The 57,671-nt window shown below is 47.8% G+C and carries 52 protein-coding genes and 1 pseudogene (1 of these 53 running past the window's edge); 31 read left to right on the top strand and 22 right to left on the bottom strand.

Annotated features, from left to right (window positions below; all coding sequences use genetic code 11):
• A protein-coding gene (locus ACQY6I_RS05980; protein WP_428240560.1) for a T6SS phospholipase effector Tle1-like catalytic domain-containing protein crosses the window boundary here: on the bottom strand, positions 1-791 show its 5' end (the start). Its footprint begins 1,453 nt before the window's first position; the window shows 791 of its 2,244 coding nt (coding positions 1-791); its start codon is at positions 789-791; its stop codon lies beyond the left edge, outside the window.
• 21 nt (positions 792-812) lie between these two features.
• Entirely contained in the window at positions 813-1,115 is a 303-nt protein-coding gene (locus ACQY6I_RS05975; RefSeq protein WP_428240559.1) for a hypothetical protein, read from the bottom strand.
• 80 nt (positions 1,116-1,195) lie between these two features.
• Here ACQY6I_RS05975 and ACQY6I_RS05970 point away from each other — a divergent pair, with 80 nt between their 5' ends.
• The 10 genes from ACQY6I_RS05970 (at position 1,196) to ACQY6I_RS05925 (ending at position 10,051) form a co-directional block, all read left to right on the top strand.
• Positions 1,196-2,209 carry a HEPN domain-containing protein gene (locus ACQY6I_RS05970; RefSeq protein WP_428240558.1) on the top strand — a complete coding sequence of 338 codons (1,014 nt, stop codon included), beginning with the start codon at positions 1,196-1,198 and terminating at the stop codon, positions 2,207-2,209.
• Between the two features lie 206 nt (positions 2,210-2,415).
• Positions 2,416-3,516 carry an RHS repeat-associated core domain-containing protein gene (locus tag ACQY6I_RS05965; protein WP_428240557.1) on the top strand — a complete coding sequence of 367 codons (1,101 nt, stop codon included), beginning with the start codon at positions 2,416-2,418 and terminating at the stop codon, positions 3,514-3,516.
• Positions 3,517-3,969: 453 nt separating this feature from the next.
• The gene (locus ACQY6I_RS05960; protein ID WP_428240556.1) at positions 3,970-4,356 is read left to right on the top strand and encodes a hypothetical protein; all 387 of its coding nucleotides are present in this window, start codon (positions 3,970-3,972) and stop codon (positions 4,354-4,356) included.
• Positions 4,357-4,359: 3 nt separating this feature from the next.
• Entirely contained in the window at positions 4,360-4,755 is a 396-nt protein-coding gene (locus ACQY6I_RS05955; protein ID WP_428240555.1) for a hypothetical protein, read from the top strand.
• A 208-nt stretch (positions 4,756-4,963) separates the two neighbouring features.
• Positions 4,964-5,722, top strand: a complete 759-nt coding sequence (locus tag ACQY6I_RS05950; protein WP_428240554.1) for an RHS repeat-associated core domain-containing protein — start codon at positions 4,964-4,966, stop codon at positions 5,720-5,722.
• On the top strand, positions 5,716-5,994 hold the full coding sequence (locus ACQY6I_RS05945; RefSeq protein ID WP_428240553.1) for a hypothetical protein: 279 nt from the start codon (positions 5,716-5,718) through the stop codon (positions 5,992-5,994). The genes ACQY6I_RS05950 and ACQY6I_RS05945 overlap by 7 nt, the downstream gene beginning before the upstream one ends.
• Before the next feature lie 512 nt (positions 5,995-6,506).
• A complete protein-coding gene (locus ACQY6I_RS05940; RefSeq protein ID WP_428240552.1) occupies positions 6,507-6,833 on the top strand; it encodes a hypothetical protein in 327 nt (108 codons plus the stop codon).
• Positions 6,834-7,821: 988 nt separating this feature from the next.
• Positions 7,822-8,370 carry an RHS repeat-associated core domain-containing protein gene (locus tag ACQY6I_RS05935; protein ID WP_428240551.1) on the top strand — a complete coding sequence of 183 codons (549 nt, stop codon included), beginning with the start codon at positions 7,822-7,824 and terminating at the stop codon, positions 8,368-8,370.
• A 172-nt stretch (positions 8,371-8,542) separates the two neighbouring features.
• Positions 8,543-8,848 (top strand): hypothetical protein, encoded by a 306-nt coding sequence (locus tag ACQY6I_RS05930; RefSeq protein ID WP_428240550.1) that lies wholly within the window; start codon positions 8,543-8,545, stop codon positions 8,846-8,848.
• A 507-nt stretch (positions 8,849-9,355) separates the two neighbouring features.
• Positions 9,356-10,051, top strand: coding sequence for an RHS repeat-associated core domain-containing protein (locus ACQY6I_RS05925; RefSeq protein ID WP_428240549.1), 696 nt, complete (start codon positions 9,356-9,358; stop codon positions 10,049-10,051).
• A gap of 928 nt (positions 10,052-10,979) precedes the next feature.
• Here ACQY6I_RS05925 and ACQY6I_RS05920 read toward each other — a convergent pair.
• The 10 genes from ACQY6I_RS05920 to ACQY6I_RS05875 form a co-directional block, all read right to left on the bottom strand.
• Positions 10,980-13,808, bottom strand: a complete 2,829-nt coding sequence (locus ACQY6I_RS05920) for a hypothetical protein (protein ID WP_428240548.1) — start codon at positions 13,806-13,808, stop codon at positions 10,980-10,982.
• Between the two features lie 179 nt (positions 13,809-13,987).
• On the bottom strand, positions 13,988-14,692 hold the full coding sequence (locus ACQY6I_RS05915; RefSeq protein ID WP_428240547.1) for a hypothetical protein: 705 nt from the start codon (positions 14,690-14,692) through the stop codon (positions 13,988-13,990).
• A gap of 60 nt (positions 14,693-14,752) precedes the next feature.
• The gene (locus ACQY6I_RS05910) at positions 14,753-15,709 is read right to left on the bottom strand and encodes a glycine-rich domain-containing protein (protein WP_428240546.1); all 957 of its coding nucleotides are present in this window, start codon (positions 15,707-15,709) and stop codon (positions 14,753-14,755) included.
• A gap of 7 nt (positions 15,710-15,716) precedes the next feature.
• Positions 15,717-17,177 carry a hypothetical protein gene (locus ACQY6I_RS05905; protein ID WP_428240545.1) on the bottom strand — a complete coding sequence of 487 codons (1,461 nt, stop codon included), beginning with the start codon at positions 17,175-17,177 and terminating at the stop codon, positions 15,717-15,719.
• An 80-nt stretch (positions 17,178-17,257) separates the two neighbouring features.
• Positions 17,258-17,872 (bottom strand): Pvc16 family protein, encoded by a 615-nt coding sequence (locus tag ACQY6I_RS05900; protein WP_428240544.1) that lies wholly within the window; start codon positions 17,870-17,872, stop codon positions 17,258-17,260.
• A gap of 9 nt (positions 17,873-17,881) precedes the next feature.
• Positions 17,882-19,834: an ATP-binding protein gene (locus ACQY6I_RS05895; RefSeq protein WP_428240543.1), complete on the bottom strand. Its 1,953-nt coding sequence runs from the start codon at positions 19,832-19,834 to the stop codon at positions 17,882-17,884.
• Positions 19,831-20,373, bottom strand: a complete 543-nt coding sequence (locus ACQY6I_RS05890) for a glycoside hydrolase family protein (RefSeq protein ID WP_428240542.1) — start codon at positions 20,371-20,373, stop codon at positions 19,831-19,833. Before ACQY6I_RS05890 ends, ACQY6I_RS05895 begins: the two co-directional genes overlap by 4 nt.
• Entirely contained in the window at positions 20,363-20,875 is a 513-nt protein-coding gene (locus ACQY6I_RS05885; protein WP_428240541.1) for a transcription termination/antitermination NusG family protein, read from the bottom strand. Before ACQY6I_RS05885 ends, ACQY6I_RS05890 begins: the two co-directional genes overlap by 11 nt.
• An 81-nt stretch (positions 20,876-20,956) precedes the next feature.
• Positions 20,957-21,514, bottom strand: coding sequence for an RNA polymerase sigma factor (locus tag ACQY6I_RS05880; RefSeq protein WP_428240540.1), 558 nt, complete (start codon positions 21,512-21,514; stop codon positions 20,957-20,959).
• 881 nt (positions 21,515-22,395) lie between these two features.
• Positions 22,396-23,307: a DUF3530 family protein gene (locus tag ACQY6I_RS05875; protein ID WP_428240539.1), complete on the bottom strand. Its 912-nt coding sequence runs from the start codon at positions 23,305-23,307 to the stop codon at positions 22,396-22,398.
• Positions 23,308-23,509: 202 nt separating this feature from the next.
• On the opposite strand from ACQY6I_RS05875, the gene rpe reads away from it, so the two are divergent.
• The 3 genes from rpe (at position 23,510) to ACQY6I_RS05860 (ending at position 27,528) form a co-directional block, all read left to right on the top strand.
• Complete coding sequence (rpe, locus tag ACQY6I_RS05870) at positions 23,510-24,172, top strand: ribulose-phosphate 3-epimerase (RefSeq protein ID WP_428240538.1); 663 nt, start codon at positions 23,510-23,512, stop codon at positions 24,170-24,172.
• A gap of 476 nt (positions 24,173-24,648) precedes the next feature.
• A complete protein-coding gene (locus ACQY6I_RS05865) occupies positions 24,649-26,796 on the top strand; it encodes an adenosylcobalamin-dependent ribonucleoside-diphosphate reductase (protein ID WP_428240537.1) in 2,148 nt (715 codons plus the stop codon).
• A 39-nt stretch (positions 26,797-26,835) separates the two neighbouring features.
• Positions 26,836-27,528, top strand: a complete 693-nt coding sequence (locus ACQY6I_RS05860) for an NrdJb (RefSeq protein WP_428240536.1) — start codon at positions 26,836-26,838, stop codon at positions 27,526-27,528.
• A gap of 428 nt (positions 27,529-27,956) precedes the next feature.
• Here the strand turns inward: ACQY6I_RS05860 and ACQY6I_RS05855 are convergent, their stop codons facing one another.
• The 3 genes from ACQY6I_RS05855 to ACQY6I_RS05845 form a co-directional block, all read right to left on the bottom strand.
• The gene (locus ACQY6I_RS05855; protein WP_428240535.1) at positions 27,957-29,960 is read right to left on the bottom strand and encodes an FAD-dependent oxidoreductase; all 2,004 of its coding nucleotides are present in this window, start codon (positions 29,958-29,960) and stop codon (positions 27,957-27,959) included.
• Positions 29,961-30,248: 288 nt separating this feature from the next.
• Positions 30,249-30,836 (bottom strand): TetR/AcrR family transcriptional regulator, encoded by a 588-nt coding sequence (locus tag ACQY6I_RS05850; protein WP_428240534.1) that lies wholly within the window; start codon positions 30,834-30,836, stop codon positions 30,249-30,251.
• A gap of 228 nt (positions 30,837-31,064) precedes the next feature.
• The gene (locus tag ACQY6I_RS05845; RefSeq protein ID WP_428240533.1) at positions 31,065-31,544 is read right to left on the bottom strand and encodes a MarR family winged helix-turn-helix transcriptional regulator; all 480 of its coding nucleotides are present in this window, start codon (positions 31,542-31,544) and stop codon (positions 31,065-31,067) included.
• Between the two features lie 166 nt (positions 31,545-31,710).
• Between ACQY6I_RS05845 and ACQY6I_RS05840 the strand changes: the two genes are divergently transcribed.
• The 3 genes from ACQY6I_RS05840 to ACQY6I_RS05830 all read left to right on the top strand — a co-directional run bounded on the left by ACQY6I_RS05840 (position 31,711) and on the right by ACQY6I_RS05830 (position 34,915).
• Positions 31,711-32,697: an ABC transporter substrate-binding protein gene (locus tag ACQY6I_RS05840; RefSeq protein WP_428240532.1), complete on the top strand. Its 987-nt coding sequence runs from the start codon at positions 31,711-31,713 to the stop codon at positions 32,695-32,697.
• Positions 32,698-32,772: 75 nt separating this feature from the next.
• Positions 32,773-33,672, top strand: a complete 900-nt coding sequence (locus tag ACQY6I_RS05835) for an ABC transporter permease (protein ID WP_428240531.1) — start codon at positions 32,773-32,775, stop codon at positions 33,670-33,672.
• Positions 33,665-34,915 carry a quaternary amine ABC transporter ATP-binding protein gene (locus ACQY6I_RS05830; RefSeq protein WP_428240530.1) on the top strand — a complete coding sequence of 417 codons (1,251 nt, stop codon included), beginning with the start codon at positions 33,665-33,667 and terminating at the stop codon, positions 34,913-34,915. Before ACQY6I_RS05835 ends, ACQY6I_RS05830 begins: the two co-directional genes overlap by 8 nt.
• Before the next feature lie 53 nt (positions 34,916-34,968).
• Here ACQY6I_RS05830 and ACQY6I_RS05825 read toward each other — a convergent pair whose 3' ends face one another.
• Complete coding sequence (locus ACQY6I_RS05825) at positions 34,969-36,189, bottom strand: glycosyltransferase (protein ID WP_428240529.1); 1,221 nt, start codon at positions 36,187-36,189, stop codon at positions 34,969-34,971.
• Positions 36,190-36,236: 47 nt separating this feature from the next.
• Positions 36,237-37,247, bottom strand: coding sequence for a tryptophan--tRNA ligase (locus tag ACQY6I_RS05820; protein ID WP_428240528.1), 1,011 nt, complete (start codon positions 37,245-37,247; stop codon positions 36,237-36,239).
• A 137-nt stretch (positions 37,248-37,384) separates the two neighbouring features.
• On the opposite strand from ACQY6I_RS05820, the gene ACQY6I_RS05815 reads away from it, so the two are divergent.
• Positions 37,385-38,128, top strand: coding sequence for a lysophospholipid acyltransferase family protein (locus ACQY6I_RS05815; RefSeq protein ID WP_428240527.1), 744 nt, complete (start codon positions 37,385-37,387; stop codon positions 38,126-38,128).
• On the opposite strand, the gene ACQY6I_RS05810 is transcribed toward ACQY6I_RS05815, so the two are convergent.
• The gene (locus tag ACQY6I_RS05810; protein WP_428240526.1) at positions 38,091-38,678 is read right to left on the bottom strand and encodes a GDSL-type esterase/lipase family protein; all 588 of its coding nucleotides are present in this window, start codon (positions 38,676-38,678) and stop codon (positions 38,091-38,093) included. The two genes, ACQY6I_RS05815 and ACQY6I_RS05810, sit on opposite strands and share 38 nt — an antisense overlap.
• 104 nt (positions 38,679-38,782) lie before the next feature.
• On the opposite strand from ACQY6I_RS05810, the gene ACQY6I_RS05805 reads away from it, so the two are divergent.
• Both ACQY6I_RS05805 and ACQY6I_RS05800 read left to right on the top strand, forming a co-directional pair.
• Positions 38,783-39,829: a BamA/TamA family outer membrane protein gene (locus tag ACQY6I_RS05805; protein ID WP_428240525.1), complete on the top strand. Its 1,047-nt coding sequence runs from the start codon at positions 38,783-38,785 to the stop codon at positions 39,827-39,829.
• Positions 39,829-40,686: an ion transporter gene (locus ACQY6I_RS05800; RefSeq protein WP_428240524.1), complete on the top strand. Its 858-nt coding sequence runs from the start codon at positions 39,829-39,831 to the stop codon at positions 40,684-40,686. Before ACQY6I_RS05805 ends, ACQY6I_RS05800 begins: the two co-directional genes overlap by 1 nt.
• Before the next feature lie 177 nt (positions 40,687-40,863).
• Here ACQY6I_RS05800 and ACQY6I_RS05795 read toward each other — a convergent pair.
• Positions 40,864-41,037: pseudogene (locus tag ACQY6I_RS05795) on the bottom strand (SDR family oxidoreductase); the annotation flags it as partial.
• An 81-nt stretch (positions 41,038-41,118) separates the two neighbouring features.
• Between ACQY6I_RS05795 and ACQY6I_RS05790 the strand changes: the two are divergent.
• Both ACQY6I_RS05790 and ACQY6I_RS05785 read left to right on the top strand, forming a co-directional pair.
• A complete protein-coding gene (locus ACQY6I_RS05790) occupies positions 41,119-41,226 on the top strand; it encodes an ion channel (RefSeq protein WP_428240523.1) in 108 nt (35 codons plus the stop codon).
• A 242-nt stretch (positions 41,227-41,468) separates the two neighbouring features.
• Positions 41,469-43,358, top strand: coding sequence for a methyl-accepting chemotaxis protein (locus ACQY6I_RS05785; RefSeq protein ID WP_428240522.1), 1,890 nt, complete (start codon positions 41,469-41,471; stop codon positions 43,356-43,358).
• A 176-nt stretch (positions 43,359-43,534) separates the two neighbouring features.
• Here the strand turns inward: ACQY6I_RS05785 and ACQY6I_RS05780 are convergent, their stop codons facing one another.
• Both ACQY6I_RS05780 and ACQY6I_RS05775 read right to left on the bottom strand, forming a co-directional pair.
• On the bottom strand, positions 43,535-44,269 hold the full coding sequence (locus ACQY6I_RS05780) for a pteridine reductase (protein ID WP_428240521.1): 735 nt from the start codon (positions 44,267-44,269) through the stop codon (positions 43,535-43,537).
• A complete protein-coding gene (locus ACQY6I_RS05775; protein WP_428240520.1) occupies positions 44,254-45,486 on the bottom strand; it encodes a multifunctional CCA addition/repair protein in 1,233 nt (410 codons plus the stop codon). The genes ACQY6I_RS05780 and ACQY6I_RS05775 overlap by 16 nt, the downstream gene beginning before the upstream one ends.
• 352 nt (positions 45,487-45,838) lie before the next feature.
• Here ACQY6I_RS05775 and ACQY6I_RS05770 point away from each other — a divergent pair, with 352 nt between their 5' ends.
• The 9 genes from ACQY6I_RS05770 (at position 45,839) to ACQY6I_RS05730 (ending at position 52,593) form a co-directional block, all read left to right on the top strand.
• Complete coding sequence (locus tag ACQY6I_RS05770; protein ID WP_428240519.1) at positions 45,839-46,156, top strand: c-type cytochrome; 318 nt, start codon at positions 45,839-45,841, stop codon at positions 46,154-46,156.
• 46 nt (positions 46,157-46,202) lie between these two features.
• A complete protein-coding gene (locus ACQY6I_RS05765) occupies positions 46,203-46,868 on the top strand; it encodes a hypothetical protein (RefSeq protein ID WP_428240518.1) in 666 nt (221 codons plus the stop codon).
• 75 nt (positions 46,869-46,943) lie between these two features.
• Entirely contained in the window at positions 46,944-47,399 is a 456-nt protein-coding gene (nrdR, locus tag ACQY6I_RS05760) for a transcriptional regulator NrdR (protein WP_044616850.1), read from the top strand.
• Complete coding sequence (gene ribD, locus ACQY6I_RS05755) at positions 47,396-48,478, top strand: bifunctional diaminohydroxyphosphoribosylaminopyrimidine deaminase/5-amino-6-(5-phosphoribosylamino)uracil reductase RibD (RefSeq protein ID WP_428240517.1); 1,083 nt, start codon at positions 47,396-47,398, stop codon at positions 48,476-48,478. The genes nrdR and ribD overlap by 4 nt, the downstream gene beginning before the upstream one ends.
• Complete coding sequence (locus tag ACQY6I_RS05750; protein ID WP_428240516.1) at positions 48,478-49,146, top strand: riboflavin synthase; 669 nt, start codon at positions 48,478-48,480, stop codon at positions 49,144-49,146. Before ribD ends, ACQY6I_RS05750 begins: the two co-directional genes overlap by 1 nt.
• 16 nt (positions 49,147-49,162) lie before the next feature.
• Positions 49,163-50,278: a bifunctional 3,4-dihydroxy-2-butanone-4-phosphate synthase/GTP cyclohydrolase II gene (gene ribBA / locus ACQY6I_RS05745; protein ID WP_428240515.1), complete on the top strand. Its 1,116-nt coding sequence runs from the start codon at positions 49,163-49,165 to the stop codon at positions 50,276-50,278.
• A gap of 44 nt (positions 50,279-50,322) precedes the next feature.
• Positions 50,323-50,796 carry a 6,7-dimethyl-8-ribityllumazine synthase gene (gene ribH, locus ACQY6I_RS05740; RefSeq protein ID WP_428240514.1) on the top strand — a complete coding sequence of 158 codons (474 nt, stop codon included), beginning with the start codon at positions 50,323-50,325 and terminating at the stop codon, positions 50,794-50,796.
• Entirely contained in the window at positions 50,797-51,255 is a 459-nt protein-coding gene (nusB, locus tag ACQY6I_RS05735) for a transcription antitermination factor NusB (RefSeq protein WP_428240513.1), read from the top strand. It abuts the gene before it with no gap.
• A gap of 3 nt (positions 51,256-51,258) precedes the next feature.
• Positions 51,259-52,593, top strand: a complete 1,335-nt coding sequence (locus ACQY6I_RS05730; RefSeq protein WP_428240512.1) for a deoxyguanosinetriphosphate triphosphohydrolase — start codon at positions 51,259-51,261, stop codon at positions 52,591-52,593.
• A gap of 24 nt (positions 52,594-52,617) precedes the next feature.
• On the opposite strand, the gene ACQY6I_RS05725 is transcribed toward ACQY6I_RS05730, so the two are convergent.
• The gene (locus tag ACQY6I_RS05725; protein ID WP_428240511.1) at positions 52,618-53,082 is read right to left on the bottom strand and encodes a protease complex subunit PrcB family protein; all 465 of its coding nucleotides are present in this window, start codon (positions 53,080-53,082) and stop codon (positions 52,618-52,620) included.
• 514 nt (positions 53,083-53,596) lie between these two features.
• Here ACQY6I_RS05725 and ACQY6I_RS05720 point away from each other — a divergent pair.
• A complete protein-coding gene (locus tag ACQY6I_RS05720) occupies positions 53,597-57,595 on the top strand; it encodes a DUF1592 domain-containing protein (protein WP_428240510.1) in 3,999 nt (1,332 codons plus the stop codon).
• Positions 57,596-57,671: the final 76 nt, after the last annotated feature.

Here is a 57,671-nt window from a genome sequence, read left to right as displayed (position 1 = left end):
TGACCAATCTGTTGCAGGGATTCGAAATAAGGAGAACGATTGCCGGGGTGGTCTTCCGGCCCTGGTTGGGCGCGATGGCAGATCAGTGCCGTTAAGGCTGCTTCCCTGGTCCAGGTGACTGAGTCGTTGTAGTTCTGTTGTTCCGCAACAGCCTTCAAGGGTTGCAGCCAGTCTTCATGGGCCAGCAGGTAAATCAGATCGACCATGCACTGTCCGACCATTGCCATATTGAGGCCACGCACGCCGAAACTCTGCTGCAGTTGTTTGGACAGTGTTTGTGCATCGACATCCTGGCTGCGACTGAAGCGTGTCGCAAACACATCCGGGCGCTGGCATTTTTGGGCCCAGACCTCCTGGGCTTTGCTGAACAACGGCACCAGTGGATAACTGTCATCCTGGAACAAGGCCGGGTCCATCTCGTTTGGATGACCGGGATGCAGGAATTCGGTATTGATCAGATGCAACGGCTGAACGGTGCGGGGCCAGTCCTTGATCGGTTCTGCGTTCTGCCGCTGTTCGCTCAGTTGCTCACAGCGCTGCTGAAGTTCGTCGTGGGTCTGTTGCCATTGCTCCGTGGTGACCGATGTGCCCACGTCATAGCGGATCTGTTCCGGACCAAACAACGATAATTTACGGGTTGAGCCTTTCAATTGATCCTGAAAGGTCTGTGTGGGGGTGCTGATCAGGTAGTCGGTGATCACACTGGTTTTGCTGTCGGGATAGAGGTACTGCAACTGGGCAAAGTACTCGGGGTTGTAGATATCATCCACGCCGGGCTTACCCTCGGGCAAGGTCTCGGGGATATCCGCCGTCTAGACCGGTGCGGGTTTGTCCAGGTTGATTCTGGGTTTAGCCGGCTTAGGCGTACCGTGAACCTCTCTTGGACCACATTCATACACCACGCCTCGTTTCAGGTGATCATGACGGTTCAGAAACGACAGTTGCTGATCACTTTGCAGCACAAAAAAATGCAGTCGGTGTTGTTCCGGAGTAAAGGCTTTAACTTCTTTGGGGTATTCATACGTGGCCTGCCAGCACAGGGTGTTGAGGGAATACCCCCGACGTTGGATAAAGTCTTTGATGGATGGCGGCAGGGCGGTGATGTCCTGGGACATGACTCAACATTCCTTATTCTGTGTTGATTCCAATAAACAGATCAGAGCGTACCGCTTAATCACTCTTCTGGTTGATCAATTTGAAAAGTCTTATCTCAGTAAACGAACCAAAGGTCAAATGCGGGTGTGATTATTATGACGAAATTCACAGTGCCCGTTGCGGTGGTGATCGCGTGGGAGCGGCGGCGTTGATAAAGGTTCATATTGGTTCTATGCACAGAACTTGCTACGATGCCGGGATGAAAACATCACTCGATCACCTCCCTTCAGATAAACAACAGCAACTGCGTCATGCGGTTGAGATCATCGTGCAAGCGGTTAAGCCCAGTATGCTGATTTTGTTCGGCAGCTATGCCCGTGGCGACTGGGTAGACCATCTGGAAGAGGACCGCGTTCATTACCGCTATCAAAGCGATATGGATATTCTGGCCATTGCCAAGAACGGCGTATTGGCGCGCAAGATAGAGTCCAAGCGATCATTGATTAATCGGTTGATGCGGGAAGTTAAAACGCCGGTCAGTTTGATTGCAGAAGAGATATCGTTTGTGAATGCCCAACTGGCCAAGGGTCAATATTTTTATGCCGATATCTATCGCGAGGGCATTTTGCTGCATGATACCGGCAAACTGGAATTGGTAGAGCCTAAAGAACTGTCTCTGCCTGAGCGGAAAATAGAGGCACAGAGACATTTTGATCATTGGCTTAAATTGGCTACCAATCAACAAGCTTATTATCCGTTTGCTATGTCCCGAGGAGATTATTGTGATGCTGCTTTTTTTCTCCACCAAGTGACAGAAAAACTATATTCCATGATTCTACTGGTGTTTACGCATTACAAACCCAAACTTCATGATTTGGAAAAACTCCGCACTTTAACCGGCAGCATCGAACCGGAGTTCTTATCTGCGTTTCCGCAAAGTACGCCCTTTGAACAAAACTGTTTTGACCTGTTGTGTCAAGCCTACGTGGAATCGCGTTACAACCCCAAGTACTGCATTACCACCGAACAACTGACGTGGCTGGCGGAACGGGTCGAACAATTGCAAACATTGGCGGAAAAACACTGTCGGGCCAAGATTGACAGCTTGGGTTGATTGCAGAACAGAGAGGTCATGCTGGATCACTCAGCTTTCGACAACGCTATAATCGAATGTTAACCATCTTCCGAATGCGGCTGGTCAGTCATTGATAAATCATTAATTTTTCCAATCTCTACTTGGTAAAATTTAAGAGCTTACTCTAGTGGAGGCACTCGTGAACCCGTCGCTTACATCCCGGACAACAATAAAATTCACCGCTCATGCGGACAAATATCATTAAAACTGAAGATCAAAAAAACCTTCCCATTTTGAGCTTCAACAGAAAGAAAGGTGATCCCAAAACCATTGTTGAAATCCGTCACCATAATGGGGATGTAGAACACTATGAATTCGAAGCTACAGGACCGTACTTTAAGTTAGCCAGAACAAGCGATGACATGAGTATTTTTGCTTCTGGTAATAACAATAGTTGGGTTAAGTTAGGCGAATACTATCTGCCTATGGATACTACTATTCTTGCGGGTATCGAAGGTACCAACGTTGATAGCAACTCTACTCTAAATTATACAATCAAAGCCGATGACCTTTTTTATATTATTCCGGATCATTTAGGTGCACCTTATAGACTTATCAATAACCAGTCTGCAACGGTAGGTTGGGAAAAGCGCGATTTTGAAATAGGCGCTTCTCCTTATGGGGATAACAGATTGTTTGACGGTACGTCGTTATATGTCGGGTATGTGCAGCAGCCACTGAGATTTCCCGGCCAATATGCAGATAAGGAAACGGGTCTTTATTACAACTGGCATCGGTATGATGATCCAAGGACCGGGCGTTATGTTCAGAGTGATCCGATTGGGTTGAAAGGTGGGCTGAATACGTATGCTTATGTTAGGAATGATCCGGTTAATTTTATTGATCCGACGGGGCTTAGGACTGAAGTAACCATTTGGCATCCAGTTGGTTGGGGCGCGTCATCTTTTGGGCATGTTTCCACTGACATTAATGGTACAGTTTATTCCTATGGACAACATGGAATGTGGAGTGGTTCTGCCGAAACATACTACGGAAAAAATGATTTCAGGGACGGTCAAGGAGTGGTATTACCCTTAACTGACTATCAGGAACTTCAGCTTGAACAATGCCTGATGAGCGATCATGGAAACTATAGTGCTTTTACAAATAACTGTGGTTCGCCAGTTCAGGATTGCTTGAGTGAATTGGGAGTGGACACAGGAAATGCGATGTTTCCAGTTAATCTGGGGAATAACTTGATAGATATAGGTGCAACTGTTGATAATATGACTCAGCACCCAGCTTCAGATCCATCTACGGAGGCAAGTGCGCCATGGGCTCGGTAAAAAAACATTCTATCATGATTAGTTTTACTCTTTTGTCATTGTTAATGATTTATTTGGCTTGCAGATCCTTCTCAGCCATAAACAATGACTACTCTTGGAGTGAAATGGATTGGGATGGAAGTGGATCAACATCAATTTTTGAGTTTTTTATGGCGTCAGATGTAGGGAAAAGAGTAATTAATTTGGATGATAAAGAGTGCCAAGAATACTTCTCATATAAAGATGGATTGACGTTAAAAACTGTATGTCGGTGGAAATCCGTTAAGGTTTATTGACCAAACTGGCTTAGGCGCTTTTGATGAAGCTCTTAAAAATTACTATTATCTTTGGGCCATCTCCAGTGGCTTAAGTGGCTATAATGGATTATATACAGACCAGTATGGTTTACCTGCAGTGCCAAGCCATAGTCATTCATCATCTTCCGATGCAGGCGAGGCGCCAGAATATCTGACCATGCCTGACGTGGCCACCACTGACATACTCAGTAATTGTCAAACATTCTATCGTGGCGATGTACCAGGGAAGACTGAATTTTGGGCACATGAGTCTGGCGGTTATGGTAAGTGGCTTCTTGAGGATAATCCGAAAGAATATTTAATGCAGCAACATGCGATGGATAGCAGTAGTTCTCCATATATCAGTTTGACAACTGATATTCGAGTTGCAGAACATTTTTCTTCAGGACAGGTATATGTCATTACTCTGCCAATTGGAATGGCATTCCCTAATCCATACAATACGGTAACATTGCCAGGTACAATTATCTCTGAATCCGAATGGCTTGTGCCTCTACATATCCCGTCTAAGTATGTTAACAATTCAGGTTGCACTTGTGAGTAGCTTATGATTAGTGATTGGAAGATTGATATATTAGGACTTCAAGCAGTGCATGTGAGCGGCACGAAAATAAAATTGGTTCCAGCTACTGATGAAGTATCTGAAACTTGGCAAATCGAACCATCTGATGGTGATAAGCTTTTACTGGAAGAAGGAATCGCTTGCTATGAACATGCATCTGCCAAACAATATTTAGAGCATTATTTAAGTAAAAATAATTTGTCTCTTGAAGAGTTAATAAAAATTAGCAATGACCATTGTACTGAAAAGGGTTATAGAGAACGTCTCACAGTTGATCAATTAAAGTCATATCTTAGTGATCAGGCCCTGTTTCCTATTAATGCTATTAGCATAATTAGAGCTGCTGTTTATTTTTATCGGAAAGATAAAAACCAAAACTGAAACCCGCGTTGGCAAAAATGGAGATTGATTATCTTCTCTTGAAGATAAAGGGGACGCATCTATTTTTGCAATCCTCAGTCGCTAAAAAGAGCCTTGCAAGAGGCTCTTTTATGTCCGTACTAACGTTGATAGCAACTCTACTCTAAATTATACAATCAAAGCCGATGACCTTTTTTATATTATTCTGGATCATTTAGGTGCACCTTACATGCTTATCAATAACCAGTCTGCAACGGTAGGTTGGGAAAAGCGCGATTTTGAAATAGGCGCTTCTCCTTATGGGGATAACAGATTGTTTGACGGTACGTCGTTATATGTCGGGTATGTGCAGCAGCCATTGAGATTTCCCGGCCAATATGCAGATAAGGAGACGGGTCTTTATTACAACTGGCATCGGTATTATGATCCAAGGACCGGGCGGTATGTGCAGAGTGATCCGATAGGGTTGAATGGTGGGCTGAATACTTACGGATACGTTGGAGGCAATCCGGTGATGTTTATTGATCCGCTGGGGTTAAAAGGTACATGTCATTGCGGTAATCCTGAAAATTTAGTTAACAATGCTATTTCTAATACTGGATCTAAGGAATGGAGTTATTACACGCCTAAAGATAATTTTCCTGAAGAAACTAACAAGTGTAATCAATTCGTAGAAAATATGCTGGAAGAGTCAGGATACCGAGTCCCTCCAATGCATGGTCTGTTTGGACTAACGTATGGTCCAGTAGCAGGGGATTGGGGTAATCCAGAAGTGTTTATACCCGGTTATCAAATAGTTTCTGAGCCTCAACCAGGTGACATTGTTGGTTGGAGTCACCAATATTCAGATGCAACGGGAAATGCTGGAATTGTTACTGGGAATGGCTTAACTACCTCTCAAAGTTCTAAAACTGATACAGTCGTAGAAAATGATTGGGGCTTCAGGGGGGAAGGCGTTGTCTATAGGAGGTGTACGTGTTCATGGTAAAACAAAAATACTTTTTAATTGCTGCTATTGTTTCTGTTTTATGTATTTCAAATTTAGTCACTTTTCTTTGGGCAAAAGGATATAAAGAGGAGTTTTACAGGAGTAGCGGCTATTCTAGAGGGCAGGTAGAATTACTTCAGAAAATCGATGATTTAGTATCGATTGATAAAGAACTTGAATCTCAAATTGATTTGATTCACGTGATTAATGTTAAAGATATTTCGGTTTATCACTATAGTCACCAAGGAATTAATGGGATTGTACTCAAGTAGAAACCTAATTAAAGGAGCGTCATCACTCCTTATTTAGTCAAAACCATAAAGCCCCGCTTTCCGGATCGGAGCTTTTCTTTTTTTGGCTGTTGCCATGGATAATTTTAAAGACAAAAAGTGGCAGCGATTGTCACGAGTCTGGCAAGCCTGGGATGAAATACATGCTACCCTAATGCATCTGATTATATAAGTCGGCAAACAGGGTTTAGGTCTGGTACTGGGGTGGTTCTTACTTTAACGCCAGAACAAGAAAAGCGGCTAGTGGCATGTTATGCAAAGCCTAGAGATGAATATGGCGTTATGAATAATAATTGCGCAGACCCTTACCAGGAATGCTTATCTGAGGTGCTTGGGTATACGCTGCTTGATGCTTTTTTTCCAGTTGATTTTGGAGAAAGATTAATGGATTCCCCATATTATGGAGGGTCGAAATTTTATGAGGGGCCAAAACGAAACCCTTGGCCATGGCCAATTGGAGATGACGGATTTTGGACTAGACCATGGGACTATTGATGAATACTAGAATGTTAGTAACAGTTTCTATAACGTTATCCATAGTGTCTTGTGTATTCTTGTTGTCTCTTTATTTTGATAGGCCAACAATTTATCTAGTCGCTAATAGTGTTGTGCCTGTTTATAGCAGCCTTGAGCAGGCAAGCTCTTCTTTGTCTCATAATAGCATTACCGATTTGGAACCTGATCAGGCAGTAGAAATTATTCAATGTATCGATGTTAAGCATTATCAGCTTTATAAAATTAGGCTACCTAATGGTCAGATTGGGTTTGTGGATGAAGGTAGATATGTCTTAATAAGGGATGGAAAACCATCATCTTGTTGAAATAACGGGGCTTATTTATTTTATTTAGCTCCTCTCAAACCAACAGCCCCAGCTGGGGCTGTTTCGTTCAACGGCCGAATCCGATACTGCCTGTTGATGAGCAATGTGTTAACGATTTGTTAGAGATTGGGAAACCTCTGGGGCGCTTTATTCCACCTTATAATCATTGCCAATCATTTGCGTGGGGCGTAGTCAACCAGTGTCGAACAGGGCCTCAAATAGATCCATAGACAATATTCATATTAAGTATCTGAGTATATAGGCTGGAGTAATATTATGGAGAACAATGGCAAAACTTGGGTGTCGACATTGTTGTTTATTTTAGTGCTTCTTCTTTATTTTTTTGGTTTTGCTTACTTTGGGAATTTAGCTATTTTTAACGCTTGGCAGACAGCATTTCCAAAAAACGAAGAAGCAATAGAACTATTGAATTATCGATTTTGGTTTTTTGCATTATGTAGTTTGGTATGCTTTGTTGCGTTTTTTGCATACATAACCATAAGAATCAGAAAGTCAAATAGACAATATCGACAAAACTTGGAGAACGAAAATGATTGATACAATAGGCGTGCAATTATTTTAAGTGCCCCTCTCCACACCAACAGCCCCGAACTGGGGCTGTTCTGTCTAACGGCCGAATCCGCTACCGCCAACCTCGTACCGCTTCGATCTCCCCATACACCCGATTCAACTGCTGTTCGAGCAACCCGATCACCCCGGAGACCAACCGCGCCACCTGAGCGCTGTGTTCCTCATCGGTCTCGATGATGATCCGGGTAATCACTTGGCACCATTGTTGAAATCCGTCACCATAATGGGGATGTAGAACACTATGAATTCGAAGCTACAGGACCGTACTTTAAGTTAGCCAGAACAGGCGATGACATTAGTATTTTTGCTTCTGGTAATAACAATAGTTGGGTTAAGTTAGGCGAATACTATCTGCCTATGGATACTACTATTCTTGCGGGTATCGAAGGTACCAACGTTGTTTGACGGTACGTCTTTATATGTTGTATATGTGCAGCAGCCACTGAAATTTCCCGGCCAATATGCAGATAAGGAAACGGGTCTTTATTACAACTGGCATCGGTACTATGATCCGAGGACCGGGCGGTATGTGCAGAGTGATCCGATCGGCCTTAAAAGTGGTATCAATACCTATGCATATGTTAACGGAAATCCACTGACTTATAGCGATCCAAAGGAGCTTGAGGTCGAAGTTTTAGTAGGTGGTAGTCATTGGTATGAGCATGCAGCATTAAGAAGTGATGGCACAGTATATTCAAATGGAAGATATAGGGTGCCAGGTCAGGAGTTAAGCTCTTTTGGTATGGTTGGTCCTAATGTACTAACAGTTCAAAATGCGAGTTCATATTATGAAACTTCTGATCACTGTAAAACATGTAATGCAAATGGATATGTGCTGAATGTTACAGAACAAGAACAAGAGCGGATTGAACAGTTTTATCAGAAATTAATCAATTCAAGCTCTCCACACCCTAATCACAATGGGTGGTATGTTATGGATGATTAAGATCGGTTTATTGATAATACTGCTCAAGCCTTGTTGTGGAAGCCCTAAATGCTGGATTACCCTGGTATCACACGATGTCTTTACCAGGAGTCAGTACTCCTCAAACTTTAGATATGAACCTATGGATGAGTCCATTTTTGGTTGATTCCGTGAAACACTATCAGGAGTCAGAATGAAAACCATATTGTTTTCTGTTGTTGCGTTTCTTGCCGGTGCAGTTGTTACATTGGCTATACTATCCTCAATGAACCCTGATGTAGATTTGTTATCTAGAACGCAAGGATTTTACATTAAAACGGATCATGAGTTTGAAGTAGAAGATAGTGTCGGAACTAGAGTGACTGTCCCAGAAAATACGGTTTTATACTTCGCTTCTCAATATAGGGAAGAAGGAGTGTACTTTTTGAAAATAGTATCTTCAGAACTTCGAGATCAGACAATGGTCAATAAGGAATTATATTTTCAGGTGCCTGAGTGACCTTTCCTTGAACCTTTCAGATAAACAGTCCAGGAGAGAGGCGAGGGTGTTCAAAAAGCAAAATTCAGTGTGGGTGAGATGGGAGTGCCCGAATTCTGCAAACAGTTGAGGCCATTGATAAATGCGACGTGTGTTCCAAAGCCGGTAATGGTCAGCAGAAGACGTTGTTATGCGATGGCGTCGTCTGACCGTCTGGGTAGTGGGTTCAGTTGTGAGTGTGGTTTGCGTATGATGCGCGTCAGTCATAAGTATTAAATTAGCCAGAACAGGCGATGACATGAGCATTTTTGCTTCTGGTAATAACAATAGCTGGGTTAAGTTAGGCGAATACTATCTGCCTATGGATACTACTATTCTTGCGGGTATCGAAGGTACCAACGTTGATAGCAACTCTTCTCTAAATTATACAATCAAAGCCGATGACCTTTTTATATTATTCCGGATCATTTAGGTGCACCTTATAGACTTATCAATAACCAGTCTGCAACGGTAGGTTGGGAGAATAGATTGTTTGGCGGTACGTCGTTATATATCGGGTATGTGCAGCGGCCACTGAGATTTCCCGGCCAATATGCAGATAAGGAAACGGGTCTTTATTACAACTGGCATCGGTATTATGATCCGAGGACCGGGCGGTATGTGCAGAGTGATCCGATTGGGTTGAATGGTGGGCTGAATACATATGCGTATGTCGGTGGGAATCCTCTATCTTATATTGATCCTTTAGGCCTGGATGGTTTAGGAGCCTATAACTTTTCTGTTGTCACCTACAATTATTTTGAGGATAGACGGGAATCTTGGGATCCTCATAGTGAAGCACGAGGACGTTTACGAGGCTCTAATGGTACGGGTGGCCGTGGTGCTTTGAAATGTAATTTCTTTGTTTGGGACGCATTGAATGCAGGCGGGAATCCACCAGGGCGAATGCCAGATGGAAGGGTTCCTAGCGCCGATGAGTGGGCTGATCCCAATATCAATATTCCTGGTTATACCATTGTGTCTGGTTTTATGTTGCCTCAACCCGGAGATGTTGTGGCGAGCGGTGGCCATGTTGGCGTTTATGTGCCACTTGATGATGGCAGTCCAGGCACAATTTCAGCTGCTCCATTATTCTATGGTTCCGGTCTTGTTCATAACGACTGGGGATTTAGACCAGGCTCTCCGAATCCAACAATACGTAGATGTGAATGCGATATGCAGTAAGAAGATAGAGTGAGTTTAAAATGAAATTGATATCCAGACTTCTTATTTGCTATATCGTGGGTAGCATATTCTTAGCCATCTGCGCTGTATATGGCACCATGGCTTCAGGAGCATTAAACCCAAATTACTTGATGATTGTTCTGTGGTCTCCGATACAAGCAATTTTTATAAACTACGATGTGTTAGTGCTCGGGAAAATAAAACTACTTGGTAGTTTTATAGCTTTTTATTCAGGTGTAATCCTAGCTGGAATATATCTGTTTTTTAAAGCGAGGAAGATCAGATAAGGGGACGCAATTATTTAAGCGCCCCTCTTTCCACCCCAACAGCTCCAACCGGGGCTGTTCTGCCTAGCGGTAAATTTGCTACCGCCAGTCCCGAACCGCTTCCACCTCCCCATAGAGAATCGATGGGGTCAAGTCTTGCCTTTTGCCATCCAGCTAAATTGCCAGTCTCCCTCCAGACCAACAGCCCCGAACTACCGGGGCTGTTCCATTCAACGACCGAATCCGCTACCGCCAACCTCGTACCGCTTAGATCTCTCCATACACCCGGTTCAACTGATGTTCGACCAGCCCGATTACCCCGGAGACCAACCGCGCCACCTGAGCGCTGTGTTCCTCATCGGTCTCGATGATGATCCTGGTAATCACTTGGCACCATTGTTGAAATCCGTCACCATAATGGGGATGTAGAATACTATGAATTCGAAGATACAGGACCGTACTTTAAATTAGCCAGAACAGGCGATGACATTAGTATTTTTGCTTCCAGTAATAACAATCGTTGGGTTAAGTTAGGCGAATATTATCTGCCCTGCGTGAGGTCCAACAAGAACGACTTTCTGGATGCCGATGCGGTCGCTGATAAGCCGGTCAAGTACGTCTCAGAATGAACGCTTACGACACAACGGCGGTTGCTCAATTCCTTAAACAATGTCTTCGATCAAGTCTCTCATCAGCTTTTTGGCATTAATCGGTGGAACTTCAAACTGCAGATCCGAGACACTCATCTTGAATGGCTTCCCTTGTTCATAGTGAATCGGCAGACTGACACCAAAGCGGTAGTCCGGCCCAAAACTATAGGAGGCAAATTGCCATGTATTATCGTAAAGATCGGCACCCAATAGTTGAGCATTGATATAACCGGAAATATCGAAGACAAATTTGGGTGAGGCATGCAGTCCCATTTTCATATCCATGATCAATCCCTTTGCGGGTGTCCAGCTGGTAGATGCTTCTGCTTTGGCAACACCTGTCAGGCCGGCCATACCTCCCAACTCGATGCCGCCTGTTGCGCTGGCCAGACCTCCTCCAACTCCGACGCCGGCGCGCGCTGCGAGTCGAATACCGGCATCTGCAGGTATTTTCACTTCTGCGTCTCCCGAGACCTTGGTGTTGTTGGGGCGAGCGGAGTGATACCGTACGCCTAACTGCAACTTCGTTATCTGACCGGGACCAATGCTGGCGGTCGCTTTCAGGTTGGCGCCAACTTCGGCAACGATCAGCGGCACGATGGGAACCTGCACGGCTACCCCGAAGAGTTTGCGATTAAACGCCTTGCGCTCAAACAGGGTGACAGGATTGGCCAGTGATAACTGACCGTCAGCCAGAATATCACCGCTGGGTTGCAGCTGAACCCCGACCATTCCCTGTAACCATGGTGTTAGTTTCATCGATAGGCGGCCACCTCCAAAGATTTTGAATTTTCCGTCGGTCGCTGGAGTATTCAGCAAATTACCTGTTTTCGGATCGATGCCTCGGTTGGTGACACCGGCGTGCAGTTGACCGCTGAATAAGCCACGTTTGTATTGACCGCTGCCTTCTGCGGTAAAGGCTCCGTCGTCATAACTGACGGTAAATTTGGCATTGACTCCGGCGATCCGTGCTTGTACTGCACCGCTGGCTGAGATTTTAAATCCTGGCTCATTGCGGCGTTCGGCCACGTCCACTTTGAGTTCGGCATTGTCGATGCCAGGGATGGTTTTGCCGGTGCTTGCGGTGCCGCGCATATAAAGTCCGGTACGGCTGTTATAACCGATATCCAGAGAACTTTGGTCAATGCCTGGCAGGTTAAGGTCTGCTTTACCAGCGATGGACAGGCCTTCGTTTTGATGGTAACCAACCGTTGCCTGGGCATGGCTGACACCTGGTATTTTGCCTTCGGCTATTTCTGTGGTGCCATTCAGGTACCACTGCCCCTGTTGATAGCCGACGGCGATTTCTGACTTGCCAAAGAGTTGTTCATCCATTTTAAACGTACCCGCCAGAGCCAGCGATCCAGTGGTATCCGCCGTTGCACTGACTTTGCCGGAGCCAACGCGATCTATGGCGAAGTTCACCTCTCCATTGGCACTGAGTCCTTTGCTGGTAGAGAGTGCCAGCGTCAGTGATGATTTATTGAGGTGGAAGGGTGCTGGTACGGAAACTTCCTGACTTGCGAAGGTTTTTTCGATACTTAGTTCGTTGCCTGTGATGGTGAAGTCTATGTCCGCCCCGCGCAGCAGCGGTAGATTGGTCACGACTTTTCCCTTGATGATCAGGTTATTATTCTCATCCAGAGTGACTGAGGAGAGTGTTAACGGACTGAGAGCTTCGACTTCCAGGTTCTTTTTGAAGATTTTCTGTATTTGCCGTTCTGCCTGACCGAAGTTCAGGTATCCGGTCTGCGCCAGTCCTGGCATGGGTGAGATTGAAAAACTGGTTTCGACACCTGCACTTTTCAGAGCTGGGTTATCCGGCCAGAGTACCCCCACGATTTTGATCGGGTCTTCGTCCTTATCGTTAAAAATGGCGGTGTGCGGCTTAAAGCCGGCGATAAAGCTGGTATCTGTAAATGGAACTGTTTTATCTGCGGACCCTGCCAGTTCGATGGTTCGGGAACGTCCGCCAGAAGCGTTGTTAAAGATCAGAAACTCTCCTTTTCCTGGCTGCAGGCCGGCTTTTTTGACATCCGACCGGCTCATAGCTTTCAGCGGTTCCAACTGGGTCGCGCGTTCAGCGATATCCGCTGCCGTATAGTTTTCGGAATTACCTTTGAACGGAGCGTCCCAGATGATGTTTTTGAGGGTGACACTGTAGGTTTTTCTGACGCTATCCACATCCGGTTTGTTCGGATTATTCCAGGGTTCTAATACACTGCCGATCCCCTTGTTGATGGCATTGTTGATACGAGCACCTGCGCTGCGGTTGGTCGAGCTGTCCAATAACCATAAATTATCTTCGTCGGGTTTTTTGTCATCGCCACCGAGTTGATACTCTTTCTTATGGTCCACATCGTAGAGCTGGGTATTGCCTTTGGGAGTCCAGTATGGACGTATGATGCGTTTGATCAGGGTATCCCGATTACCAATTACAAATTGCTCATTTTTAGGCGCGACGCTGAGAAAATAGATAGGATCTTCTTCACTTCCAGTATGCCAGGCCCGGCGTGACTGAAGCTTGTTGTCGAGCTTGCGCCCCAGTCCTGAGCCCCCCTGTGTCATTTGCTGCCATACGGCAATTTGTCCGGTTTTACGAGGGGCATCACTGCGCCGGATTTCAATATCATGGCTACCGGTTTTCGCTTCTTTGGCAGCAATTGCCGGGAAGTGAATGGTGTTGACGGTTAACCGTTTCGCTGAGACGCTGCCTTCCGGTCCCTCATAGGCCTGATGGTTGTTGATGCTTGTAGAGGGGGTCGCCGGGGCGGTTGTAGGAGCGGTTTTCTGTTGTTCGGCTGCTGGCGGTTCAGTCTCTGATGGTTTCTGTGCTAACATAGTGATACCTTTGAATTTATCATGGACGGAAATGATGAGTGGTAACTGTCTGGGGTATGGTCTGGAATATAGATCGGGCGCTTACGGAAACCGGTTGTTTCCCAATGGCTGTCGATAGTTATGACGGCTGAAGAGTGATAGGCACAGGTTATTATTCAGAGCGCCGCAAATCTGTTCCGTCAATAATCATTCAAAATATACGAGTATGATTCGGACGAGAACGCGCCTGTCGCCGTTGTTATGGTGTTGTCATCATTACGTACCTGAATGTACAGAAAATAATCCCCTACTGGCACCAGGTTCGGGCTGCTGAGCAGAAATCCGGCCATGTCATAGGTGTCCGGACTTGAAATGCTGACAGACTGACTGTGTGAGTGGTTCAGAACCGGTTTGATGGCAACGGGCAGGGCACCGATTTTTATGAACTGATCCGTTGTCTGGATGGGATCGTCGTCGGCCACCAGGTAAAAATCCAGCCAGACCCAGGCGCTGGGAGCGTGGGGGTTGGGGAAATCTTCGGCCGCCAGGTTCTCGATGTCCAGCTGACAATGACTGAACAGGTGATTGTTGCCGGGATCGTACGTGGCGGTAATGTCATTGATTCTGAGATTGCGGTGGGCATAGCCGTTGACGGGTGGTTTGGAGAAATCCACGTGGTCGCCTTCGATACCGGCATAAACGAAGCTCTGTTCGTTGATATCGGCGATCACGGCAAAACCCTTGTGTTGACCGGGTGCGGTATCGCCGAAGGTATTGTTGTCGAAGGTGATATTGAGCTCGCCTTTGTTGATGCGTTTTTGCAGCAGGGCGGTAATGTCTCTGGCTTGTGAGGTACCGGTACTGCCGCCATAAACGGCATATTTGATGGAGATGTTGGGGTTCATATCTGAGTCCTGTTGTATAGTCTGAATGGATAATGTGATGGCATGGTGCAAGGCGTGGCGTTACAGTTTCAGTGGTTCTCCCCAGCAGATCATGACGGCGCCATTTTGTCCGGCGTTGGAGAATCCAGGCTCATCGCCACCACCACCACCACCGCCAGCGACATAGGGATATTGCTGCAATAGACTACCGGGACCGCCAGCGCCGCCCTGTGCGCCTTGACTGTTTTGTCCGGCCAGGCCATCGGCGCCCTTGCCAAACAGGCCGACACCGCCACCCTGGCCGCCAGTACCGCTTTCACTGCCACTGCCTCCACCACCGCCAGCGCCATGGCTGCCTGGACCGGGATTGCCGTTGAGACCGCCGCCAGTTCCGCCGTTGCCGCCATAGCCCCCAGCGCCGCCGCCGCCGCCGGCATCAAAACCCTCTTCCAGTGCAAATCCACCGGTTCCTCCTTGACCGATGATCGCCTGAGTGATGATACCCATGCCAATACCACCGTTGCCGCCGGTTGCTTCTTCCATTCGTCCGCTTTTACCACCGGTTGCCTTGAGATAATTAAGTATGGCGCTGTCACCACCATCGTCACCCTGACTGTCTTGATCGTGGCCTGCACCGCCAGCACCAACGGTGATGCTCAGACTGTTGGTCAATGGCTTGATAGAATTGGCTGCTGCCAGGCCACCACCACCACCACCAGAGCCTATTCCGGGACCACGTCCGCCACTGCCTCCGGCACCGACCACTACCATGTGCAGGTGCTGCACGCCAGTTGGTACGGTAAAGGTATAGCTTCCGGGGTCGGTAAAAATAATGCCGCAGCCATTCAGTACCACCAGACCGCCACCGACATTGTCACCATCCTGACCAATGGTGATTGTCGGCCGGCCGAAAACGGACTGATGAAGTTGTTCGCCGCGCACGGTGTGCAGCTGCTGAAGTTGTCGGGCATTGTTGCCATCTTTAATAAAGCATCTGGTTAATGCCCGTAACTCCTGATCTTTTTTGAAATACATCATAAGCACCTCAACTCACAATGGTATACAGGGCGAGAATTTTGCCATCTGGAATATCATCGGCGGCGATCGTCTGACCGGTATCCTCAACAAATTCGAACAGATTTTCGAGTGAGAGCGCAGAGGCCAGTGTTGCTGGTGACAGCGCCACACCGGCCTGGGTGGTATCGGCCGCTTCCTGCTCGGTGGCCAGTTTTAAAATACCTCTCTGGGATTGGCTGGCGACGGGCAGGTTGGCAGTTTTGATTTTCTTTTGAGTGGTCAGGAAGCTCAGTTCGTTTTCGATATCTGTCACCGGCAATTTATCCACCGGTACCAGATCGCTCAGAGCTGTCGGGTCCAATTGTTGTAGTCCTGCACCATTGCCTTCAAACATATCAGCGACGACTTTGCTGTCGCTGTTCTGAGTCAGTGTTGTCAGATCGATTTGTGCTGGCAGGCGTTCAGGGTTCAAAGTGCCCTGACTGATATGGCTGGCATCGAGATCGGTCAGGTTTTGGCCATTACCTTCGATGTTGGCAGCCTTAATGGTGGTGTTTTCGCCGTCTGTCAATTGAGTCAGGTCAATGTGGCCGGGCAGGTGGTCATTGGTAAGGGTGCCACTGGTGATGTTGACTGCGTCCAGTTTTGTGAGTTTTTCGCCGCTACCCTGAAAATAGTCTGCCGTGACCCAGCTCTCTTCGTTTGGTTTTGTCACCTGCGTTAGATCGACTTTTGCTGGCAGGTGGTCATTGGCAAGGGTGCCGCTGGTGATGTTGGCGGCGTCCAGTTTTGTGAGTTCCGAGCCGTTACCTTCAAAGCTACCGGCTTTGATGTGGCTGTTTTCAACGGTGTCGCTTTTGCTCAGATCGATTTCTGCTGGCAGTCGGTCATTGGCAAGGATACCGCTGGTGATGTTGGCCGCGTCCAGTTTTGTGAGTTCCGAGCCGTTACCTTCGAAGCTGCCGGCTTTGATGTGACTGTCTGAAACAGTGTCGCTTTTGCTCAGATCGATTTCTGCTGGCAGTCGGTCATTGGCAAGGATGCCGCTGCTGATGTTAGAAGCGTTGAGGCTAGTCAGTTTTTCGCCGTTGCCTTCGAAGCCGCCGGCTTTGATGTGACTGTCTGAAACAGTGTCGCCTTTGCTCAGATCGATTTGTACTGGCAGTCGGTCATTGGCAAGGATGCCGCTGCTGATTTTAGAAGCGTTGAGGCTAGTCAGTTTTTCGCCTTTGCCTTCGAAGCTGCCGGCTTTGATGTGGCTGTTTTTAACGGTGCCGCTTTGGCTCAGATCAATCTGTGCCGGTAGTCGGGCGTTGTCTAGAGTCCCGGTGATTAAATCACTGGCGCTGGTGGCTGCATCAATCAACTCACTAAACTCCGATGAGGTGGGTACATCACCGGGTTCGAAGTATTTTTTCAGTTTGTCTCTGGCAGTTTCTTTTTCTTTATCGGCAGACTCTGCAAGGGTCTTTTTGATTTGCTTGGTCATAGGAATGTCCTGTGTCTTCTATGCTGGGTTGAGGATGATTCCGGGAAGTTGTATGAACCCGGCAGGGTGTTAATGCTGGGTTAATAGCGTTTCATGGCACGATCAATTTCCCGGACCACGGATACGGCGCCGGGTTCTGCAATCGTGACGGGAATGGATAAGGACAGCATCAGGCTCGGTTTGGGGGTGGAGCCCATGGCCTGCCAGACCTGTCCGGTGACTTTTTCACTGTGTTCGCTGCCAAATAACGTCATGCGGATGCCGAATGGATCGGTGTTCAGTTGAAATGCCTGTTGCAGTTCCGTTGGCAGAAAATCGAAGTAACCGAGTCCGGTAATGAGGTAACCGATCAACAGGTGTTCGATCAAAGCGCTGCCGGTTTTGTCCTTGCTCCAGACCGTTAGCATGTAGCTGATATCGACGTAGCGTGGCTCCTGGTAGATGGCACTTTCGGTTTTCTGATTATTGATAACCGCGCGTACCGGATCACTGCGGCGACGGCTGCGGTCTTCGGCGATACCTATCAGGTAGCAGTTGATAACCGGACGGGTCGACAACTCGCTGACGAAGCTTTCGTCGGGTGCCACGAAACTGAGTTCGATCTCGCGCTCGCTGTCGTTATCCAGTGCCAGAACGCGCCGTTCTATCAAAGCCTGAAGCGTCTGTTGTACTTTGTGCAGAATAAGTGGGTCCATGGTGGCTCCTTACTGTTGGCCCTTGAGCCATTGATTGACTTTCTGGATAGCCAGATAGCCGGCGTTGTGTTTGTCCAGTTCCCGTAGGATGGCACGCGCGAGAATGTCGGCAGAGATGCGGCTGCGTTTTTCTGCCAGACAATACAGCGTGGCCAGTTCAGCAATATTGGCGATTTGGGCTGGACTGAATTCGAAGGCGGCTGCCAGACTGTCCAGATCGATATTGCCTGTTGGCTGGTATTGCCCTCGAAGGGCGTGTTGCCAGAGATTCAGGCGGGTATGTATATCCGGCATGGTAAATTCAATAACGCTGTGAAAACGGCGTAGAAAGGCTTCATCCAGGTTACTTTTAAAATTGGTTGAGAGCAGTAGCAGGCCCTGATAATGCTCCATGCGTTGAAGTAGATAACTGACCCCCATGTTGGCATGTTTGTCATGACTGGAGGAGATTTCACTGCGCCGGCCAAAGATGGCATCAGCCTCGTCGAACAGCAGAATGGCGCGTTGACGTTCGGCCTGATCGAACAGACTGGCCAGATGTTTTTCGCTTTCACCGATCCATTTACTGGCAACGTTGGCCAGGTTGATTTTGTACAACGGCAATACCAGTTCGGCGGCCATGGCTTCGGCTGCCATGCTTTTCCCGGTACCGGGTTTGCCCCAGAACAATGCCTGAAGACCGGGTTTGAAACGGTTCAACTGTTGGCTCAGTTCTGTGGAATAACGAACCCGTAAGATCAGTTCCTGCAGTTGTTGACGGGTATGAGTTGTGAGGACCATGTCATCCCAGCTTACGCTCGGTGGACATAACGTGGCCAGCTGCGGATGTTTGCTCTGGTATTGAGTCAGACAGGCTTGTTGCAGTTGTGTTATCAAGGACTCGTTATTGTCCGGTTTATTTATTCGTTGACAGATCTCTGCTATCTGACCGGGCATTAATGGATACAGACGTGCCAGCCATTGTGCCTGTGCTGAGGTCAAGCCATTCTCGCCGATGTTTTGGCCCAGTTGCTGCCATAACCCGGTGCGCGCGTTTTCATCCGGTTGTGGGCAGTTGACGGATGTAAATGTTGCTGTCATCAGAGTGCGGCAGTGGGCATCTTCGCCAACCGCTGATGGTTCCGGTTGGTTGCAGATGATGCATCCTGTATCCAACTGCTGCCAGTCATCGAGTATTCCTGTCAGTGCCGGTCTGGTCTGGCACATAGCCGCGCCTTGCGGCCAATAAATAAAAGGATCGGAATTGCCCAACGCTATATTTCGCAGCTGGTAGCGCAGTGACTCGCTGTCCGGTATTTCCGGAGTATCCAGAATGATGCAGTGATCGTGTCCAAGAGCTGCGGCTTTGGACAATATCCAGAGCTGTCGTTCGTCTGGGTGCGCGCAATCAATGGTGATGATCCGTGTGTTGGTTTGCTGTAACTGGCTGGAATAGCAGATGGCGTGCCCAGTGTTGAGTGTGGCTGGCAGGGTCATCTGTGCTATGCCGGGTGATAAGCCTGCCAATGTTCTGACCACGGTTTCGTCCAGGTGCAGTGCGTGAGATACCGGACCGTTTGCAGTGAGTAAGTGCCAGTGATGGAGCGGCGAGCTCAACCAGTCCACCGTGCAGGCTGGTGATGCAGGTAACGTATCGGTCAGCAGGTGAGTTGCCCGGTAGATACTCAGTGATGGCCCCTGTTCATACCATGAGGTATTGAAAAAAGAAGTGATGGCATCGGGTTCCATGCTACAGATGTACGCCAGAGCCAGCAGATGCAGGCTTTTTTGATCAAGCTTGAAGGTTGAGGCTAATTGTTCAAATGGTAGGCAGCAGGATAACTGGCTGAGTGTTTCCAGAAATGTCCGGTGATGTGAACGGATGATTTCCATATCTGCCTGTTCTGACAGAACGGTTCCAAGACGATAAAGACTGGCAGCCAGCTGTTGTTCAATTTGAACCTGTTCCGGTGCCCGGTTCATTGGCCAGTTTCCATTTGTCTGGCCAGTTCTTCGGCGCGTTTGCCGACTTGCCGTGCCCATTTGGAATCCAGCATTTCAACGGCGGCCCGATTGAAGTCACGGTTGGCCAGTGCTGCCAGCATGTTTTTGAATTTCATCAGGCCATTGACGCCAAGATTAAATGCCATATTAACCAGCACCCGGCGGCGGCATTGATCGAGTATCAGGTAGACCGGCAGTTCGTTGTTTAATTGCTGGCAGGTTTCGTCGATATCATGGGCAAGCAGAGTCTGTGCCTCGGCGATAGTGATGCCTTTATCGAGCAGAGCTATCTGACTACGTTGACTGATGCCGTATTGCAGTACCTTTTTTGCCTGATCTGATCGACCACGGTTTTCCAGCAACCAGGCTGCTTCTTCGATTGACAGTCCTTTATCGTCCAGGTTACGGCCGACGCCAATGGTTCGTCTTCCGGCAGAGCAACGATAAATTTCTGTTTTTAGACCTTCATGACGGATCAATTGCGCTTGCAGCAATTGTTTGCTGTGATCACTCAGCATGATGCTGTTCTCCTGAATGAGGCATGGGAATGAGTGTTTCTATGGGCAGTGCCTGGTCGGCAGATAGAGTTACCATGAGTGCCTGATCGAGCCTGCTAATCTCTACCACGAGTTTGTGTTTACCTTTGATTTCCACCAGTTTGCCGGTGAGTCCTTTCAGAGGACCGTTGGTCACTCTGACATGATTGCCGGGCACTAACGTGTACTGTTGTTTGCTGACGGCATGACCCAGATGGGACAGGTGTTTTAAGGCGCTGATTTGAGTTGCTGGAATGGTGGCGGGTTGGCCGCCAAAGCTGACCAGGTAGGCAAACCCGGGTAAGTAGGTCAGGCGATGCAGTTGTGACTCCATCGCCTGGACAAACACATAGTTTTTAAATAAGGGCATTTTTGCCTGATCGAGCGGGGTATATCCTTCGATACCTTGTTTAGCGAGCGCTGCAATCAAGCGTAATTCTTTTCGGTATTTAGTATATGCAGCGTACCATACATATTCCGTCATTTTTCCTCCGGCAGGCTCCGCCAATCCTGGTTATTTCAGGTCTCAAGAATGTTTCTATAGTTCGTAATAGACGGTGGCAGACTAAATATGTGAAGCCTGGTTAAATCGGGTTGTCCGTAACTGCTGTCGGGCCAATTGCACAATTTTCCGCAGATTGACGGTGGACATGTGTGTGTGCAATGCCATCTGCTGATAATCAAGCCCATCCAGGACTCTCATGGATAACAGCTCTTGCTGTCTTTTTGGGAGTTTCATAATTGCCGAGAGTAGAGAAGACAATTCATATTCCCTCTCGATAGCCTGTTCCAGTGGTTCGCTGTTGTTAGCGGCAAAAAAAAATGTGTTTGGAGAATTACAGACCTGTTTTACCAGCTCAAATTCTCTTGCTTCGGTGCGGTGCAGATCTGTGCAGACGTTGCGTGCCATAGTACAGAGCCACGCTAAAGGGTTTTGGATAGAAGTATCGGTAGAGCGTAAAAAACGACAGGCTTTTTCAGCGGTAATTGACATGACATCGTCTACGGTGTCGGGATTGTCAGATAAACAGCGTAGACAATAACGACGAACACTGTTCTTGTGTTCCAGCCAGATTTTCGAAAATGCCTGATCAAGGTCCGTGTGGGTTACAGAAACTCTCATATTATCCCTCTTTGATTTGTTTAAAATCACAGGAGGAATGACGCTCATTCTGTAAATATGTGAACAAATTGGCAGAAAAATTTGATTGAATGTTTTTGGTTCGAATTTGGCCTGTTGGATAAATTCTGTTTATTTTTTCAATCGTACTTTAGGATGAACTTATGTAAATACTGAAATGTCAGAGACTGGTCGTTGTGATGGTCTATATCTTTATTGGCAGCAAATAGGGTTGTCGTCGATTTATTTTGATGTGCGAATCCACGATCAGATTATAGAAAACCTCTGGTAAATAGAAATAGTTTCGTAGTTACATAAAAGTCCGTTTGCAATGTAAGACAGACTCAGAAAGAAATTACAGCCTTTTGCATGCAGGACTGGATTTGTTGGCCTTGAAAAAAAGGTTTTTTCGGGTGCTTCAGTGTGGTTGTTATTCTTCATTAGCTGTCTTCTTAGTAGTGATTATTATTCAGATCTTGTCGTAACCTTTTTCTCAGTATCTTATTGACGCGGAGTAATGGTACGGAATCATCATTGCTGCCATTTTCTGGATTCTGGGTGGTCTGTCTGGCGTGTTTATTCCAAACCGCAATTTTATCCGTGATGTATAGCTGCACATTCAATAATACATGAATAAAGGATGTCGCTCGCGTTTTCATGATGATTACATTTGTATGTCATAACAATGCCCGGCGATGTGTATTGGCACAGTTATTAAATTAGCAATCAGTTTATGGAAGATGTGATGATTCGTATTTGTCTGATTTCTTAGTATGGATATTATATTGCTGACAGATATGCTCAGGTTTGCCGGTTTTTATTCTGGCGTGTTATGACAATGGTTACTGTGCGATAGAAGGTTATTGGTTCGAACGGTGTAAGTCTTATTTTTTTTGCGCTCCCTTCCCTGCTTTAAGTTGTTTGCCACCGAGGTTTGTTTTTAGCCATCCCCAAATGAACCGGGTGATGCGATCAGGCCCATCGGCAAAACGCGAAGCGGCTGTGGGTTGCAGTGTTTGTAAATAGCCATTGATGGGTTTGTTGCGTTTTGCTTCGGCCCGGGCGATAGCGGCCTTTCGACGTTTGGCGCGAACTATATCTGCCTGAGTCTGGTCGAAGTAAATATCGAGGATGGGGATCGTCAAAGTGCTGAGGCTGTTCGGAAGGTCGAGAGCCGGGATATTTTTGGGTGTTTGAGGATTGACCATAACCAGTCCGTAACCTTCGTTATCCTCTTGGGTCAGCTGTTGAGACATATAAGCGGCGGACCAGTCAGCACCGGAACCAAATCCGATCAACACCAGATTAAAAATGTTGCGTTGTTGCAGAAATGCGATTCCGGCGCGAATACGTTCATACATCTGAGTCGTCTGGTCCGGATTATAGTTGAAGGGTTGAGGCTCGGGAGACAGTTGCCGGGCCGGAATCGGTAAGGTGGTGGGGTCGGGCAGTGAAATGGCCAGTGTTGACCAGCCGACATCGGGCAGATAGTTACGCACTCGCTCAAGTAATTCCGGTGACATGGGCGATTGCTCAGTATCGGGAATGAGTAATATGGCACCCTGAGGGGATTCTGTCCGCTGCTCAATAAAAAGTGCGCTCATATTACCGGCACCCATGGGAATATTGACCAATTGCTCTGCGTTGATGGACTGGCTGAAGTATTTTTTCAAATCTTCTGTCTGTTGTTGTTCTGTCATCGCCATCACTGTGCGACAGCAGAACAGCAGGCTCAGACAGATAACAAATTTAGCCGTCGCCGGACACCGTACCGGCCAGAGTTTGCCCTTAATCATAAATTTGCCAATTATCCTCTTCTGTCCTTTCAATATTGGTATGTGAGTAAAACCGGTGAATACCGGTTGATCAAAATCAGCGTTGATCCATGGCCTGTTGAATCATGTTGCAAAGGTAGTACCAGTGACCATTATTGGTGTAACTGTCTGGGTGGTCGCGTTACAATGCGCGCCCTTCAGACCCTAGCCAGAGAGAATACTCATGTCTACTGCTGTTATTGCTCCGTCCATCCTCGCTGCTGATCTGGCCCGTCTTGGTGAGGAGGTTGAAAATGTATTGGCCGCCGGTGCCGATTGGGTTCACTTTGATGTGATGGATAATCATTATGTTCCCAATCTGACTTTTGGGCCGATGATCTGTCAGGCACTGAGAAAATACGGCATAACGGCGCATATTGACGCTCATTTGATGGTACGGCCGGTGGATCGCATCGTTGGTGACTTTGCGGCTGCCGGTGCCAGTTCCATCACTTTTCATCCGGAAGCATCTGACCACGTTGACCGAACCTTACAACTGATCAAAAGCCATGGGTGTATGGCTGGTCTGGTGCTGAATCCTGCCACGCCGTTAAGTTATCTGGAATATGTGCTCGACAAACTCGACATAATTCTGCTGATGAGCGTTAACCCCGGTTTTGGCGGTCAGTCTTTTATTCCCTCTACATTGAATAAGCTTCGTCAGGTGCGGGAGCTGATTGATCGCAGTGGAATGGATATCCGACTGGAGGTGGACGGCGGCGTGAATGTCGATAACATCGGCGACATCGCAGCTGCTGGTGCAGATACATTTGTTGCGGGTTCTGCCATCTTTGGTGCCCCGGATTATCGGGAGGTCATCAATCGCATGCGGGCGCAGATTAAATAATACTGTTCCGCGAACCTGGGTTCGAATGCATTTCCTGTTTTCAGAACTCTTTGTATTTTCTGAATACCACATCTACTTTAACGCTCTTTTTTTGGGAGAGCGTTGAACGGTTCTGTATTGAAATTGTAAGCGCTTTCAGTCGCTGTTTATGAATGCAAAAATTTTTCAAAAACTTGTTTTAATTGTCAGGTTAATTATTTTTTTAGGTATTAAAAGTTATTTTGATAACCAAAAATAGAATAAATAGCCCGGTATGTTTTCTGAATATTTAATTCCATTTTGTTGTATGAAATTCACTTGTTTATGACATTTGTCAAAGACGGGAACTACTCCCAAAAAAATGAGTTAACACCCAATATCTAGTGGCATATACTCGCGACTTAAAACTATATGTAGTAGTCTCAAGGTTGGTAATCACTAACCTGAAAAACCTCTAAATCCATCAAGTTTGCTTTGCATAGCAGAAGGATCTTTATATGACTGAAGTCGTGCCGCCTAATCAAACCGATAGCAGTGTTGTTCAATATCAAGAAGCCTCTCTAGATATTTGGGACAGTAAATATCGTCTCAAAGATTCCAAAGGAAAACCGGTTGACTGTGATCTGAATGCCACCTTTGCCCGCGTTGCCAGTGCTCTTTCTGAAGTTGAAAAAAAGAATGCTCAAGGCAAATGGTTCGATAAGTTTTTGTGGGCGCTGGAAAATGGTGCCATTCCCGCTGGACGGATTACCTCGAATGCCGGTGCACTGGAACACAAGCCGGCAACGTCAACTATAAACTGCACCGTTTCAGGTACGATTTCTGATTCCATGGATGGCATTTTAAGTAAGGTCCATGAAGCCGGTCTGACCTTAAAAGCGGGTTGTGGTATCGGTTACGAGTTTTCTACTCTGAGACCTAAAAATGCATTTGTAGAAGGTGCAGGTGCTTATACCTCAGGCCCGCTGTCGTTCATGGATATCTACGACAAAATGTGTTTTACCGTCAGCTCTGCCGGTGGCCGCCGGGGAGCACAGATGGCAACGTTTGATATCAGTCATCCTGATGTTCTCGACTTTATTAAAGCCAAACGGGAAGACGGTCGCTTGCGTCAGTTTAATCTGTCGCTGCTGATTACCGATGGATTTATGGAAGCAGTGATCAATGATCAGGATTGGCCTCTGTGTTTTCCTGTGACCGAAAAAGAGTTGGAGCGTTCTGGTCTTGAGCTGAATGATCCGGAACAGGTGATCTGGAAGGATTATCATGTTACCGATGGGTACGTTAATAATGATCTCGGCCAGGTTGCGTTTAAGATATACAGCACAATTCCGGCCAGAAAGCTGTGGAATGTGATCATGACCTCTACCTACGACTTTGCTGAACCGGGTTTCATTTTGATCGACAAAGTCAACGAAATGAACAATAACTGGTTCTGTGAGGAAATACGGGCCACCAATCCATGTGGTGAACAGCCCTTGCCTCCTTATGGCAGCTGTTTGCTGGGTTCCATCAACCTGACCAAATTTGTTACCTCTCCGTTTACTGATGAGGCTCGTTTTGATTGGGATAAATTCCGTGAAGTCGTGGCGATTTTTACCCGCATGCTCGATAACGTGGTGGAAATCAATGGTCTTCCTCTGGCACAACAACAGGCTGAGATTACCGAAAAACGGCGTCATGGTATGGGGTATCTGGGGTTGGGTTCGGCCATTACCATGCTGGGTATGAAATACGGTGATCCGGATTCGATTGCATTCACCGAGGAAGTCACGCTGCAAATGGCGCTGGTTGGTTGGCAACAGGCATTGGAGCTGGCCAAGGAAAAAGGTGCGGCACCAGCATTGCTGCAGGAATATGAATTGACTGAAGCAATGTTGCGCAAACGACCCGAACTGCTGGCCGACGGCTACAAGGCTGGTAGCAAAGTGCCGGGCAGAATTTTACATGCCCGCTACAGTCGTTATATGCAGCAGCTTGCGGAAGAGGCTCCGGAGTTGGTGGAACAACTTGCTGAAACTGGCGCGCGTTTTACTCACCATAGTTCGATTGCTCCGACCGGTACCATTTCTCTGTCAATTGCCAACAATGCTTCAAACGGTATTGAGCCGAGTTTTGCGCATCATTACAGTCGCAATGTCATTCGTCAGGGGAAAAAATCAAAAGAAAAAGTTGATGTGTTTTCTTATGAGCTACTGGCCTATCGCACTTATGTGAACCCTAAAGCCATGCCATATTCGCAGCAGGAAGATGAAAAGCTGCCGGATTATTTTCTGACCTCTGACGATATCACTCCTACTCAGCATGTTGATATTCAGGCTGCTGCGCAGAAGTGGATTGATTCGTCCATCTCCAAAACGGCTAATGTACCGAGTGATTATCCCTATGAGGATTTCAAGGATATCTATCTTTACGCTTACCAGAAAGGACTGAAAGGATGTACCACGTTCCGTTTTAATCCAGAGGCCTTTCAGGGCGTGCTGGTGAAGGAAAAAGATCTGGAGAGTACGGTATACCGTTTTGCGTTGCAGGATGGCACTGTCATCGAAGCAAAAGGCAATGAAGAAATTGAGTATGACGGGGAAATTCACAGTGCCGCGAATTTATACGATGCATTAAAAGAAGGTTATTACGGCAAATTATAGTGGCGGATAACCTGACGGTTTGATGCAGGAGACAAGATAATGGTTAAAAAGATAGACAGTAAAATCGTTGCTTATGATGTGGTGAATCTGGATGAGCAGCGCAAAATCCAGCAACAGAAAGATGAGCAGCCGAATAATATTCAACACATGCACGAAAGCGTTGAACGACCGGAACTGTTGATGGGAGCGACTTATAAAATCAAAACCCCTCTAAGCGAACACGCCATGTATGTGACGATCAACGATATGGTGTTGAACCCCGGTACTGAACATGAGATACGTCGGCCCTTCGAGATATTTATCAATTCCAAAAACATGGATCAGTTTCAGTGGGTGGTTGCACTGACAAGAGTGATCTCGGCGGTTTTTCGCAAGGGTGGGGATGTAACCTTTCTGGTCGAAGAGTTGAAGGCCGTGTTTGATCCGAAAGGCGGATATTTTAAACCAGGAGGCCGTTTCATGCCTTCCGTTGTCGCTGAAATTGGTTATGCCATTGAAAGCCACCTGAAGATGATTGGAATGATGGAGCCGGAAGGACTGAGCGAAACCCAACAACAAATACTGGCTGAAAAACGTGCTGAGTACGAAGCAATGAATGGTCAGGTCAGCGAAATTAAAGAAGGGGGATTCCCTGCTGATGCTCGTTTGTGTGGTAAATGCCATACCAAGGCTGTGATTTTGATGGATGGTTGCACGACCTGTTTAAATTGTGGTGATTCAAAGTGCGGCTGATAGATCTATGTTCATCCGAAGTTGCGGCTAACGTATAACAGGATGTTTGCCTTGCTCCAATGAGAGTGTTTTGTTGGGGTTGTGGTGTACACAGAGACGTATCATTCTTGGCCTGAATCAATATCTGTTTATAAGTATGAACGGGAACATGCCGTAACGATGGTACGGTCACTGTGTTCCAAAGATCACAAGGAATGAAATAAAAAGGTGGCCAAAGCGAACTTTGGCCAAAAACGAAGGTTAGATTTTATTAACCAGACAGGTGTTTTCGCCTGACTAATTTTGTAATGCGCAAACGCATTACTATTGGCGGAAGGCCAATGTGAGCGCTGCAAAACCAAGGAGCTTCAAAAATTCCATCTGGTTTTCCAGGTCAGTTTTCAAACAGGTCTGGATGACCTGTTTGAAAGCCGGGTCAGTCACAACGATCAGAGGCTGCGTGCTACTTCATAGGCATCCCAGACTGCGTACATGATATTCTGCACTTGTCTGGAATCACCGATCAGGTGTACCTCCGGTAATTGGTTTTTCACTTCATCATAAAGGCTTCTTTCAGAGTGATAACCCACGGAAAGAATAGCGGAGTCAGCCTTGATGGTGGTTTTTTCTCCGAGATGCTCATTGTATATGACAAAACCATCTGCATTCTGTTCAACGACTTTAGAGCTGGTGAAGACCTCGATTTTCTTGAACTGCATGAGTTCCAGCAACATTTCGCTGTTGGCATGACACAGTGGCCCGGCAAGCTGCAGTAAGCCATCCTGTAATTCAATCATGTATACTTTTTTACCCATGTCGTGCAACCATAGTGCGGTTTCACAACCTACCAGCCCACCGCCTATAATGAGTATGGTATTGCCAGGGTCTTTCTTGCCCAGCAGTACATCTGTAGCGGTGTAGACATTGTCTGCTCCGGGTATCTCGAGTAGTCGGGCTTTTGAACCTGTTGCCATGATTACGGCATCAGGTTTTTGTTGCGCAAATGTTTCAGGGCCAACCGGACTATTTAGGTGAACGTTGATGTTCAGTGCTTCCAGTTCGGCGCGGTACCAGTCGAGTAGCGCGAAATCATCTTCTTTGAAATCCGGAACACCGCCTGCCAGTACCACGCCGCCGAGTTTGTCGCTGGCCTCAAATAACTCCACTTCGTGACCACGCAGTTTGGCAACCCTGGCGGCTTCCATCCCGGCAACACCGCCACCGACGACCATGACTTTTTTCTTAATCAATGCAGGAATCAGTGCATAGTCTTTTTCCCGTCCGGCGGTAGGATTGACAGCACAGGAGATAGATGTGAATTTTGCCAGGCGTCCCATACAACCTTCCTGACAGGATAAGCATGGACGGATTTTTTCCGCTTTTCCGGCTTTGACTTTATTGGGAATATCCGCATCAGCCAATAATGGTCTGGCCAAGCCAATCATATCGGTTTTACCTTCTGCGATGGCTCTGGAAGCCAGCTCTGGGTCGTCCATACGACCAGCTGTGATGATTGGGATCTTAACGGTGTTTTTGAGAATTTCATTATAAGGCAGGTACAGCCCTTTATCCTGATACATGGGAGGGTGGCTCCAGTACCATGAATCATAAGAACCGACGTCACCGTTCAGGGCGTCATAACCAGCCGCTTCAAGAATTTTGGCCGCTTCGATACCTTCTTCGATATCGCGCCCTTTTTCTTCAAACTCTTCACCTGGCAGGCCCCCTTTGAGCCAGTCTTTGATGAAGCTCTTAATGCTGTAACGCAGTGATACAGGGAAGTCCTGGCCGCAACGCTCTTTGATCGCTTTGACGATATCAGTCGCAAACCGCAAGCGGTTTTCCAGGCTTCCGCCATATTCATCTGTTCTGCGGTTAAAGAATGAAATAGCAAATTGATCGAGCAGATAGCCTTCATGAACGGCATGGATTTCGACGCCGTCGAAACCTGCTTTTTGAGTAACTTCTGCAGAGTCGGCGAATTTGCGAACGTAGGTTTTGATTTCTTCAATGGTCAATGCGCGACAGGTGGCACCTGGAAGCCAGCGGTGGGGAATTTCTGAAGGTGCCACGGCTGTCCCGCCGACAATGGCAGGAATACCGACCCGGCCAAAACCGGCAGATAGCTGCAGAAATATCTTCGCGTCGTAGGCATGGATCCGCTCGGTCATTAACTTCGCAGTTTTGATGAAATTAAGGGGGTTCAGGGTGGGGCAAGGCATTGATGGTAGAGAGCATTGTTCTATCTCATTCTCTACCATGGTGACTCCCGGCATGATCAAGCCGGCACCGCCGCGGGCACGCTCTACATAGAATTCAACGCCACGTTCATTAAAGGAGCCGTCTGCATCGCAGAAACCGGCAGGACCCATAGGGGCCAACATGTAACGGTTTTTGATTTCTACGCTACCGATTTTGATTGGCTCAAAAAGATTTGGATATTGTTTGCTCATACATCACCTGCTCAAAAGAAAAAAACTGTATTCGAACCCGTTACTGCTCAGACTGTTGTTTATGACCGGTGTGGAGTGCAGTGATAAATCTGCTTAAATGCTGCCCCTGAAAACGGATAGTGCGATGGAGCCGCTTGTTACTGGTCTTTCTCTGCTTGCTACAGTCTGCGAACCGATTCACCGAATCTATTCGGTTAAAAAGGTAGCGCGATTTTACGGTGGAGAAGCTGACCTCCATCAATCACAGTAGAAATATTATTGTGCAGCAGGTGGTGTGGGTCGGAGCAATCAGTTGTCGAAGAGGGTGACGAGTTGCCCCATGTAGTACTTCATCTGTTGCTGGAGATCATAATTTCCGTCCTGTAGGCACCAGTTGAAAACGACGCCTCGTGCCGCGATGAATAGGAATTCGGCAATTTGCTCAGCGCTCTGTTGCGAGCTGAGTTCACGGCTTTGTTGTCCTTGTCGGATCACTGTCAGCAGTATTTCCTGCATAGTACGGTGTTTTTTCAGGAACCATTTGTTCTCCGCGTGGTACAGCACTTTCATAGTATCCACACCCATGCGGATGTTGTAACCGGCGTAACAACCAAAATACTGAACAACTCTTTCCATTGCTGTAGTGGCAGTCAATTGCTGGCTGACGGTGTTCTCGAAGTAGTCGTCGGCATCGTGATACAGCTGCGACAGAATGTCTTCTTTCGATTGAAAGTGATGGTAAAAGGCGCCAACCGACACATTTGCCGCTTTGCTGATCTGTTCAATTGTGGTGCCGTGATAACCTTTTTTTTCCATCAGACTCAGACCAACCCGGTAAATATGCTGTCGGGTTTGTAAAGCCTGTTGCTGGCGTTTGGTCAAGGGTTGGGACTTCAAGATGGTTCTCTTCAGTAGCCATGAAACCGTGGCAGTTTAATAGGCTGCCCGGTTGATTGAAATATTCGGGTCCGGAATCGTTGTGCTGGATCATTCTCATGAGATGTCTGAAACAAGGATGTCTTCATTCTTTCTTTCTCAATTGTATGTTCCGGCTATCAATCTATTGTGCTCAAATCATTTGATGTGAAAGAAATATGCGGAAAAAAGCTGTTCAAAATGAACAGCTTAGCGACCAGGAATATCGATATCCAATAGTGGCGATGCATCCAGAGATTCTGCATCCATCATGGATCCCACTCTTTGAAGGGAGGACAGAATCTGGGTTTTCTCCCACTCATTCAGGTTTTCAAACTTGTTGATGAACTCCTCGTGCAATAGCGGTGGCACGGTTCTGAGTATTTCATGCCCGTCAGCAGTGAGACGGGCATTGACTATTCGACGATCGGCATTGCCGCGGACCCTTTCAATCAAATGCCGAGATTCCAGCCGATTCAGAATAGTGGTCACGGTTGCCTGGCTTAACGATACTCCGTCTGATATCCGCTTAACAGTTACATCCCCCAGCTCTTCAATGGCGCGTAGCACCATAACCTGTGGGATCGTCAGGCCGCATGCTTTCACGATACGTTTTGACTGCAAGTCGGTGGCCCGGATAATTCGCCGCAGGGATATCAGAACCTCCTGCCAATATATACTTTGTTCCATACCTTCCTATAACCTTTGATTTCGCCTTTATTATAACGCGAATTTTGAAATTTCCAGATGGATATATGCGGGTTTTCCAGTGAGAGCTTCTAAGTTATTGATTTGAACTCAAAATATTAGATGTGTATGCTTAAAAAGAGTGTCAAATCGTAATATCGGAGTTGTTATGAATATCAGAGTTGTGGTAGCGCTTGCGCTAGTGATTGGATTTTCACAGGCACAGGCTGCTTGTGGCAAGGTGACGATTGCTGATATGAACTGGAGTTCAGCGACCCTAATGGCTAATGTCGATCGTTTTATCCTCGAACATGGTTACGGCTGTAATGCTGAAATCGTACCGGGCGACACCATGCCGACCGGAACGTCCATGATAGAGAAAGGTGAGCCGGACATTGCCCCGGAAATGTGGAGCAATTCCATGAAAGACGCACTGGACCGCGGGGTTGCGGAGAAGCGCCTTCGTTATGCTGGTAAATCGCTGTCTGACGGTGGTGAAGAAGGTTTTTGGGTACCTGAGTACCTGGTCGACAAGTACCCTGAAATTGCCACCATTGAAGGGGTGATCAAACATGCAGATTTGTTCGAAAATCCGGAAGATGACGAGCGCCATGCGTTTTATGGTTGTCCGGCCGGGTGGAATTGCCAGATATCAGCCAATCATCTGTTTAAGGCGCTTAAACTGGCGGACTACGGTTTTGATCAGATTGATCCAGGATCAGGTGCTGGTTTGGCAGGTTCCATTGCCAAGGCTTATGAGCGTAAAGAAGGCTGGTTTGGGTATTATTGGGCACCCACGTCTGTTCTTGGTAAGTACAAAATGGTGAAAGTGGACTTGGGTTCTGGTGTTGATAAGGAAGAATTCATCAACTGTACCAGCAAGGATACCTGTGAGAATCCAAAAGTCACTATGTACCCACCTTCTCTGGTACAAACCGTTACGACAGAAAGTTTTGCCTCTCAGGCTCCTGATGCCTACGCTTATCTGGCCAAGCGCTCATACACTAATGCCTTGATGAACGAGCTGCTGGCCTGGATGGAAGATAATCAGGCCGATGGGGAAACTGCCATGTATCAATTCCTGACCAATTATCAGGACGTCTGGAAACCTTGGGTTTCAGCCGACGTTGCCAAAAAAGTCAGCGATGCTCTCTAGTTTATTTATGAGTGTTTCCCGGCCACCTGTGGAGGTGGCCGATATTTGTTACAGTCATAAACAAGAGGTATCCATATGGCAGACTCATCATGGTTAACCCGTTTTCCGGAGATGTCGCGTACCGACCTTCTGGCGATCCGAAAAACGTTGGACGAAGGTTTTCGTAGTTTCTCTAGGGCATACGGTGATGCCATAGAATCTTTTTTTGATCCCCTATTAGCTTTTCTGGTCTGGTTTGAAAAGCTATTGCTCAACACTCCCTGGTGGATTGTTCTTCTTTGTATTACTGCACTTGCGTACTTTGCCAGCCGCTCATGGAAGCTGTGTCTGGGAGTCGTTGTTTCTTTTTTACTGATTGGTTATTTTGGTATGTGGGAAGATACCATGCGAACCATGAGTATCATTATTGTCAGTACTATACTGGCTCTGCTCATTGGTCTTCCTGTAGGAATCCTGATGTCCCGTTCAGATCGTACACAGATGATCGTGACACCATTGCTCGATATCATGCAAACCCTGCCGGGATTTGTTTATCTGATTCCGGTGGTTATGTTGTTGGGGATCGGTAAGGTGCCTGGAGTAATTGCTGTGGTTATCTATGCAATTCCTCCGATTATCCGCCTGACCAACCTCGGAATCCGGCTGGTGGATGCCGAAGTGATGGAGGCCGCGACGGCTTACGGGGCCAGTCCGATGCAGCGTTTACTTGGGGTCCAGATCCCACTTGCCATGCCAACCATTATGGCTGGTATTAATCAGACGATCATGATGGCCTTGTCTATGGTCGTGATTGCCTCAATGATTGGAGTGAAGGGTCTTGGGCAGCCAGTGCTTAAGGCAATTACCAATCAGTATTTCACCTTGGGCATGTTGAACGGGCTTGCAATTGTGGTCCTGGCCATAGTGTTTGACCGGATTTCCCAGGCTTATGCCAAGCGTACCCAGGCTCATCTTGGGGGGATAAAAAATGGATGAGGCGATGATTCGGATAGAGGGATTGTATAAGATTTTTGGTGAACGCCCGGAAGCGATCATGCCTATGGTCATGGAAGGCAAAAGCAAGGAGCAGATTCTGGCCGAGACGGGTCATACTCTGGGATTGAGGGACATTAACCTGAGTATTAAAAAAGGTGAGATTTTTGTCATTATGGGACTGTCTGGTTCTGGCAAATCGACACTGATCCGCCACTTTAATCGTCTGATTGATCCGACCCAAGGGGTCATTCGGGTTGAAGATACGGATGTCATGCAGCTTTCAAGAAAAGAGTTGCAGGAGTTTCGGCGTCATAAAATGTCGATGGTGTTTCAGCGCTTTGGCCTTATGCCGCATCGAACTGTCATTGAGAATGTTGCCTATGGTCTGGCGGTGCAGAGAGTTGATAAAAACAACCGTACCGAGAAGGCAAAGCAGTGGCTGGAAACGGTTGGTTTGGCAGGGTATGAACAGCAGTATCCGTCACAGCTGTCAGGTGGTCAGCAACAGCGTGTAGGACTGGCCAGAGCCCTGTGTACCGATGCTGAAATTCTGTTAATGGATGAAGCATTTTCAGCACTGGACCCGTTGATTCGCAGTGAAATGCAGGATCAGCTCATTGAGTTACAGCAGAAGCTGCACAAAACCATCATCTTCATTACTCATGATCTTGATGAGGCATTGCGGCTCGGCGATCGGATAGCAATATTGAAAGACGGGGTACTTGATCAACAGGGGACTCCCGATGAGATTCTGCTGCATCCGGCGACACCTTATGTGGAAGCGTTCGTCAAAGACGTAAACCGGGCCAGAGCGCTGACTGTTGAGACTGTCATGAAACCTGCACCTTATCGGATCTCAGCCGAAACTATCGAAGAAGCGTTGGTGCAGATGAAGCAGTTCAAAAGCGAATATGGTTACCATGTTACAGAAGAGGGTTATCAAGGGTTTGTGACTCAGGAATCGCTTGAGCAATGTCGTGGCAACCAGGGAGGCGCTGGCAGGCTCGGCGAAGATGCATATGAGGAGCTGCCAACAGTGGCGCCTGGTGACATTATTGAACGGGTTATACCAGACACACTTGAATCCTCTTACTCGCTGCCGGTGGTCGATACTGACGGAAATCTCAAGGGTGAACTTGAGCGTAGCCGTGTAGCCGATATTTTCTCTGATGGAACAGAGAAAGATGAGAATGATGCAGATGAGGTTGATCAAAAGCAGGTGGTTGAGCCTGAAAAAAAATAATCGTTATGCATCTGAAAAAAGCGAAACCATCCGGTTTCGCTTTTTTGTTTTTGTCAGGACTTATTTCGGTTTTTGGCTTCTATCCATCTTCCCATAAACTCTGTCGCACGAAACTGCGCCTGCCATAACAGGTTGCCATAAAAATTCTGTTCTCTGATGGTCGTCAGGTGTTGTTTCACACTTGCTAGCCGTTGAACCAGTCGTGAGTTCAAATTTTCAGGAAGATTGACCGCACGCAAAACCTCATAACCTTGTTGCTGTACCCGTTGCCAGAGTTCTGGGTGTTGATAGACATCCAGAATTTGTCGGGCAAATACAGCGGCGGTATCGGCGGGAGGAAGTTCCCAAGTCTGGTCACCATTCATGCCCTCAGCGGCAATTGCGGTAAGAATGTTCGGAGTACCGGTCCTGAATCCATCGATCACTTTGCCTTTATTGCCCGCACCGAAGCGTAATGGCGCCAGGTTGATCCGGTAAGTGGGTAGTCCGTGGTCGATGGAATCCATGCGGCCTTTGACCAGGAATCGTTTGGATGGCTGGTGCAACTGTTGTATGCGTGCTGGTATATAGGCCCCATAAATATGGCATTCTACATCTGGTATCTGCGAGGAAATCAGTGGCCAGATATCCTGATACAACCATTCCACAGCATCAATGTTTGGTGCATGCAAAAAGCCGCCAATAAAGCAGATATGATGCCTTTGTTGATAGCTTGGTAGCTCTGAGGCCGGCAGCGATTGTGCCGCAAATGGCAGGTGTAACAACAGCGCTTTGGATAGCTGAAACTGTGACTGTAGCCAGGCTATTTCATAGTCAGAAATGATCAGAGTCAGGTCGCTGCGCAAAATGGCGGCAATTTCCCGAAACGCGATGTCATTGTTGAGTGAAGTGGGCTGACTGCTCTTATGGGTTTGTTCCCGCATATGACGCAGGCTGTGTATGTCGCTGGTATCCAGAACCCTGATCGCGTCCGGACATTGTTGCCGAACCCGCCAACTGAATTGTTCTTCAGTCATAAAACGGTCGAAAATAACAATATCGGGATTCAGTTGAATCAGCCACTGATCAAAAGACTCTGAGTTCATTTCGATGTCGCTACAGTGGATGCCTGGCAGAGCATCGGAGAACTCACCGGCTTTGGCGGCGCTGGCAAAATGGACGTTGTGTGAGCAGGACTGCAGGTCAGAGAGGATCTGTAATGTCCGGGTACCGGCAGCACTGGAGCGTGATTCCGGCCAGTTCTTGCCTATTAGGAGAGCAGTGTTAAATAACATGGGTATGAATAATCAGGCCCGGAGCGGATCCAGACCTGAACAATTGGTTAGTTGATTGGAGCAATACCGACAGCTTTTTTGGCTTTTGCCAGTAATACTGCTGCTTTTTCCCGGGCTTTGGCTTCTCCCTTACTAAGAGTGGCTTCGATGTAGTCTGGATTGGCCATCAGTTCATTGTAGGTTTGCCGTTTTGCTGCCAGCATCTCATTGAGATATTCAAACAGTTGTTTTTTAGCGTCACCCCAGCCAATGCCATCTGCATACTGTTGCCGTTTGGTGGCGATTTCCGCCGGTGTGGCAAATGCTGAAAAGATGGCAAACAGGTTACAGCTACCAGGATCCTTGGGCTCACCAGGTTCCAGCGAATTAGTGACGATTTTGTTGATCAGTTTGCGGAATTTTTTCTCGTCTTCAAACAATGGAATGGTGTTGTTATAGCTCTTGCTCATTTTTCGACCATCCAGCCCTGGCAATACCATGGAATTTTCCTGTACCACCACTTCTGGCAAGTTGAATGTCTCACCGAAAATATGATTAAACCGGGCAGCAATATCGCGGCACATTTCCAAGTGCTGGATCTGGTCTTTACCGACTGGCACTTTGTGAGCGTTAAACATCAGAATGTCTGCAGACATCAGCACTGGATAACTGAACAGTCCCATGGTTACGCCCTTGTCCGGGTCGACATCATCGTTGTCCACATTTTCCTGTACTGCGGCTTTATAAGCGTGAGCACGATTCATAAGACCTTTTGCGGTTACGCAGGTCAGCAGCCAGTTCAGTTCAAGAATTTCGGGAATATTGGATTGCCGGTAAAAAAAGACTTTTTCCGGATCGAGTCCGCAGGCCAGCCAGGTCGCTGCAATGGCCTTGGTGGATTCCTTTACCCGTACCGGATCATGGCATTTGATCAGCGCGTGGTAATCGGCCATGAAATAGTAGGACTCAACATTGTCTTTCTGGGCGGTTTCGATGGCCGGGCGGATGGCGCCGGCATAATTGCCCAGGTGGGGAATGCCGGTTGTAGTGATCCCGGTCAGAACAATCTGTTTACTCATAAACTTGACGAATCTGTGGCTAACTAGAAGGCGCGAAGATATCAGATTCTCGATACTGAATATAGTTATGCGATCACTATTGTCATTGGTTCGGTTAACGTTACTATGCGCTCAGGTTTGGGAGAAGGAAATGTTGTATGGGGTTGGTTCGTTTTGCCATTAAATCGCCATTGCTGGTTGTATGGTGTCTGTTAGGGCTGTTGTTATCGATCACCACTGTTCCCTGGTTAGCGGAAACCAGTATCTTAAAGCTGGCCGGTTGGTGGCATCGTAACCTGTTGCGTATTCTGCGGGTACGTGTGCGTGTGGTAGGGACTCCAGGTGCCCTCAGTGGCCTGATGGTTAGCAATCATATCTCCTGGCTGGATATCATTGTGCTGGGTTCCCGTTTTCATACTTATTTTGTGAGTAAGGCTGAAGTGGCAAAGTGGCCCGTGGTGGGGACGCTGGCCAGAAGTGCCGGCACTCTGTTTTTGCCCAGAGGTGGGGATCAGTCTGCCGCAATCAGTCGGGCTATGGCTGACAGGGTGTCCAAAGGCTCATATGTGCTGTTTTTCCCGGAAGGTACCACCTATGCTGGTACCGAAGTTCATCGGTTTCACCCACGTCTGTTTGCTGCGGCCATAGAATCTGGAGTTCCGGTGCTGCCGGTGGCACTGTTTTATCTGCATGAACCCCAGCCGCATCCGACTGTTCCGTACTTGGGCGATCAGAGTCTGGCTGCCAATCTCTGGGGATTGTTGCAGACACCTGCGATTGATGTGGTGATTCAAGTGGGCCATGCCATTCCGGCGGCTGCAAAGCAGCGTAAGGAGCTGGCACAGGAAGCGCAGCAACAGGTGACTAGTCTTTTGCAAACCACCATAGCCGATCATTCCTAAGCAGGTCGAGCAGTCTGTCAGTGCCGCGACTGCCGGGGCAGATTCGGTCGGTCTGTCCCAGTTCACGTTTGTAGATAGGATCACGATCAGTGGCATCGAACAATGATATATAAGGTGTGCGGGTTTTGTTGCACAGTTCTCCGAGCCATTGGTTCAGTTTCTTGACTCTGGCATTGTAGGCAGGGTCATAGACACAGGGAATCCCTAACATAAATACCCGAAACTTGCCTTTACAGGCATGTAATAAGTGTTGGGTATTTTCCATGGTTTCACGCAGTAGTATGCCAGGGTTGTCCGGATCTGTGCTGCAGTCATTAAGGCCGTAACAAAAAACTATCCGGTTATCGGCTTCAGGAACCCAACGACGGATGGCCTCATCTGCGAATCTTTGTCGTAACTGGGAAGTGGTTTCATGTTTAATTCCCTGATTGTAAACAATACAGTTTGGCTGGGTTTGTTGAATATATTGAGTCAACCGTGCGACCAGGCCATTTTCCTGTACAAGCAGATCATCGCCATAAAACTGAAGGATTAAGTTGAACTCTTGCATGTAATTCCAATAAGGTTGCGGCTTAATTTTTCTATTACTTGCAGTATAGATTTAATCTTCACTGAATACCCAATCAAAAACTGGAAATTATCGAGAGGACTACGATGCTTAAAGCGATACTGGTATTAATGTTGTTATGTCTGGCGGTGAACAGCAGGGCAGACAAGGATCAATGGATATGGTTGCCTGTTGTTGCAAATGCGCCGGAAACAGGATTCATGCTTGGCCTGTATGCCACTAAGCTGGAAGCATCTGACGAAGAAGACGTTCCAGGCAATCGCTATTCATTTCTGGTCAGTGGTACATCAGAAGGTATGTATATGGCACAGGTTTGGCCGACCTGGTGGTTAAATGCCAATCAGAGTGTGACTGCCGGATTTGGTCTGAACTATTGGCCAGGCACTTATTATGAAAACGGCAATAGTGAACCCAAGTTGGAAGAGGAATATGAGGCAACCAATGAAGTAGTGCGGTTATCTTTTGATCAGCGTTTGGTCAGCGAATTATGGCTGAAACTGCAATGGACTCTGCAATGGAGCGACATCAGTTCTGATGACGATAACAACCTGATCAATGATCAAACACCTGGGAGTGATGGTGGCTTCTATCATGGTCTTGGTGCAACCTTGACTTGGGATAAAACGGATTCACGGGATTTCCCAAGGTCAGGACAGAAGTTTGAGGCAGGTTCTACCGGATATTTCTCTGCGCTTGGTAGTGCTGAGCAATTCATGATCAGTGAAGTTGCTGCCATGCAGTATGTACCGGTATTGAGCGATTCCACCCTGGCGTTCAAAGCAACTTACATCACAGCGACTGATGACACCCCTTTTAACATGCTGCCGGCCCCCGAAGGGTCCAGTATTCTGCGTGGTGCAGACAGCGCAAAGTTTGCTGATTATGAATTAATCGGTGTTCAGGGTGAGCTCCGTTGGGTATTTTCTGATCGCTGGGGGATGGATCTGTTTTCTGATTTTGCCCAGGTGGCTCCTGATTTCAGCAAGTTTGGTGTGGATCGTTTCCATAATGCCACGGGTATCGGGGTTCGATACAACCTTGCCAAAGGTACTCGTTTGAATTTTAGGGTTGATCTGGCACTGGTGGATGGCGAGGATATCGGTACGGTTGTGTCGTTTGAGGAAGCGTTTTAATGATTGATCGCCGGCGACGGTTTGAAAAAGCGGAGGGGTTAAGCAATTGGCGGGCCAAGGCAAACGAAATTATTTTTGGTGCTGATACCTTTGCCGGCAAGTTGTTTGATATTTTACTGATTGTTGCCATTCTGATCAGTGTGGCCGTAGTAATGGTCGATAGTGTGCCTTCCCTTAATCACCGATATCACCGGCTTTGGTTGTGGATGGAGTGGGGGTTCACCATTCTGTTCACGATTGAATACATTGTTCGGCTGATGAGCGTTTCCCGGCCCGTTCGCTATGCTTTCAGCTTTTACGGTATGGTGGACCTGCTGTCGGTTCTGCCAACGTATCTGTCAATCCTGATTCCCGGTGCCAATTCATTCCTGGTGTTGCGGATTTTGCGGGTATTGCGGGTATTTCGGGTATTGCGGTTGATGCACTACATCGGCGAAGCAGAGGTCATGAGCCTTGCGATTCGCCAGAGTCTGCGCAAAATCCTGGTGTTTTTGTATGCGGTATTGACCATGGTGGTGGTGTTCGGGTCGCTTATGTACGTTGTGGAGGGATCTGAAAATGGTTTTTCCAGCATACCAAAAGCCATTTACTGGGCCATTGTCACGTTGACGACTGTTGGGTATGGAGATGTCGTACCCCATACTCCGCTGGGTCAGTTTATTGCGTCAGCGGTGATGATTATGGGTTATGCCATTATTGCTGTACCAACCGGTATTTACGCCGCGGAAATCAGTCAGGTTATGACTACCCGCCGTGACGCCAGAGGATGTCCGGGATGTGGTAAAACCGGTCATGATGTAAATGCTCACTACTGCAAATTCTGTGGCACTTCGCTGGACCCATTGCACCATGAGTGAGGATGCTGACTGACGGTCCTGCTTCCGTCCAGAGTCAGAATCTGACCGGTAAAATATTGTGCCTGATGAGCGAGAAGTCGTACTGCTTCTGTGATGTCGATTGTCGATGATAGTCGGTTCGTAGGCACCTTTTCCAGAATGTTCTGTTTCGCCTGGCCACTCATGGAGGACTCCTGTTCAGGCCACGACATGTAACCCCTGGGGACCCGGGATATCAGGAGCCAGTTCCACAGCCAGAGACTTGGTCAGGGCGATTAGCCCTGATTTTGTCATGCAGTAGATATTGTGTTTGCGCAGTGGCCGTATTTCACGGATATCTACCGTGTTTACGATGCTGTCTTGATTTTTTGTGTGTGTCCCGGATAACCGGGTCCGGCTGAGAAAGAAAGATTGTTTGCAGGTTAATCTTCATCAACTCCTGCCATTGTCACGTTGATGACTGTTGGGTATGGAGATGTCGTTCCCCGTAAGCCGTTGGGCCAGTTTATGGCTTCGGCGGTGATAATTATGAGCTATACCATTATCTTGTTCAGACTATAAAAACCTTTAGTTTTCCCATCTCAAGCCGATTGCTAGTAACTAATATCGTTCACAAAACAAATAGTTCTTGAGCTTAAAAATAGCAGTTAACTTATTAACTTTGTGCTAACTGAATATCGTAAAGAAATGTATGGGTTTAAAGAAAGTTTACCCCTTTTAAACGTTGCAACACCGGAGGTGTGATTTAAAACTCAACGTCTATACTAAAATTAGAATGACCTAAGTAGGCAGGGGCAATAAAAATGACGTTACTTCGAAAGATCTTAATGGCAAGCTGCTTCACCCTTATCATAGCTGCTTGTATATTATCTGTTATCTCAATTTCTGTTATGAAATCACAGCTCATCAGTAGCCTAGAAGTGACAATGAACAGTTATGGAAACAGCAGTGCCAACCGAATCAGCACATGGTTAGACGACAAGAAACAAGTACTCAAAGCGCTGAAAGAAGCCATTGAAGCAAAACCAAATGATGATGATTCCATCACTCAAGCACTTAAACAGACGCTCACTGCGGGCGATTTAATTAGCACACTATACGGTACAACTAATGGCGATGCTTACCGGGTAAATGGGAAAAATACAAAAGAAGGTTACAATCCAACTGTACGAGATTGGTATAAGTTAGGAGCCCGCCTCAAAGGGCCTGGCATTAGCAAACCTTTCCTAGGCTCCAGCACTCAAGTGTACATCGCTTCTTTAGTTGATCAGGTGGTCGTAAATGGCAAGTTTGCTGGGGTTGTTACAGGGAATGTCCCGCTAGTAGGTATTAATGAAGTAGTTGCTACACTAAAAGTACCTGGCGAGGGCCTGGCTTTCATTGCGTCTAGTGATGGCGACATCATCTCCTACCCGGATGAAACGTTTAACAACAAACCCCTCTCCGATTTAAAGTCAGACATTACTACAGCGACCATTGAATCAAATGTCACCTCTCAGTCGTTATCCAATGTTGTACTCAACAATACCGAATATCTGATGTCTTCGGTGAAAGTCGCCGGAACAGACTGGTCCTTGGTCTTGCTTGGCAACAAAGATGTCTTAATGGCACCAATTAAAAACCTTATTATTTATCAAGTTATTGCAGTCGTTATTTTAATCGTGCTGTCCATCATCTTGTTAACCATTCTGATCCACTTTTTGTTAAAAGATCTTTTAACGGTCTCCAATGCATTAGAAGACATTGCACAAGGCCAAGGTGATTTAACCGTTAAAATTAATACATCCAGTCGAGATGAAGTGGGCAAGCTTGCATTGAGCTTTAATAACTTTGTTTTAACGCTCCGAGGTATTATTAAAAAGATAGACGACTTAAGTAACGTTTTATCTGACCAATCCACTTCCAGTGCTCAATCGGTAGCACAAAGCACCAGCCGTTTGAACACCCAACAAAATGAAGTTATTTCCGTCGCCGCTGCTATTGAAGAAATGTCTGCAGCTACCCAAGAAATTGCAAGGAATGCAGAACAAACCGCTCAACGAGCATCTGAAACCGTCACAATCAGCGGCAGTGGTCGGCAGCTCGCAAGCGCCAGCTTAACGTCTATCAATCAACTTGCTAAAGAGATCGAGGAAGCAAGCAGAGTCATTAGCGAATTGAGCGAACAAGGCAGCAAAATTAATACAATTGTGAGCACCATTAGTGGTATTGCAGAGCAGACAAATTTATTGGCTCTTAATGCTGCCATAGAAGCTGCACGTGCAGGTGAACAAGGTCGTGGATTCGCGGTTGTTGCAGATGAAGTAAGGGTGCTGTCTCAGCGGACACACTCCTCTACGGAAGAAATTTCCACCATGATTACCGCCTTACAAACGATGACATCTAAAGCGGTTAACGTAATGCACCTTTGTCATGATCTGGCGAGCACGAGTGTTGACGACACAAACAAGTCTGGTGGAAGCTTTGAAGAAATTGCCACTGCGATTGATCATATTAGTAATATGACCGTACAAATCGCCGCTGCCTCAGAAGAACAAAGCAGCGTCATAGGGGAAATTGGCCAAAATGCGCAAGCCATTCGTGATGTGTCATCACAGTTACAAGATGAAATGGACGCAGGCTCCAAACAAGCGCAAAACCTGAAAGAACTTGCCAATTCTCTTCGTCAAGAAGTGGCTAAATTTAAGTTATGACCGCTCAATTGCTGTGCCAACCGGTATTTACGCAGCGGAAATCAGTCGGGTTATGACTGACCGGTGTGATGACAGGGGATGTCTGGGATGTGGTAAAACCAGGCAGGTCATGATGTAAACGCTCACTACTGTAAATTCTGCGGCACTTCGCTGGATCCATTGGACCCTGAGTCAGCTTACTGACTCAGGGTCCTGCCTCCGTCCACCGCCAGGATCTGACCGGTAATGTATTGTGCCTGATGACCGAGAAACCATACTGCTTCGGCGATATCGATGGCGGCACCGGTTCGTTTCATCGGCACCTTTTCCAGAATGTTCTGCTTCGCCTGATCACTCATGGAGGACTCCTGTTCAGGCCACAAAATGGCTCCCGGGGCAACGGCATTGACCCGGATATCGGGCGCCAGTTCCAGAGCCAGAGACTTGGTCAGGGCGATCAGTCCTGATTTTGCCATGCTGTAGATATTGTGTTCGTGCAGTGGTCGTATTCCGTGGATATCCACCATGTTGACGATGCTGCCTTTGTTTTTTTTCAGTTCCGGATACAGTGCCCGGCTGAGAAAAAAGGGTGCCTGCAGGTTAATTTCCATCAGGTCCTGCCATTGTGTCAGGTTGGCATCGATAAACGGTGTTGCATAGAAGGTGCTCGCGTTGTTGACCAGAATATGCATTTCCTGAAAAGCAGCAACCGCCTGCTCGGCCATCTCATTGATCTGGTCCGGATGATTCAGATCAGCCCGAACTAACGCCGCGCTTTTTGGGCGCAGGTGGTTGAGGGTATCCACCAGTTCCTGGCCCCTGCGGGTCGATCCGGAGCAATGAATAACCACGTTGTAGCCTTCTTTGTGAAAATAGCGGGCGGTTTCTGCACCAAGGCGTTGGGCTGCCCCGGTAATCAGGATGGTTGCCAAAGTATTTTCTCCTGTTTAACACTATTAATGCGTTGGCGCCGGATTTCTTCGCCAAGTTGTTTACCCTGGTAACCGGCGTCCATTAAGGCCTGGGTATTAACGGTTTTAGAAGCCAGATAGGCGCGATGGAAGCAATCTGCCTGCGGATAGGCTCTGCTCTGCCATCCGGAGCGCCCCTGGAAATCGGCCGTGCAGCAAAGCAGGAAATTCTCAAACACCAGTGGATTTTGGTAGGCTCCGAACGCCTGTAAGGTATCGACAATGGTGCTTGCCTTGAGTTCCCGAATCCGATGGCAGTGGGTGTGATATCTGGCGACTTTGGTCGCGAGACTCTGATAGGCATTCGGTACTTTAAGCCGCTTGCCCAGTGCTTTGACCAGTCGTTCCCCGGTCTCTTCATGGCCATGGTGCCGTGGCAGTATGTCACTGGGAGTCAGTCCTTTGCCGAGATCATGGCACAAGGCCCCATAGCGAACGATGGGGTCCTGGGAGAGCGCGCAGGCCTGCTTCAGTACCATCATAGTGTGAATGCCGGTATCCACCTCCGGGTGCCATTTCTGTGTCTGTGGAATGCCGAACAGACGGTTGAGTTCCGGTACCAGTATATCCAGCGCCTGTACTTGCCGTAGCACTTGCCAGAAAACCCATGGTGAGCGCTCGGTGAGGGCCCGCTGAATTTCCTGCCATACCCGTTCAGGTACCAGTGTGTCGAGTTCACCGGATTGTGCGATTTCGCGCATCAGTATCAGGGTTTCATCGGCAATGCTAAAGCCAAGGTGATCGAATCTGGCAGCAAACCGGGCGACTCTCAATACTCTGAGCGGGTCTTCGCGAAATGCTGGCGATACATGGCGCAGAACTTTGTTTTCAATATCCTGCCGGCCGTGATAGGGGTCGACAATATTGCCTTGCTCATCCTGTGCCATGGCGTTGATGGTCAGATCCCTGCGCAGCAAATCGTCTTCCAGTGTGACGGTAGTGGCGAAGTTTACCTCGAAGCCCTTATAACCCTGTCCACTTTTTCGTTCGGTTCGGGCCAGGGCATACTCTTCGTGGGTCTCGGGATGCAGAAAAACCGGAAAATCAGCACCAACCTGCTGAAACCCCTGACTCAGCAAATGCTCAGGGGTGGCGCCTACAACCACCCAGTCGCGATCCTTGACCCTCAGGCCAAGTAGCTGATCCCTGACAGCGCCACCAACAAGATAAGACTTCATAAACACGGATTTCATTCATTTGATTATCGATGACCAGCATTATATCTGATATTCGAGGATTTTCTGTGCACATGGCGACGATCTGGTGAAAATTCATACCACAGACGTGTTGTGTCATTAATTTGAGAAAATTTGATCCCAGACAATGACATATTTTTATGTTTCTATATAAGTCTGATTTTGTTGAGGCGTGTAGTGAGAAACTGAAACGGAAAAATATGTCGTTTGAAAACCGTTTGTGTTGAGCTGTTCTTGCAACCCTGACCCGTCTTTAATCATCGACCTGACGAATTACAGTCTGGCGTATCCAAAAAAACAATCCAGCTACTTTCGTAACAATTTGGAGATCTGAATGAAAAAGTTATTTGCTGCAATTGCTCTTTCCCTGATGGTTCCTGGTATAGCATTCGCTGCTGGTGATGCGGCTGCCGGAAAAGAGAAAGTGACCTCTTTGGGATGTGTCGCCTGCCATGGCGCCGATGGAAAGTCCGCCGTAGGCATATACCCCAATCTGGCCGGGCAACAGAGTATGTACATTGAAAGCTCTCTGAAAGCCTTTCGTTCACAGGATCGGAAGGGTAACCAGGCTGCGTTGATGTATGTATATGCCGGCAAACTAACAGACCAGGATATTGCTGATCTGGCAGCTTATTTTTCAAGTCTGAAGTAGAATAAGTTTTTCCTTTAGGACCCCGCGTAGATGCGGGGTTTATTTTATGTGGTATCACATACTTGGATGGACCAGTTCCATGCTGTTTGTGCTGACCTGGTATGGTCTGGGCCAGCAGTTGCTGACTATTGAAAAACGGCGCAGAAACCGCCAGGTCGCCACTCAAAGTTTGTCTATCAATCAGTTTGCGTCCAGTTATTTCGCATTTTTTGCCAATTTTTTCTACGGCATTTCCATTGAGCCCTTCAATCATTATCTGGTCTGGACCCGTTGTGGGGCCCTGCTGTTATTGCTGGTCATCCTGTTCAGAATCTGGTTTGAGCGGAGGTCGTGGTGGAGCGCAATTACTTTCTGGAGTGGGTTGGTGATTCTGGTGTTGGGCTTTGTGTCTATGTTGTTTCGACCGTTTCCTGGATTTGCGCGACTGGGGGCGAATTCTCTGATGTTGGCGGTGACTGTTCTGTTGGTACAGGGAACCCTGCACCAGTGGTTGTTAATACGCAAACAAGGTGTGGTTGGGGCGCTCTCATTCTCTTTGTTCCGGACTATTCTGATTAAAGATATCAGCACATTGGTTTTTGCCCTTACTATCCCACTGACGTCTGCCTGGCCACTGTTATTACTGAATGGTTCGAGTGTGGTAAGCCGCAGCTTGTTACTGATTCAAATGGAAGTTCTACGGAAGCGGACCGATTCTCAGGTGGTCGAGTGAACAAATGAATATCGCGTGGCGGATATCAGGCCATAATAGTAGAATCCGCTGTTCTTCCGAATCAGGGAAAAAACCATGCACTGTCCATTCTGTAGCGCGACTGATACCAAGGTGATCGATTCCAGGCTGGTGGCAGACGGTGATCAGGTTCGCCGCCGCCGTGAATGTCTGCAATGCGGTGAGCGCTTTACAACCTATGAAACAGCTGAACTGGTCATGCCCAGAATCATTAAGACCGATGGTTCCAGGGAACCGTTCAATGAGGACAAATTGCGTTCCGGGCTGCACCGGGCACTGGAGAAACGGCCTGTGGGTATGGAATCACTGGAGGCAGCAATCAGCCGAATCAAACATAGCCTGCGAGCCATTGGTGAGCGCGAAATACGCAGTCGGACGCTGGGGGAGATGGTCATGGATGAGTTGAAGGCCCTGGATCAGGTGGCCTATGTGCGATTTGCCTCGGTATATCGCAGTTTTCAGGACATCAGCGAATTCCGCGATGAAATCGACCGACTGGAACAATCCCGGTGAGTCGCGATATCGAATTTATGGCTCAGGCGCTGCAACTGGCGCGTCTGGGAGTGTACAGTACCAGCCCGAACCCCCGGGTGGGATGTGTACTGGTTAAGAATGATCGGGTAATTGCTACCGGCTGGCACCAGCTGGCCGGAGGTCCTCATGCTGAAATTCACGCTCTGCGGGAAGCCGGTGTTGAAGCTCGTGGATCCACCGCCTATGTGACCTTGGAGCCCTGCAACCATACTGGCCGTACCGGCCCCTGTTCAGTGGCACTGATCGAAGCCGGAGTGGCGCGCGTGGTATGTGCGAGTACAGATCCCAATCCTCTGGTGGCGGGTGGTGGTATCGAGCGTCTGCGAGCTGCCGGTATCAGTGTTGAGAATGGTGTATTGGAAGCCCAGGCCAGAGCGTTGAATCCCGGTTTTATCAAGCGGATGACCAGTGGATTACCCTGGGTTCGGGTCAAGCTGGCGCAAAGTCTGGATGGCCGCACAGCTATGGCTTCCGGAGAGAGTCAGTGGATTACTGGTGCCGATGCCCGCCGTGATGTGCAGCGCTGGAGAGCAAGGAGTTGTGCGGTGCTGACTGGTTCTGGAACCGTCAAAGCCGATAATCCGAGTCTGACGGTACGGGAAAGTCTGATCGGTTTTAAGCCTGTCAGACAGCCTCTCAGAGTGGTTCTGGATCGGCAACTGAGTACTGACCCGTTGAGTCATGTGTATGATGACTCGGCACCAACGTTAATTGTCAGCGCAGTAACCGATGCTGGTGATTGCTATCCCGCGCGAGTGGAAACCTGTCATTTACCCTCTTCAGAGAGCTGGCTGCGGGAAGTCCTGATTGAACTCGGACGACGAGGATATAACGAAATTATGATTGAGGCCGGTGCGACGCTGGCAGGTGCTTTTATGGGGGCAGGTCTGGTTGACGAACTGATTGTCTATACTGCACCAAAATTGTTGGGCTCCGGCGCCCGGCCGTTGATGACATTGCCGTTGGTGTCAATGGCTGAAGCGGTAGCTCTCGAATTGACAGATCTGCGCCAGGTTGGGGTGGATATTCGTTTGATTTATCAAATCAAGGAACATTGATGTTTACTGGAATCATTGAGACCGTGGGTCAGGTTGCCAAAGTGCTCAAGAGTCCGGCAGGTGACCTGAAACTGACCATTAATGCCAAGGGGCTAGATCTCGAAAATACCCGGCTGGGTGACAGTATTGCTGTTAATGGTGTCTGTTTGACAGCCGTTGAGATTGGCAGCGACTGGTTTACCGCTGATGTGTCTTTTGAAACGCTGGAACATACGCGACTGGAACAAATACGCACTGGCGAACCTGTGAATCTGGAGCTGGCACTGACACTGGCTTCCCGGCTGGGAGGGCATTTGGTCAGCGGCCATGTGGATGGTGTTGGCCGGGTTGACCGTATCGAGGCGTCCGGGCGTAGTACCCGATATTGGATTCAGGCACCTGAAGCATTGCAAAAATATATTGCTCACAAGGGATCCATTACGGTGGATGGTGTCAGCTTGACGGTCAATGCGCTTGAAGCACAGAGCTTCTGCCTCAATATAGTGCCGCACACCATTCAACAGACTATTATCAGCAGCTATCGGGTGGGTTCCATGGTGCACCTTGAAGTCGACCTGGTTGCCCGTTATCTGGAACGATTACTGACACCAGCCGGATCCACAGAACAAGCTCAGCCGGGACTGACCCTTGAAAGTCTGGCTCGCGCCGGGTTTCTCCACCGAACTTAGTAGCAGGTTAGATTAAGTGACGTTAAACAGTATTGAAGAGATTATTGAGGATATTCGTCTGGGTAAGATGGTTATCCTGATGGATGATGAGGATCGTGAGAATGAAGGCGACCTGATTGTTGCTGCCGAAAAAGTCACGCCTGAAATCATCAATTTTATGGCTTCCAGAGCACGTGGGCTGATCTGTCTGACTTTGACCGGCGAACGTTGTGACTTTCTTGGGTTGCCCAGCATGGTTCAACAAAATGGTGCTGTATACGGCACTCCTTTCACCGTTTCCATCGAAGCGGCCGAAGGTGTCACCACAGGGATATCTGCGGCTGACCGTGCCCGCACGATACAGATTGCGGCGTCACCGGCATCCAAACCGGAGGATATCGTCCAGCCGGGGCATATTTTTCCATTGCGGGCACAGCCTGGTGGTGTGTTAAGTCGTGCCGGACATACCGAGGCTGGTTGTGATCTGGCCAGGTTGGCGGGATTATCACCGGCATCGGCGATTGTTGAGATCATGAATGAAGACGGCACCATGGCGAGGATGCCGGATCTGAAAAAGTTTGCTGCTGAACATCAGTTGAAAATAGGTACTATCGCGGACCTGATTCACTACCGGATTATGCATGAGCGATCGGTGGAGCTGATCGATGTCAGGCCAATGAATACTGCCTGGGGTCAATTTGAGATGCATATTTACCGCGATCTGATAGAGGGTGGCCAGCATGTGGCGCTGTCGATGGGGCAGTTTACCTTAGACGAACCGGCTTTGGTGAGAGTGCATGTCACTCAGGTATTGCGCGATGTTCTTGGGGTCGATTCGGAGCATGGGCATGGTTGGTCAATCCAGAAATCGCTGCAAAAGGTGGCTGCTGAGCAACATGGTGTCGTGGTATTGCTGGATATCAACCGCGGCCAGAATGTGCTGGCAGAGCTGGATCGTTTTCATTCAGAGCATCCGCCCAGGCGTGACCCAAATGCAGACAAATCGGGTGCCTACACAACCATTGGTACCGGTTCTCAGATTCTGCGCGATTTGAACATTGGAAAAATGCGGTTATTAAGCTCACCAATGAAGTTTGGTGGGATATCAGGATTTGGCTTGGAAGTTATAGAATACATTCCCTGTACCGAATAATGATCTGCACATTAAGCAGACGATTTTTATAAAAGGTTAACAACATGACGATAAAGACGACAGAAGGTAATTTTGCAGCAAATAAAGGCCGCTATGCAGTGGTGGTGGGTCGATGGAATTCGTTTGTTGTGGAAAGTCTGAAAGACGGTGCGCTTGATGCTCTCAGGCGCCATGGCATTGAAGATAAACAAATAGAAGTATTTTATGTTCCTGGAGCATTTGAAATTCCATTGGTTGTAAAGCGATTGGCAGATCAGCAGAAATTTTCTGCCATCGTTGCGCTTGGGGCCGTGATTCGTGGTGGTACGCCTCATTTCGAATACGTCGCTGGAGAATGCACTAAAGGGCTGGCTCAGGTATCTCTGAGCAGCGATATTCCGGTTGCTTTTGGGGTTCTGACGGTAGATAGCATTGAACAGGCCATTGAGCGTGCGGGTACGAAAGCCGGCAATAAAGGCGCAGAAGCAGCATTGAGCGCGCTTGAAATGGTCAATTTATTCAACCAAATTGGAGGCTAAATGGCCAACGATCATTCCCCAAGTCTTTCTTCGAAAAGGCGTAAGGCCCGGAAGCTGGCACTACAGGCTCTGTACCAGTGGCACATGGCGGAAACCAGTGTTTCCGCTCTGGTTGCCCAGTTCCTCGCTGATAACAATATGGAAAAAATCGATCAGGAATACTTTACCGAAGTGGTTCGTGGTGTTCCTGCAGAAAAATCTTCTCTGGATGACAAAATTATCGGTCACATTGATCGTGAACTATCCCGTTTGACACCGATAGAACTCGCTGTATTGCGGATGGGCACTTATGAGTTGCTGCACCGTTTGGATGTGCCTTACCGGGTGATCATCAACGAAGGTGTCGAATTGACCAAAGCATTCGGCGCCACCGATGGTCATAAATACGTGAACGGTGTGCTCGATAAGCTGGCCCAGGAACTCAGAATTACTGAAGTCTCCCGCGCGCCTTCCCGTTAGCCTATGACGATGCATTGGGACAAGCTGCTCACTACCGAACGCTACGGTCATGGTTTTATATCCGGTCAGGAACTGGGGCGGAGCCATTATCATAAAGACCAGGACCGTATTGTGTTTTCGGCTGCGTTTCGCAAACTGACCGGTAAAACTCAAGTGCATCCTTTGGCCATCAATGATCAGATCCACACCCGACTGATACATTCTATTGAGGTGGGCAGTGTCGGCCGGACACTCGGCATTAAAGTAGGTGAACGTATCGCCCGGGAACTGCCCGACTGGATTGAGGCTGACGATCTGGGTGTGATCGTACAATCAGCCTGTTTCGCTCATGATATCGGGAATCCGCCGTTCGGACATGCTGGTGAATATGCCATTCAGGACTGGTTTAAGCAGTCCCGCAATGCCTGGCTGACGGAACCGCTGAGCGAACCGGAACGGGCTGATCTGAAGAATTTTGAGGGCAATGCTCAGGGTTTTCGAATCGTATCGCAGTTGGAATATCACTTGTTTCACGGTGGTCTGCGGTTGACCTATCCTACCCTTGGAACACTGCTCAAATATCCATGGACGATCGAAAATGTCGATACCAAGGGAAAGTTCAGCTGTTTTCAGTCTGAACGTCTGATTTTAGACGAACTGGCGAGTAAGCTGGGTTTAATCAAAGGGAATAGGGGACAGTACAGTCGTCATCCTCTGTCTTATCTGATGGAGGCTGCCGATGATATCTGTTACGCGATTATCGACCTGGAAGATGCCGTTGAACTTCATATTCTCGATTATGAAGAAGTGAAACCCATCCTGCTGACCTTGTGTGGAGAGCGGCAGATGGAGATTCCGGAGTTACATGACGATGTGGCTCCGCATCGTAAACTGGCCGCTCTGAGAGGCCGGGCCATGCAGGCTATCATTGATTCCATCGTCGGTGCTTTTGAAACCCATTTGCCGGCTATTATGTGTGGCGAATTCAGTGGGGATTTGCTTGCGGCCGCCTCTGAGCATGTGGTGGAAGGAATGCTGCAGGCTAAGAGCCTGGCACGGAATAAAGTATTTCTGGATAGCGCCAAGACTGAAACAGAGCTGGGTGCTTATCACATCATCAGCACGCTGCTCGACGTTTTTATACCAGCAGGTTTTGAGCTATTTGAGAAAAAGGACAACCATGGTCTTTCATATCGAACCAAACGGGTTTTTGATCTGATGGGGGGAGATGCGCCCATGCCTCGTTGGTCTCTATATGAGATTTATCAGCGCCAGCTGGATTTTGTGACAGGTATGACCGACAACTATTCCGGTTATCTGGCCCGCCAGATCGGAGGTACGGGCCCTGGACTGGTTTGACCGCGACAGGCCCATTGTGCGTTTTTACTTAAGATTGAGTTCCAGTTTGCCGGCTTTTATCTTCGAATAGCCGGCTTTTTCTACACCAATTATCATACATGGCGTAGTCGCTATCTGGTTGTACCGTATACCCGGGGCAGGGGTAACGAATTCGACCGGCAATACCACTGTTTTTCCCTTGAGTTTGGATTGTGAGTTCGTGAGGACAATATCGTAACCATTGTTGCGTTGCCGGCCAGCTGCGACGACCACTGCCAAGTATTTTTCGAAATCAAAATTACTGAACAGATCAAGTTTCTGGTCGCTGGCACCAAAAGCATTGGCAAGTCCTGATACTTTGTTCAAGTCTTCTTTGTTATTGAATAGTTTGACGCTGGCTCTTTGCTCGCTGCACTGTTTTGAGGCGTAAAACATCTGTGTTGAAACTGTCTGGTTGGCGCATGATGTGAGAACCAGTAAAAAAGCTAATAATAAATATGCTAACTTCATAAAACCCTCTGTACCCTGAAGTTTTGACTGAAACGGAAACGAATATACCAGTCTTCTGATGCCGGTCGGATGACCATGACCAGGTAAAAGCGTGGAGTGCTGTAAGAAGCATCTCAAGGCTGCTGGAATTATGCATGATTTATTCAGAATCGTTAACCGATATGTCATTGGCTGTTTTTCCTTCCTGGAACAATTCCTCGTTATTTGGCCTGTTATCACACGTGAATGAATAGAAATGGAGTTAGGACAAAAGTGGTTCGATCAAGTGTTTCTGATCGTTGGTTTGATATTTGTGAAGGAATTCCAAATATTGTGAGACTTACATGGTGTGTCAGAATTTTTGGCGCGCCATTCTAGATATCTAGACGATTTCATGCCGGGATCACTTCTCAAAATTATTATTTATTTACAAAAAAGTATTTATGAGAACCATTTCAAGTACTCCAAATATATATGCCACTAACATTTTTCACTACTTGATAGTTTCGTATAAATTTCTTTCAGGACTCCCGATATGTACTGGATTCGATATACCGCCACACGGCTTGTGCTGCTAGGCCTTTTGGCCAGCCTTCAAGCCTGTGGTACAGATTCTCCCGATTTTAATGGCTCATCAGGCACAAATGATACTCCCTCTGACCAGGGATCCGGATCACCCAACAACGGTTCTGGTTCTGATGCAAACGATTTCCCAGGACGAGCATTGTACGCAGATCAGTGCGCCCTATGTCATGGCGACTCAGGTCAGGGGGTTGGGGTTAGTCCAAGTTTAAAGAATGTTAACCGTAGCTCTTTTATTTCTGAGACGGTTCAAACAATGCCTCCTGGCACGGCCGGTTCCTGTGGTCAGACCTGTGCTGAACAGATTGCTGATTATGTCATAGCTGGTTTTCCTGCGCCTAGCTCTGGAACCGGTAACAACGGAGGTTCCGATAATGGCGGATCTGACAACGGTGGCTCCGATAACGGCGGATCTGACAACGGTGGCTCCGATAATGGCGGATCTGACAACGGTGGCTCCGATAATGGTGGATCTGACAACGGTGGCTCCGATAATGGCGGATCTGACAACGGTGGCTCCGATAATGGCGGATCTGACAACGGTGGCTCCGATAACGGCGGATCTGACAATGGAGGTTCCGATAATGGCGGATCTGACAACGGAGGTTCCGATAATGGCGGATCTGACAACGGAGGTTCCGATAACGGCGGATCTGACAATGGAGGTTCCGATAACGGCGGGGACGCGTCTGCAGCAGTTATCTTCTCGGAAACGTTTGAAGATGTGGCTGCTGATACTCAGCCGCAGAGTTGGGATAATTTCCTAAGTTATAACTACAACACAACTAACACTAAAGACTATGGCACCTATGCCCTGGTGGATGACTCTGTTGCCTACAGCGGTACGCATTCCATTCACTTTAAAGGTAGTCTGGCGCAGATAGTTCGTAAATTGCCAGATAATACTCAGCATCTTCATCTGCGCGCCTTTGTCCGTATGAACAAGCAAATGGGTAATGTTCCGGGCGACAACCATGAGCACATCATGGGTATCAAGAAAACTCAGGATGCCAATAACGAAGTCCGTATTGGCCAGATCAAAGGGGTTTTGGGTACTAACGATGTTCCATCCGATAATATTTCACCCAAAGCCAATCAGTGGGAATCTGGCAAGGCATTGATGCCGAATACCTGGTATTGCGTCGAAACGGCACTGTACGCTGATACGGATTACGATGAAGTTCGTATGTGGGTCGATGGTGAACTGGTTCATAGCGTTACTTCCGATTCCGACTGGAATAACGGTGCTCTGGGCAAAGACTGGATGAGCGATAAGTTCAACTATGTCATGTTTGGTTTCCAAAGCTTCAGTGGTAACAGTGCTGATGTATGGATGGACGATATCGTTGTATCAACAGAAGCTGTCGGTTGTGATCCAATTGGATCAGATGGTGGCTCATCCGATGATGGTTCTTCCGGTGATAATAACAATGGTGGTGGAACATCCGGTGGTAATGTGACGAATGGCAAGATTCTTTATGATGATCAGTGTGCCATGTGTCACGGCAGTGACGGAAAAGGGCTGTATCCGATTGATGCAACAGCCTCTGTGTTTGGTGACAACCAGCAGAATCTGGTTGATTATACCATCGATACCATGCCGTATGGTGCTAGTGCCCAGTGTGTGGGCGAATGTGCTGCCGATACCGCTGCCTATATCCGTAGTTGGGTAAGTGACGGCTCAGGTTCAGATAACGGTTCTGGTTCTGACAATGGCTCGGGTTCTGACAATGGCTCGGGCTCAGACAATGGTTCCGGTTCTGACAATGGCTCGGGCTCAGACAATGGTTCTGGTTCTGATAATGGCTCGGGCTCAGACAACGGTTCTGGTTCTGATAATGGCTCGGGTTCAGACAACGGTTCTGGTGAAGATCTTTCCTGTGGCGATGTAACCTATGGACCGAGAAGTCTGCGCGTCCTGACCGATAATGAATTTGCTAATTCAGTAGAGGACTTGACCGGTATCAATTTGGTTCGGGATCTGGGACAAAGTACCTATGATGCGATTCCAACCGATAACCAGATTGATGGTTTCTCCAACAACGTCATGGCTTCTGTCGACACGGGTGCGATGCAGTCTTATAGCCTGGTTATCAATAAAGTCGTGGATAAACTGGCGCAGCAGAATTATGCCAGTATTATCGACTGTAGTGAATTTGATGATACTGCAGCATGTGCTGCCAGTTTCGTTGAGAATTTCCTTCCAAAGGTTTTCCGTCGTCCCCTGACTGCGGAAGAGAATACTGCTTATCAGACGTTGTTTACGTCCGACTATACCGCGGGTGATATCAATGAAGGTCTCAGTCTGGCACTGAGAACGGCTTTGACTTCTCCTCAGTTCTTGTATCGTGATGAAACCGGTGTTTCTGTCAAAGACATAGAAAGCGGTGGCTCTTCTGATAACGGTGATTATGAAGCTTCTGGAGAAGTACAGGTGCTGGTTGAAGCTCAGAATCCTGAAGAGGTCGCTCTATACAACCAGGCTGGTTTCGGTAATACCCGATTCACTGGTAAAGATCTGGTGGAAGTCACTGTTAAGGCAGTAAAAGGCAGTGTATGGCCTACGTTGTCCATCCAGGCCGACAATGACACTATTATCGGACAAGTTGAAGTGGATCACACTTACTATAAAACCTATCGTTTCTACAGTGATCAGGTTAAGAGTGATTACATTTACCTGGTAGCCAAGAATGCCAATACTGCCAATGTCCATGACAGCCGTAGTCTGACTATCAGTAGTCTGAAAGTATCAGCTGCCCAGATTTCTGTTCCGTCAACACCAGATGTGACTTTGGATGATGACGCTTATGTTCTCACGCCTTATCAGTTGGCTTCCTATCTGAGTTATACCTTCACAGGTTCTACACCTGATGACATGCTGCTGAAAGCAGCTGCAGAAGGTGGACTGGACACCAATGAGCAGGTGGCTGCCCAGGTGGAACGCCTGGTGAAAACTGATCGTGCTCATCAGCATTTTGGTAACTTCGCGGCGCAGTGGCTGCGGACGGATCGGGTGCTGGATATGGTCAAAGACTCAAACCTGTACCCAACTTTCACCTCTACTGTGCGTAAAGCGATGGCCGAGGAAGTGCGTGATGTTTTCAATCATGTGGTACTGGATCAGGGTGAACCATTCTCAGCACTGTATGACGGTAACTTCACATTTGCCAATCAGGCACTGGCTGATTTTTATGGATTTGGTGGCGTGGTCGGTAACAACATGCAAAAAGTGACCGGCATCAACAGCCGTGCTGGCTTGGTGACTTCTGGCGCATTCCTGACCGTTCATGCCCATGAGCAGGAAACCGGTCCGATTTTACGTGCCACATATTTGCGTAAACGCTTCCTGTGTCATGATGTACCAGCGCCGCCAACCGGTGTATCACTCAACGGTGATGACTTCGATAATGCTCGTGAACAGGCCAGAATCGAATGGGAAAAATACCTTGAGGAACACAATGGCCTGGCAACTTCCCGTAAGAAGTATGAGTTCCAGACATCTGCCAGCATTTGTCAGACTTGCCACGCGCAGATGATCAATCCATTGGGTGGTGGTTTTGAAGATTACGATGCTGTTGGTTTGCCACAAACTCAGGACTACAACGGTTTGACCATTGACTCTTCGGGGACAATGTATGGTGTATCCAGTTTGACGGATAGTGATTCAATCAGCTTCAACGGAGCTAAAGAACTGGCACACTCGATCGCTGATCTGGATGTGACCCGTCAGTGCTTTATCGACAATACTTTCCGGATGGCCATGGGGACCGGGTCAACTTATCTGGACCGGGCAATGAATATTGAGCTCTCCAACGATGAGGTCAATAACTACACCTGTGAAGTGCAGAAGCTGGACAACGTTATGAAGTCCAACGACAACAGCACCCTTGAGTTGCTGAAAGCACTCGGCACGATGGACAGCGTCCGTTACCGTAAAAATGTCGTACGTTAATGGCAAACCGGATATTGAAGAGGTCTAACATGAGTCATGAAAAACAAGCTGCGTTGATGCAACGTCGCAACTTCTT

Origin of the sequence: Gynuella sp. (assembly GCF_050297175.1) — a bacterium.
Taxonomy (GTDB): domain Bacteria; phylum Pseudomonadota; class Gammaproteobacteria; order Pseudomonadales; family Natronospirillaceae; genus Gynuella.
The sequence above is the reverse complement of the archived record's forward strand: the minus strand, read 5'-3'. Positions and strand labels throughout refer to the sequence as shown.

Coding starts and splice junctions, on each gene's coding strand:
- ACQY6I_RS05975 (WP_428240559.1), bottom strand. CDS start 1,115: ATGTCCCAGGACATCACCGCCCTGCCGCCATCCATCAAAGACTTTATC.
- ACQY6I_RS05965 (WP_428240557.1), top strand. CDS start 2,416: ATGCGGACAAATATCATTAAAACTGAAGATCAAAAAAACCTTCCCATT.
- ACQY6I_RS05960 (WP_428240556.1), top strand. CDS start 3,970: ATGCCTGACGTGGCCACCACTGACATACTCAGTAATTGTCAAACATTC.
- ACQY6I_RS05955 (WP_428240555.1), top strand. CDS start 4,360: ATGATTAGTGATTGGAAGATTGATATATTAGGACTTCAAGCAGTGCAT.
- ACQY6I_RS05950 (WP_428240554.1), top strand. CDS start 4,964: ATGCTTATCAATAACCAGTCTGCAACGGTAGGTTGGGAAAAGCGCGAT.
- ACQY6I_RS05945 (WP_428240553.1), top strand. CDS start 5,716: ATGGTAAAACAAAAATACTTTTTAATTGCTGCTATTGTTTCTGTTTTA.
- ACQY6I_RS05940 (WP_428240552.1), top strand. CDS start 6,507: ATGAATACTAGAATGTTAGTAACAGTTTCTATAACGTTATCCATAGTG.
- ACQY6I_RS05930 (WP_428240550.1), top strand. CDS start 8,543: ATGAAAACCATATTGTTTTCTGTTGTTGCGTTTCTTGCCGGTGCAGTT.
- ACQY6I_RS05920 (WP_428240548.1), bottom strand. CDS start 13,808: ATGTTAGCACAGAAACCATCAGAGACTGAACCGCCAGCAGCCGAACAA.
- ACQY6I_RS05915 (WP_428240547.1), bottom strand. CDS start 14,692: ATGAACCCCAACATCTCCATCAAATATGCCGTTTATGGCGGCAGTACC.
- ACQY6I_RS05910 (WP_428240546.1), bottom strand. CDS start 15,709: ATGATGTATTTCAAAAAAGATCAGGAGTTACGGGCATTAACCAGATGC.
- ACQY6I_RS05905 (WP_428240545.1), bottom strand. CDS start 17,177: ATGACCAAGCAAATCAAAAAGACCCTTGCAGAGTCTGCCGATAAAGAA.
- ACQY6I_RS05900 (WP_428240544.1), bottom strand. CDS start 17,872: ATGGACCCACTTATTCTGCACAAAGTACAACAGACGCTTCAGGCTTTG.
- ACQY6I_RS05895 (WP_428240543.1), bottom strand. CDS start 19,834: ATGAACCGGGCACCGGAACAGGTTCAAATTGAACAACAGCTGGCTGCC.
- ACQY6I_RS05890 (WP_428240542.1), bottom strand. CDS start 20,373: ATGCTGAGTGATCACAGCAAACAATTGCTGCAAGCGCAATTGATCCGT.
- ACQY6I_RS05885 (WP_428240541.1), bottom strand. CDS start 20,875: ATGACGGAATATGTATGGTACGCTGCATATACTAAATACCGAAAAGAA.
- ACQY6I_RS05880 (WP_428240540.1), bottom strand. CDS start 21,514: ATGAGAGTTTCTGTAACCCACACGGACCTTGATCAGGCATTTTCGAAA.
- ACQY6I_RS05875 (WP_428240539.1), bottom strand. CDS start 23,307: ATGATTAAGGGCAAACTCTGGCCGGTACGGTGTCCGGCGACGGCTAAA.
- rpe (WP_428240538.1), top strand. CDS start 23,510: ATGTCTACTGCTGTTATTGCTCCGTCCATCCTCGCTGCTGATCTGGCC.
- ACQY6I_RS05865 (WP_428240537.1), top strand. CDS start 24,649: ATGACTGAAGTCGTGCCGCCTAATCAAACCGATAGCAGTGTTGTTCAA.
- ACQY6I_RS05860 (WP_428240536.1), top strand. CDS start 26,836: ATGGTTAAAAAGATAGACAGTAAAATCGTTGCTTATGATGTGGTGAAT.
- ACQY6I_RS05855 (WP_428240535.1), bottom strand. CDS start 29,960: ATGAGCAAACAATATCCAAATCTTTTTGAGCCAATCAAAATCGGTAGC.
- ACQY6I_RS05845 (WP_428240533.1), bottom strand. CDS start 31,544: ATGGAACAAAGTATATATTGGCAGGAGGTTCTGATATCCCTGCGGCGA.
- ACQY6I_RS05840 (WP_428240532.1), top strand. CDS start 31,711: ATGAATATCAGAGTTGTGGTAGCGCTTGCGCTAGTGATTGGATTTTCA.
- ACQY6I_RS05835 (WP_428240531.1), top strand. CDS start 32,773: ATGGCAGACTCATCATGGTTAACCCGTTTTCCGGAGATGTCGCGTACC.
- ACQY6I_RS05830 (WP_428240530.1), top strand. CDS start 33,665: ATGGATGAGGCGATGATTCGGATAGAGGGATTGTATAAGATTTTTGGT.
- ACQY6I_RS05825 (WP_428240529.1), bottom strand. CDS start 36,189: ATGTTATTTAACACTGCTCTCCTAATAGGCAAGAACTGGCCGGAATCA.
- ACQY6I_RS05820 (WP_428240528.1), bottom strand. CDS start 37,247: ATGAGTAAACAGATTGTTCTGACCGGGATCACTACAACCGGCATTCCC.
- ACQY6I_RS05815 (WP_428240527.1), top strand. CDS start 37,385: ATGGGGTTGGTTCGTTTTGCCATTAAATCGCCATTGCTGGTTGTATGG.
- ACQY6I_RS05810 (WP_428240526.1), bottom strand. CDS start 38,678: ATGCAAGAGTTCAACTTAATCCTTCAGTTTTATGGCGATGATCTGCTT.
- ACQY6I_RS05805 (WP_428240525.1), top strand. CDS start 38,783: ATGCTTAAAGCGATACTGGTATTAATGTTGTTATGTCTGGCGGTGAAC.
- ACQY6I_RS05800 (WP_428240524.1), top strand. CDS start 39,829: ATGATTGATCGCCGGCGACGGTTTGAAAAAGCGGAGGGGTTAAGCAAT.
- ACQY6I_RS05785 (WP_428240522.1), top strand. CDS start 41,469: ATGACGTTACTTCGAAAGATCTTAATGGCAAGCTGCTTCACCCTTATC.
- ACQY6I_RS05775 (WP_428240520.1), bottom strand. CDS start 45,486: ATGAAGTCTTATCTTGTTGGTGGCGCTGTCAGGGATCAGCTACTTGGC.
- ACQY6I_RS05770 (WP_428240519.1), top strand. CDS start 45,839: ATGAAAAAGTTATTTGCTGCAATTGCTCTTTCCCTGATGGTTCCTGGT.
- ACQY6I_RS05765 (WP_428240518.1), top strand. CDS start 46,203: ATGTGGTATCACATACTTGGATGGACCAGTTCCATGCTGTTTGTGCTG.
- nrdR (WP_044616850.1), top strand. CDS start 46,944: ATGCACTGTCCATTCTGTAGCGCGACTGATACCAAGGTGATCGATTCC.
- ACQY6I_RS05750 (WP_428240516.1), top strand. CDS start 48,478: ATGTTTACTGGAATCATTGAGACCGTGGGTCAGGTTGCCAAAGTGCTC.
- ribH (WP_428240514.1), top strand. CDS start 50,323: ATGACGATAAAGACGACAGAAGGTAATTTTGCAGCAAATAAAGGCCGC.
- nusB (WP_428240513.1), top strand. CDS start 50,797: ATGGCCAACGATCATTCCCCAAGTCTTTCTTCGAAAAGGCGTAAGGCC.
- ACQY6I_RS05730 (WP_428240512.1), top strand. CDS start 51,259: ATGACGATGCATTGGGACAAGCTGCTCACTACCGAACGCTACGGTCAT.
- ACQY6I_RS05725 (WP_428240511.1), bottom strand. CDS start 53,082: ATGAAGTTAGCATATTTATTATTAGCTTTTTTACTGGTTCTCACATCA.
- ACQY6I_RS05720 (WP_428240510.1), top strand. CDS start 53,597: ATGTACTGGATTCGATATACCGCCACACGGCTTGTGCTGCTAGGCCTT.